Genomic DNA, 57,006 nt, shown 5'->3' on the forward strand with positions numbered 1-57,006 from the left:
CGCGCGAACGGGAACAGCAGGCGCGGGCACTCGATGAAGAGCAGTGGCAGCATGTGTTCCTGCGGGAAGCCGGCAACACGGAAAACGCCGCCGTAGGAGAGCTCGACGTTGAACAGAACGCGCTCGCCGTCTTTCGCTTCCGCGTTCAGCGAGAGAACGACATCGAAATCGTTCTCGGCGAGCGGATTGGCGTTGACGTTGACATTGATGTTGATCGACGGCGCATTGTCACGGGCCTGCAGCGAACGCGGTGCGCCCGGGTTCTCGAACGAGAGATCCTTGACATACTGGGCGAGGATGTTGAGCGACGGGCTCTGCTGCGCGCTGCCGTTGCCGTTGGATGCGGTATCAGTCGTCATAAGGGTTTCCTCGACTTCAATTCGGTGAGGCCATCTAGCATTTCGTCATAGGGCTTACAACCCTGCGCCACAGGCCTTTGCTATTGCCGCCGGCGCTCTTCGGGCGGGTTTTGCTCATCATCATCGGTCCTCGAGAACTCGCCTTCGCCAAGGTCGATGACGCGCGGTTGGGCGCGCTCTTCCGGTGTATGGCTCGGTCCGCGCCAGGACTGGCTCGAGGCAGCGGTTACAATCGTCATTCTTGACCTCAGATAGCCGGCCACGGCCTGTCGGACAGGCGGCACAAATAGAAGCAGACCGAAGATGTCGCTGATGAAGCCGGGCACCATCAACAACAGGGCTGCGACGAACATCAAGGCGCCGCCGAGGACCTCGCGGCCCGGATCGCTGCCGGTGCGCGTCGCCTCCTGCACACGCCTGATGACGGCGAAACCCTGGACGCGAAGCAGGACGACGCCGGCGATCCCGCTCAACAGAACGAGCAGCAATGTCATCGCCAGGCCGATTTCGCGGCCGACGATGACGAAGCCGGCAATCTCGGCAAGGGGCAGTCCAAGAACGACCAGGGGAATTAACAATGAGCGCATTAGCGGTGCCTGAAACGGTCTTCGCATCGTCACCTCCGATCTAAGGGTGCGACAACGCTGTTTGAATGATCTATCCTTGCGGACTATATGGAATAGCTACGAGAAATTCTAACAGCGGTTTCAGGTGGAAATGGGCTCTTTCGACTTCATCACGTTTTTTTTCTTGATCGCCGCAGTGGTCATTTTCCTGCAGTTGCGCAGCGTTCTCGGTCGCCGAACCGGCAGCGAGCGGCCACCGTTTGATCCCTATTCACCGAGAGACATGAGCCAGGGGCCCGAAAAGGCCGACAATGGCAAGGTCGTCCAGCTGCCGCGCCGCGACAATGTCGAGGACGATTCGGCCCGCTATGCCGCGATCGATGCCTTCGCCAAGGTGGGGACGCCGCTCAACGATCAGCTCCGTTCGCTGACCGACGCCGACACCGGCTTCGACCCGAAGGAGTTCGTCAACGGGGCGAAGATGGCCTACGAGATGATCGTCATGGCTTTTGCCGACGGCGACCGCAAGACGCTGAAGAACCTTTTGTCGCGCGAGGTCTATGAGGGCTTCGACGCTGCGATTGCCGAGCGCGAACGCAAGGGCGAGGTGGTCAAATCCACCTTCGTCGGCATCGAGAAGGCCGACATCGTCCACGCCGAAGTCAAGGACAGCGAAGAAAACATCACGATCCGGATTGTCAGCCAGCTGATCTCGGCGACCTACGACAAAGCGGGTGTCATCATCGATGGGGACGCGGAGTCGGTGGCCGAAGTCAACGATCTCTGGACTTTCTCGCGCGACATTCGTTCGCGTGATCCGAACTGGAAGCTGATCGCTACCGAATCCGAAAACTGATCGGAAGGGGCGACCATGACGTTTCGACTTGAGCCTGTCACCTTCTCCGATCTACCGGGGTGGCAGGACGACGATCCGACTGCGGTGATTGAAGCGTTGCGCCGCTGTCACCACCATGTCTCGACGGCAAAGCCTTATCGCACCGGTTCGATTGGCATTTCCGTCGATGATTTGATGCCCGCCCTTTCGGCCGCAGGCGCAGATGTCCCCGACGCGGCTGCAGCCCGCGCATTCTTCGAGCAACAGTTCGTTGCCTTCAGGATCCGGCCGGAAACGACCAGGACCGGTTTCGTGACTGCGTTCTACGAGCCCGAGATCGACGTGCGGGCGACACCGGACGAGACGTTCCGCTACCCGATCTACCGGCGCCCGATCGATCTCGTCGACGTCGACGACACCAACCGGCCGGCAGATATGGATCCCTATTTCGCCTTCGGCCGGTTGCATGACGGCGTGGTCGGCGAGTATCCCGACCGTCGTGCGATCGAGCACGGCTTTCTGGCGGGGCGCGGTCTGGAGATCGCCTATGCCAAATCGAAGGTCGACGTCTTCTTCGTCCACGTCCAGGGAGCTGCCCGGCTCGTCTATCCCAACGGTTCGCGCCGGCGCATCACCTACGCCGCCAAGACCGGCCATTACTTTTCCCCGATCGGAAAGCTGCTGATCGATCGTGGCGAGATCGATGCTGCCACCGTTTCGATGATGAGCATCCGGGGTTGGCTCGCCGCCAATCCGGATAAGGTCGACGAGGTGCTTTGGCACAATCGCTCCTTCATATTCTTCCGCGAGGCAGACGTCGAAGACGAGCGGCTGGGTCCGGTCGCTGCCGCCAAGGTTTCGTTGGAGCCGGGACGCTCGCTTGCAGTCGATCGGCTGATCCATACTTTCGGCGTGCCGTTTTTCATTTCCAGCGAGAGCCTGACACGTCTTGATGCCGGACAGCCGTTTCGACGGCTGATGCTGGCGCTCGACACCGGATCGGCGATCGTCGGCCCTGCCCGCGGCGACATCTTCACCGGATCCGGTGACAGGGCCGGGGAGCTTGCGGGTGCGGTTCGCAACGAAGCCGATTTCTACATCTTCATCCCCAGTGCGGTTGCGGCAAGATACGGCAATGGCTAGGGGCAAGAAGCTTTCGGCCGAAGAGCGGATTCTATGGGGAAAGGTGGCACGCACGGCCAGGCCCATGCCGGGCCGTCTCGACGATCTCAGGGAATTCCTCGGCGAGGATGTTCCGGCCGAGCCCAAGGACGAGCCGCAAAAGCCGCAGGCCACGGCCTCGGCCAGTGGTGCCGACGACCAGCAGGGAATTGCCCTTAGCAAGACCCCGAACGGCCGACACCACTATCCGCTTGAAAAACCGGTCAAGCGCAAGCTGTCGAAGGGCCACCTAGCGCTTGAAGCGCGGATTGATCTGCACGGCATGATCCAGAGCGAAGCCCATGGCTTCCTCCTGCATTTTCTTCTGAGAGCACATGAGCGCGGGCTGCGTCACGTTCTTGTCATCACCGGCAAGGGAACGTCGATCGGCAGCGACGGCGCCTTGAAGCGCGCCGTGCCGCTCTGGTTCTCGCTGCCGGAGTTCCGGCCATTGATCTCAAGCTACGAACCCGCGGCCCGCAATCATGGCGGCGATGGCGCGCTTTATGTCCGCCTGGCGCGCAGCAAGGGAAGCGCGACGTGACCCCTTTTGGCGTGGCGGTGCGCGCGTTGCGGCGCAAGAAGGGGGTGTCGCAGAAGCAGATGGCCGCGGCGATCGGCGTGTCGGCCGCCTATCTCTCGGCGCTAGAGCATGGAAAGCGCGGCGCGCCGAGCTTCGATTTTCTGCAAAGGGTGGCCGGCTATTTCAACGTCATCTGGGACGATGCCGAGGAATTGTTCCAGATCGCCCAGGTCTCTGCGCCGAAAGTGATGCTGGATACGTCGGGGCTCGCGCCGGAATACACGGCCTTTGCCAACCGCTTGAGCGGGCAAATCCGCTATTTGTCCATCGACACGATCCGCGCCCTGGAAGATGTTTTGGAAAAAGCCACATTTCCTGCTAATGACAGGGGATGAACAGCTGTTTTCCGGCCGCTACGCGCGGTCCGGGATTTGGAACCGTGGACAAATTTTCTATAGTCCGCGAGGCGTCCGAGACGTGATTCGCAACGAATCACTACGTCCGAAGAACCTGGAAAGACCCGAAGCCGAATGACCGATATTCCTGAAACCGATACCGGCGCCGCCGCCGAATATGGTGCCGACTCCATCAAGGTGTTGAAGGGCCTGGATGCCGTACGCAAGCGGCCGGGCATGTATATCGGCGACACCGACGACGGCTCCGGTCTGCATCACATGGTGTACGAGGTGGTCGACAACGCGATCGACGAGGCGCTCGCGGGCCACGCCGATATCGTCACGGTGACGCTCAATGCCGACGGCTCGGTGACGGTGACCGACAACGGCCGCGGTATCCCGACCGACATCCACAAGGAAGAGGGCGTCTCGGCGGCTGAGGTCATCATGACGCAGCTCCACGCCGGCGGTAAATTCGACCAGAATTCCTACAAGGTTTCGGGCGGTCTGCACGGCGTTGGCGTTTCGGTGGTCAACGCGCTGTCCGTCATGCTGCGGTTGAAGATCCGCCGTGCGGGCAAGATCCATGAGATGAGCTTCACCCATGGCGTGGCTGACAGCCCGCTAAAGGTGATCGGCGACGCCGGCACCGATACCGGCACCGAAGTGACGTTCCTGCCAAGCACCGAGACCTTTACCAAGACGGACTTCGACTACGGCACGCTCGAACACCGCCTGCGCGAACTCGCCTTCCTGAATTCCGGCGTACGCATCGTCTTGACCGACAAGCGTCATTCGGACGTACGTCAGGACGAGATGATGTATGACGGTGGCCTCGAAGCCTTCGTCGCCTATCTCGACCGCGCAAAGAAGCCGCTCGTGCAGAAGCCGGTTTCGATCCGTGGCGAAAAGGACGGCATCACCGTCGAAGTCGCGATGTGGTGGAACGACAGCTACCACGAGAACGTGCTCTGCTTCACCAACAACATTCCGCAGCGCGACGGCGGCACGCACATGGCCGGCTTCCGCGGCGCGCTGACCCGGCAGATCACGTCCTATGGCGAAACGTCAGGCATCACCAAGAAGGAAAAGGTGACGCTGACCGGCGACGACTGCCGCGAAGGCCTGACCGCCGTTCTCTCGGTCAAGGTGCCGGATCCGAAGTTCTCGTCGCAGACCAAGGACAAGCTGGTTTCCTCGGAAGTCCGTCCGGTTGTCGAGAGCCTGGTCAACGAAGCCTTGAGCACCTGGCTGGAGGAGCATCCCTCCGACGCGAAGATCCTTGTCGGCAAGGTCGTCGAAGCGGCCGCCGCCCGCGAGGCGGCGCGCAAGGCGCGCGAACTGACGCGCCGCAAGGGCGCGCTCGACATCTCTTCGCTGCCGGGCAAGCTCGCCGACTGCTCCGAACGCGATCCGGCAAAGTCCGAAGTCTTCCTGGTGGAGGGCGATTCGGCAGGCGGTTCGGCCAAGCAGGGACGCTCGCGCGAAAACCAGGCGATCCTGCCGCTGCGCGGCAAGATCCTCAACGTCGAACGGGCGCGTTTCGACAAGATGCTTTCGAGCCAGGAAATCGGCACGCTGATCACCGCGCTCGGCACATCCATCGGCAAGGACGAGTTCAACGCCGACAAGCTGCGTTACCACAAGATCATCATCATGACGGACGCCGACGTCGACGGCGCCCATATCCGCACCCTGCTGCTCACCTTCTTCTTCCGGCAGATGCCGGAGCTGATCGAGCGCGGCCACCTCTATATTGCCCAGCCACCGCTTTACAAAGTGACCCGCGGCAAGTCCGCCCAGTACCTGAAAAACGAGCAGGCGCTGGAAGACTACCTGATCTCCATGGGTCTCGAGGAAGCGACGCTTCAGCTTGCATCCGGCGAGGTCCGCGCCGGCCAGGACTTGCGCGAGGTCATCAACGACGCGTTGCGCGTGCGTAACCTGATGGATGGTCTTCACTCGCGCTACAATCGCTCGATTGTCGAACAGGCAGCGATTGCCGGCGCCTTGAATGTCGAACTGAACGGCCAGCGCGAACAGTACGAGCAGGTCGCGACCGAAGTGGCTCGCAGGCTCGACGTGATTGCCGAAGAGACCGAACGCGGCTGGAGCGGAGCGGTCACGACCGAAGGCGGCCTCAAGCTTGAACGCATGGTTCGTGGCGTCAAGGAAGTCGCTACCCTCGACATGGCGCTGATCGGCTCGTCCGACGCCCGTCATATCGACCAGCTGACATCGAAGCTTAAGGAAATTTACTCCGCACCTCCGGTGCTCCGCCGCCGTGATGGCGCACAAGATATCAGCGGTCCGCGCGCGCTTCTGGATGCGATCTTTGCGGCTGGCCGCAAGGGTCTGTCGATGCAGCGCTACAAGGGGCTGGGCGAGATGAATGCCGAGCAGCTCTGGGAGACGACGCTCGATCCGAACGTGCGCTCGCTGCTGCAGGTTCGGGTGAACGACGCGACGGACGCAGACGGCTTGTTCTCGCGCCTGATGGGCGACGAGGTCGAGCCGCGCCGCGACTTCATCCAGGAAAACGCGCTGAGCGTCGCCAACCTCGACATCTGATCGAGATACAATTATTCGCTTCTTGAGATCCCGGTACCGCAAGGCACCGGGATCTTTCTTTTTTATTCGGCCTTGAAGCGGCCTTCAAAGGCCAGTTCGGCAAGCGGCTTGCGCTGGCTCGGCTTTTCTCGCTCGCGCAGATCCTCCGGCAGCGTCGAAGGGTCGGCAAGCCGGCCGATCGCCACCGCCGCCTCGACCCGGTAGTACTCGGGAACGCCAAGGCTGGTCATCGCCTTGTCGCGATCGATACCGGCCATCGCATGCGCGTGCCAGCCGGCAACGGTTGTCTGAAGCGCGAGGCTGAACCAGGCAGCACCGGTGTCGAAGGCATGGGTGTAGGTTGCCCGCATCTCGCCGGTGGCCGCCTGCGTGTGCGTCTTGGAGATGATGATCACCAGCGCGGCGGCATGCTTCGCCCAGCGCTGATTGCTCTCGTTGAGAATATCCAGCAGGCGCGCGAAATGCCCGGTGCCGCGGCGGGCATAGACGAACCGCCAGGGTTGGTTGTTGCTCGCCGAGGGCGCCCAGCGGGCGGCTTCGAGCAGCGAGAGCAAGTCTTCTTCGCCGATTTCCTCTTGTGTGAACGCGCGCGGCGACCAGCGTTTCAGGAACATCGTATCGATCGAGTGGTCGGCGGTTCTGTGGTTGCTTTCCGTCATGAACATACCTCTTTTATCGTATCGGGAATCCCTTGGGAGGAGTCGCAATCTACGGCAGTTGCCGCCGCAGAGCGGGAAGGGTGGCGAGATTCGCTGCGGACGCTACATGGGATCGGGGAGCGATGAAACCGGATTTGCGCTCGGCTCGTCGGTCCTTTTGTCGGCCCGATCCGACGCCCTGACGGAATATGCAGAAACGGTGTTTCGGGTGATTGTCGAGCTCGATAAAAAAGTTGTATAAGTTCTGTAGATTTTTCTGAGAGAGGACGCGCGATGACTTTTAAGGACCCGTCACTGTTTCGCCAGGCTGCCTTGATTGGTGGTGAATGGATCGAAGCGGATGCTGCCAATGCGATCGATGTAGTGAACCCGGCAACGGGTGAACTTGTCGGGCGCGTGCCGAAGCTTGGAGGCAAGGAGACGAAGGCTGCGATCGAAGCGGCGCGTCTGGCGCAGAAGGGTTGGGCTGCCCGTACCGCCAAGGATCGCGCCGGCGCGCTTCGCCGCTGGTTTGAACTGATGATCGAGAACAAGGACGATCTCGGTCGCATCCTCACGCTCGAACAGGGCAAGCCGCTGGCAGAGGCAACCGGCGAAATCGTCTATGGCGCCAGCTTCGTCGAATGGTTCGCCGAAGAGGGGCGCCGTATCTATGGCGACCTGATCCCCGGCCATCAGCCGGACAAGCGCATCATGGTTATGAAGCAGCCGATCGGCGTCGTCGCCGCGATCACGCCTTGGAACTTCCCGAATGCGATGATCACCCGCAAGGCTGGCCCGGCGTTTGCTGCCGGCTGCGCCATGGTGTTGAAGCCCGCTTCGCAGACCCCGTTCTCCGCCCTTGCCATCGCCGTTCTTGCCGAGCGCGCCGGCCTGCCGAAGGGCCTCTTCAGCGTCGTCACCGGCTCGGCCCGCGAAATTGGTGCCGAGATGACCGCCAATCCGGTGGTGCGCAAGCTGACCTTTACCGGCTCGACCGAGGTCGGCGCCGAGCTCTATCGCCAGAGCGCCGGCACCATCAAGAAGCTCGGGCTGGAACTCGGCGGCAACGCGCCCTTCATCGTCTTCGACGATGCCGATCTCGACGCGGCAGTGGAAGGCGCCCTGATCGCCAAGTTCCGCAACAATGGCCAGACCTGTGTCTGCGCCAACCGCATCTACGTGCAGGACAAGGTCTATGATGCCTTCTCCGACAAGCTGGCCGCGGCCGTTGCCAAGCTGAAGATCGGCAATGGTCTCGACCAGGGCGTCATCCTTGGCCCGCTGATCGACAAGGCGGCGCTGGAGAAGGTGGAAGAGCACATCGCCGATGCCACCGCCAAGGGCGCTCGCGTGATCCAGGGCGGCAAGCGCCATACGCTCGGCGGCACTTTCTTCGAGGCGACGGTTCTGGCCGATGTCACCCAGGCGATGGCCGTCGCCCGCGAGGAAACCTTCGGTCCGGTCGCGCCGCTGTTCCGCTTCAAGGACGAGGCTGACGTGATCGAGCAGGCCAACGACACCGAATTCGGCCTGGCCTCGTATTTCTATGCCAAGGATCTGGCGCGGGTGTTCCGCGTTGCCGAGGCGCTGGAATACGGCATGGTCGGGGTCAACACCGGCCTGATCTCCACGGCGGAAGCGCCGTTCGGCGGCGTCAAGCTCTCCGGTCTCGGCCGCGAAGGTTCGAAGTACGGGATCGAGGAATTCACCGAGATCAAATATGTCTGCTTGGGTGGCATCGCCTGACGTATTTGCACGTTGATACAATCTGATCGCGAAACCGGCCGGAAAGCTCTGGCCGGTTTTTTTGTTTGCCGGTACAGAGGTTGCAGTCGTGAACAGAGGAGATGACGCGATGCCGGCACCGACCAACCCTTTCAAGGCCGCCCTGCGTGAGCAGCGTTTTCAGCTTGGGCTTTGGGTCGCGCTGGCGAGCCCCTATGCGGCTGAAATCGTCTCCGGCAGCGGTTATGACTGGCTGTTGATCGACGGCGAGCATGCGCCCAACGACCTGCCGCTTCTCTCGGCCCAGTTCCGGGCAGTGGCGGCATCCGCCAGCCACCCGATCGTTCGCCTTCCCGTCGGCGATACCGCACTCATCAAACAGATCCTCGATGTCGGCGTGCAAACGCTGCTGATCCCGATGGTTGAAAGCGTCGAGCAGGCGAAAGAGCTGGTTCGCGCCACCCGCTATCCGCCGCATGGCATCCGCGGCGTCGGCGCGGCACTGGCGCGTGCATCGCAATTCGGCCGGATAGCTGACTATCTCCACACCGCAAACGACCAGATCTGCCTTCTTCTGCAGATCGAGAGCCGTGCGGGCCTGGCCGCGATCGACGAAATTGCCGCTCTTGATGGCGTCGACGGCCTGTTCATCGGGCCATCCGATTTGGCCGCGGATATGGGCTATCTCGGCAGCCCAGGGCATCCGGAGGTACGGGCGGCAATCATCGACGCCTTCGCGCGCATTGAGAAAGGCGGAAAGGCGCGGGGCATCATGACGCTCGATCTGGCGCAGGCACGCGATTACCGCGATCTCGGCGCCGATTTCATGGCAATCGGCACCGATGTCACATCCCTGGTTCGGGCGACACAGGTGCTGCGCCAGGAGTTTTCCGGCGAGCAGGGTCAGCAGTCCGGCAAACTGGAATCCGGCTACTGAAGTATTTTCAGGACAAAGCGCCGGCAGTTTTCCCGCAAGGAACTGCGTAAAAGATAGAGCGTTTCCGCGACACCGTCCAAACCGGAAACGCGCTAGTCGCAGATCGCGCCCAGCATCGGCATGGCAATGGCCGGGCTCCAGCGGCGGAAGTCGGCAATCCGTCGACTGACCTTCTCGGCGTGATGGTTGGCGATATCGCCGAGGCGATGGTCAAGGAACGGGTTTCGGAAGCGGTCGAGCGTTGCTGCGACATAGGCGCTTGCCTGCGGTCCGAGATCCTTCGCCGCGAAGGCAGGCACCACCTCCTGCCGGTAGATATCCTCGAGCTGCCTGGCGATGTCAGCCTCGGCGAGGATCTGCCGGACTGTTTCATCGCGATTGCGCCCCTGCCTCAGCCAGATATCCGCAAGCACCGTGTGGCCGAGATTGAGGATATGAAGCTTCAGCTTTTCGTAAGGAGTGAGGTCGTCGACCAGCAGCACGCATGCGTGCTCGCAAGGCGCCGTTAGTCCCGGCTGTCTTTCGATCGCCCATAAAGCGTAGGGCTCCGCTACGGCGCCGGCGGGATCGATCGGTTCGGAGACGATCCGGTCGACCAGCGTATTGGCCCAGATTATCCTAGTTGCCAGCCACTCCGAAAACCGAGGGTCGTCCAGCCGCTCGCGCGCGAGATTCAGCACGATGGCTTTCAGCACGTCGCCATTGCGCGACACCAGTTCGCAGGGAAGGATGGTGAGCGGCCGGCCGCCCGCATCGAAACGGGCTTTCAGAAGCAGCAGAAGTTTGCCGGGAAAAGACCGAGCCAGGTGCGCCGACAGGTCGTCGTCGGAAATGTCGTAGCCGGTATCGCCGGTGTTGGAGATCAGGAACTCGGCCTCGTCCGCCACGACATGGCAAACGGCATCCCAGTTGTCATCAGTCGACAGCGCGCGGGCGATGCTTGTCACCCGCTTGACCTTGTCCACCGGTTTGCCGTCAACAAGGCCACGGATCACCACGGGGTAACCATCGGGCTGCCTCAATGCCGCCAGACGTCCCGACCGCTCGGCCGAGCCGGTCGTCTGCACCACCGTGATCCGCCCCGGCGCTTCGTGCCTTTCGAGCGCTTCGCTGATGAAGAGATCGGCATGCGCCTGAAGAAAGCGGCTCGTCCCAAACTGCACAAACGGTGTCTTCATGGCGATTTCCGGTAGCTGGCTATGGAATGGATTGTAAAAGGGTCTCGCGTGCCGAGCGCAGATGTCGCCGGCAGGCTTCCTCGGCGCGTTTGGGATCGTGCGACCGCAGCGCTTCGATATAGACAAGGTGTTCTTCCAACGCGCGCGCGTTTCGCTGCCGCGCGTTGGTCTTGTTCCATTGGTAGTGGTAGTGGAACACGATCGAGATGATGTCGTAGAAATCGACGATGAAGCGGTTGCTCGACGACTTGTGCACCAGCAGGTGGAAGCGCTCGTCGAGCTCGGAGAATTCCTTGTAGCGATTGTCGATGTCGGCGAGGATCTCGCGGTGGAGGGCTTCGATCGTGTTCAGTTCCTGCCAGGCGGCATGGCTGTCGGGCAACGCCACGAAGCTTGCGGCCGAGCGAAGCTCGAACATCTCGCGGATCTCGGTCAATTCCAGCGCAAATTCGCGGGTGAAGCCTTTCAGGATCCAGTGGCTGTTCGGTCGCTTCTCGATCAGGCCGAACCGGCTGAAGCGGATCAGAAATTCCCGCACGCTCGTGGTGCCGGTGCCGATCTCACGCGCCAGTTCCAGTTCGTTGATCTGCATGCCCGGCTCGGCGCCGCCGGCCAGAATCCGGCGCATGAAGCTGCGCTCAATGATCTCAGCGAGCGAATCCGTTTCCTCTGTCGGGAAATAGTCATCCGGCTGCGGCTGGCGCAGCACGATCTTCTTGCGCTTGTCCCAAGTGATCAGCTTCGCCTCTTCGAAGCGGCCGAGAATGGCACGCACGGTCGTCCGGCTGACGCCGAGCACCTGACCGAGTTCCGGCTCGGAGGGCAGGGAGGATGTCTCCGCCAGCACTTTCAGGCAACGGTTATAGGCATCCTTGAAGACGGTGTTCTGCTTAGCCATTGCCAGGATCCGGGCGGTTGGGGTTGTGCGGGCGACGAGCCGCTGAACGAAAGATCAGCTTTCGTCGGCCGCCGATCTAGCCTGCCGGCGCGCACTTGTCTTCGTCTCTCGTAAGACAGTCATGACGTTTTCTCCCGTGTTGCCGCTGTGTCCGCGCGCGCTGTTCGTCCGGCGCTTGCCTTCCCGCATAATACCCATTGACGACAATCTGTCTATTGTGGATAAAAGACAAATGGACCCTTCTCGAAATCGCAATAGTCTTCACGGAGAAATTCAGAGTGGCTGTGCCGTCTTCAATCCTTCTGGCTCCTGAGGACAATGTGGTCGTGGCGACGCTGGCAATCGCTGCCGGCGAGGCCCTGCCGGGCGGCGTGCGCACCGTCACGAAGATCGATCCCGGGCACAAGGTCGCGATACGGCCAATTCATGCGGGCGATCCGGTGGTCAAATATGCCCAGGCGATCGGACGCGCCACCAGCGACATAGCCGCCGGCGAGCATGTCCATTCCCACAATCTCTCCTTCGATCAGGATCGCCTGGCCATCGGCCCACAAGGCGCGCCGGAAGAGGCGAGTGCTGCCGATAGCGCACGCACTTTCTTGGGCTATCGGCGCGGAGACGGAAGGGCGGCGACGCGCAACTATATCGGCATCATTGCCAGCGTGAACTGTTCCACCACGGTCTGCCGGGCAATCGCCGAGGAGGCCAACAGGCACATCCTGCCGAAATACGATGGCATCGACGGCTTCGTGCCGATTGTCCACGACCAGGGCTGCGGCATGTCTTCGACCGGCGACGGCATGATGAACCTGCACCGAACCCTGGCGGGCTACGCGCGCCACGTCAATTTCGGCGGCGTGCTGATGGTCGGGCTCGGCTGCGAGGTCAACCAGTTGACGCTCTACGGGCAGAGCGGAGCCGGGCAGGACAAGCGCCACTTCAATATCCAGGAGGCCGGTGGGTCGCGACGCTCGGTCGAGCGTGCGCTCGGCATCCTCGATGAAATCGCCGAGGAAGTCGGCAGGCAGCGGCGAGTCGCCATTCCGGTCAGCGAAATCATCGTCGGTCTGCAGTGCGGCGGTTCTGACGGTCTGTCTGGTATCACCGCCAACCCGGCGCTGGGAGCGGCGGTGGATCTTCTGGCGGCTGCCGGCGGCACCGCCATCCTGTCCGAAACCTCGGAAATCTACGGCGCCGAACATCTGTTGCGCAGCCGTGCCGCCAACGAGGCGGTTGCCGTAAAGCTCGACGGGCTGATCGCCTGGTGGGAAAACTACGTCGCGCTGCACGGCGCGTCGCTCGACAACAATCCTTCGCCGGGCAACAAGCGCGGTGGCTTGACGACCATTCTGGAGAAGTCGCTGGGTGCTGTGGCCAAGGGCGGGCGCTCGCCGCTCAATGCCGTTTACGGCTATGCCGAACGCGTCACCGAGCACGGGCTCGTCTTCATGGATACACCCGGCTATGATCCGGTGTCGGCGACCGGCCAGGTGGCCGGCGGCGCCAATGTCATCGCCTTTACCACCGGCCGCGGCAGCTGTTTCGGCTGTCGGCCCGTACCGTCGATCAAGCTGACCAGCAACACTGCGCTTTTCCGGGCGATGGAAGAAGACATGGACATCGATTGCGGCGTGATCGCATCCGGCGAGGCGACGATTGCCGGGCTCGGTCGCGAGATCTTCGATCTGATCATCGATACCGCTTCAGGAAAGAAGACCAAGAGCGAGCTTTTCGGTTACGGCGACAACGAATTCGTGCCCTGGCATCTCGGGGCGACACTCTGACGATGTGATCTTGCGCATCCCGAGGGAGGAGACTGGGAATGCAGACGAGAAAGATCGGTCGGACCGACCTGTCGGTGACCGAATACAGCTTCGGCGCCGCCGGCCTTGGTGGGCTCTACCGCGAATGCACGCGCGACACGGCAATGGAAACGCTGGACGCGGCTTGGGGCTCCGGCCTGCGCTATTTCGACGTCGCGCCCTATTACGGGCTCGGTCTTGCCGAGCGCCGGGTCGGCGACTTCCTGCGGGATAAGCCGCGCGACGAGTTTGTGCTGTCCACCAAGGTTGGTCGGCTGCTGCATCCCGTGCCTGAAGGCGAGGTGCCGGACTATTCCTACGTCAAACCGCTGAACTTCGACGTCAGTTACGATTACAGCTACGACGCCATCATGCGCTCGGTGGAAATCAGCTATGCGCGCCTCGGGCTCAATCGCATCGATATTCTCTATGTCCACGACATCGGCGTCTACACCCATGGCGCCGCCCCCAATGCCGTCTATCTCAGGCAACTCCTGGATTCCGGCCTCAGGGCGTTGGAGGAACTGAAGGCTGGTGGTGTGATCGCCGCCTATGGGCTTGGCGTCAACGAGGTCCCGGTCTGCCTGGATGTGATGCGCCGCGCCGACATCGACTGCATCCTGCTTGCAGGCCGCTATACGCTGCTCGATCGTTCCGCCGTCGCCGAACTGCTGCCGCTCTGCGAGACGAAGAACACGTCGCTGATCGTCGGCGGTGTGTTCAATTCGGGCATCCTTGCGACCGGCCCGGTCGATGGCGCACATTTCGACTACATGCCAGCGAGTAGCGAGGTCCGCGAAAAGGTCGGGGCAATGGAGCGCATTGCCCGGGAGCGTGGCGTGCCGCTCGCCGCTGCCGCCATGCAGTTTCCGCTCGATAATCCGGCGGTTGCCTCGGTCCTGCTCGGCACAGCGAAACCGGAGAGCTTGAGGCGCAATATGGACGCGCTGCGGCACCGAATGTCGAAGGCCGATTTTTCGGCCTTCGAGCCATACACGCTTGTGGCGCCGGAGCTCGGGTCGGAGGCGGTTCGGGCCTGATGCTTGACGACGCTGGGCCGGCGCCCTTTTCGGACTTGGCCCCGGATTTCACATATCGAAACGCGCTATCGGAGGAGACAGTGCAGTCACGCAAATCGCAGCAACGACTGCTTGCAAAGCGGACAGTGTTGTATTAGCGTTTCGATATGTTTTTTATCGATAAAAGATCGATCCGCAAGCACCCGGTGAATTGATCTCCATAAGGTGGAACGAGGTGCACTGAGAGGAGAAACCCAATGAGCATAACCCAGCACATTCTTTCCCGCCGTGCCTTCACCGCCTTGGCCGGTGCGGCGATGATCGCCACAATGGCGCCAGTCACGACCTTTGCGCAAGATGTCACCATCCCGATCATCGTCAAGGATACCACGTCCTTCTACTGGCAGATCGTGCTGGCCGGCGCACGCGCGGCCGGCAAGGATCTCGGCGTCAACGTTCCCGAACTCGGGGCCCAGGCCGAATCCGATATCAACGGTCAGATCACTATTCTTGAGAACGCCGTTGCCGGATCGCCGGCCGCCGTCGTGATCTCGCCGACCGAGTTCAAGGCATTGGGCAAGCCGATCGACGAAGCTGCCAAATCGGTTCCGATCATCGGCATCGATTCCGGCGCGGATTCCAAGGCTTTCTCCTCGTTCCTGACGACAGACAACGTCCAGGGCGGCAGGATCGCCGCTGACGGCCTCGCTGCTGCCATCAAGGGAATGACTGGAAAGGAAGAGGGTGAGATTGCCATCATCACCAACCTGCCGGGTGTAGGGTCTCTCGATCAGCGCCGCGAAGGCTTCCTCGATCAGGTCAAGACGAAATATCCGGGCTTCAAGGTCGTGGCCGACAAATATGCCGATGGCCAGGCAACCACCGGCCTCAACATGATGACCGATCTGATCACCGCCAATCCGGACCTCGTCGGCGTCTTTGCCTCCAACCTGATCATGGCGCAGGGCGTCGGCCAGGCGATTGCCGAAAACAAGCTCGGCGACAAGATCAAGGTGATCGGATTCGACAGCGACGAGAAGACCGTCGGTTTCCTCAAGGAAGGCGTGCTGGCCGGCCTCGTCGTCCAGGATCCCTACCGCATGGGTTATGATGGCGTGAAGACGGCGCTTGCTGTCTCGAAGAAGGAGAAGGTCGAGGCCAACGTCGATACCGGCGCCAATCTGGTGACCAAGGCCAACATGGCTGAGCCGAAGATCGACGCCCTGCTCAACCCGAAGATCGATTGACGGCAATCGGTGGCAGGCGCGCGAGCTTCGCCTGCCGCCGAGAATAAGGTTGCCAGCGGTCGGATACGAGGACCGGCCGCTGGCAGTCTCTGCGATAGGGAGGAGTGCGCAGATGCCAGGTCTCGATGAGGTCAGCGATATCAAGAGCGACGGTTTGAAAACGGCCGCCCGTCACCCGGTGCCGAAGGGCGAACCGATCCTGGAAATGCGCGCGCTGCAGAAGAAATATGGCGCCGTCGAAGCGTTGAAGCCTGCCTCCATCGCATTTCTTTCAGGTGAAATTCACGCCATCGTTGGCGAAAACGGCGCCGGTAAATCGACGCTGATCAAGCTTCTGACCGGCGTCATCCGCCGTACCTCGGGCGAAGTCTATTGGTGCGGCAAACCGGTCCAGCTCGACAATCCGCAGGAGGCGATCGCGCGCGGCATCAACGCCGTGCATCAGGAGGTGGTGCTTTGCCCGCACTTGAGCGTGGCGGCCAACATGTTCCTCGGCGACGAGATCAACAGCATCGGCCTGATGCGCAAGCGCGCCATGACCGAGGCGGCCCAGAGCGTGCTTGATGATCTCGGCTTCAACCTGCCGGCCGCCGCAACGCTCGGCAATCTGACGATCGGCCAGCAACAACTGGTCGCGACCGCCCGCGCCGCCATGCGCGGCACACAGTTTCTGATCTTCGACGAGCCGACCGCCTACCTGACCCGTCAGGAATCCGCGCAGCTCTTCCGGCTCATTCGCCGGCTACAGGGCGAGGGGGTGACGATCGTCTATATCAGCCACCGCATGGAGGAGGTCTTCGAGCTGGCCGATCGTGTATCGGTGCTGCGCGACGGCACCCATGTCGGCACGCGCAAGATCGGCGAGACCAATGACGCCGAATTGATCACCCTGATGATCAATCGCACGATCGAGCAGATTTACCACAAGGAACATTTTCCGGCGGGCGAGACGATCCTCGAGACCCGCGGCCTGAGCGGTCCCGGCTTCGAGGACGTGTCGCTGACCGTTCGCGCCGGCGAGATTGTCGGCCTCTATGGGTTGATCGGTGCCGGACGCAGCGAGTTCGCGCTCGGCCTCTATGGCCGCCACGCCTCGACCGCCGGTGAGGTCTACTGGCAGGGACGCAAGGTGAGTATCGCCAACGAGCGGACCGCGATGGACCTCGGCATTGCGCTTGCGCCGGAAAGCCGCCGCGACCAGGGGCTCTGCCTCAATCTGCCGATCGGCCTGAATATCAACCTGCCGATCTTCAGTCGGCTGACGCGCGGGCTGACGATCAACCGTCAGAAGGAAATCGAGAATGCCGATCGGCAGATCAGGGATCTGAAGATCAAGACGCCATCGCGCCGCGTGCTTGCGTCAGCGATGTCCGGTGGCAACCAGCAGAAGATCGTCATCGGCAAGTGGCTGAGCCACGGCGCCAAGCTCTTCATCTTCGATGAGCCGACGGTCGGCGTCGATGTCGGCACCAAGGCGGAAATCTACCGGCTGTTCGCCCGGCTTCTGGAGAACGGAGCGGGGATCATCCTGATCTCCTCCTACCTGCCTGAGGTCTACGAACTGTCCGATCGCCTGCACGTGTTTCGGAGGGGGCGGCTCGTCGCAAGCCACAATTATCGCGCGGCGAGCCACGAGGAAGTGCTGACGCAGGCGATCGGCGTCTGATCGCGACAATGACAATCAAGGGAAGCAGGGAGGACGACGATGAGTGCTGAAACGGTCGACAGCGGAACGGGCCCGACGCCGCGGAAAGGCGTGAGCATCCTGTTCGGCCTTACGCTTCTCGGGCTCCTGCTTTTCCTCTGGCTGCTCCTGGGGCTTGCCACCAACAGTTTCTGGACGCCCAACAACATCAGCAACCTGCTGCGTCAGGGCGCCATGACGGCGATCCTTGCCGTCGGCCAGACCTTCGTCATCATCACCGCCGGCATCGATCTTTCGGTCGGTGCCGTGGTCGGCTTCACCAGCGTGATCGTCGCCTGGCTGCTTGCCGCCGGCGTGCCGCTGTGGATTGCGATTATCCTGACGCTTGCCTTCGGCGTACTGATCGGCGCCTTCCACGCCTTCGGCATCGTCCGCATGGGGCTGCCGCCGTTCATCATCACGCTGGCAACCCTGACCTCGCTGCGCGGCATTGGGCTGCTCATCACCAACGGCTCGACCATCTCGATCACCAACGAAGCTTTCACCAATTTTTCGCGCGCGGATTTCCTCGGCGTGCCCAGCCTGTTCTGGATGGTGATCGTGGTGGCGATCCCGGCCTATGTCTTCCTGCACTTGAGCCGTTTCGGCCGCTATCTCTTTGCCGTCGGTTCTAACGGCGAGGCGGCACGCCTTTCCGGCGTCAACGTGCATCGCACCATCTACCTCGCCTATATCCTGTCCTCGACCTGCGCGGCCTTCGTCGGCCTGCTGCTCGCCTCTCGCATCGGCATCGGCAACGCGACACAGGCGGAAGGCTGGGAGCTGCAGGCGATCGCCTCCTCCGTCATCGGCGGTACCAGCCTCTTCGGTGCGGTCGGCTCGGTGCACGGCCCGCTGCTTGGCGCCTTCATTCTCGCCACGATCAACAACGGCGCCAACCTGCTCAACGTCAACTCGTTCTGGCAGCGCATCATCACCGGCGCACTCATCATCGTGATCGTCTATTTTGATCAGCTCAGGCGGCGCGGCGCGCGCTAAGGCATGTCGCGCAAAAGTGCGCAGCGGTTTTGTGATGACGACATGCGCAGAAAAAAGAGCCTAAGGCGCAATAGGCGAATCCTAGGGATCGCGACGCTCGTTAGGCGTGGGGCCCTGACAACATACGGAAAATGACATGAAAGCCGTCCTCTGCCCGGAACCCGGTCGCCTGGAGATTGTTGAACGCGCGCCCGTGCCGGCCCCGGAGGCGGAGTGGGTGCGCGTTGCCGTCAGCCATGTCGGTATCTGCGGCACCGACTACCACATCTTCGCCGGAAAACACCCGTTCCTGGAGTATCCGCGGGTGATGGGGCATGAGGTCTCCGCGACGGTAATTGCCAATGGACCGGGGACGACGATTGCGCCGGGAACGCCTGTGGTGGTCAACCCCTACCTCTCCTGCGGCGACTGTGTCGCCTGCCGGCGGGGAAAGCCGAACTGCTGCACGGCGATCAAGGTGCTCGGCGTCCACACTGACGGTGCCTTCTGCGAGGAGATCCTCGTTCCGGAGGGCAATCTTTATCCGGCGGTCGATCTGTCGCCGGAGGCGGCAGCGACGGTCGAATTCCTCGCGATCGGCGCCCACGCCGTGCGCCGGGCTGCCGCACCTGCGGGCGCTCGCGCCCTTGTGATCGGCGCCGGGCCGATCGGACTCGGAACGGCGATCTTCTCGCGTATCGCCGGCCATGTCGTAACCCTGATGGACACCAGCACGGAACGGCTGGACTTTGCGGCAGACCGGCTCAGTTTCGGTTCCGGCATCATCGCCGACGAAGCTTGCCGCCGGTGCGTCGCCGAGGCGACAGGGGGCGATGGTTTCGATGTCGTCTTCGATGCCACCGGCCATGGCGGTTCGATGGAGGCTGCCTTCGGCCATGTGGCTCATGGGGGAACACTGGTGTTCGTCAGCGTCGTCAAGGACGATATCCGCTTCTCCGATCCGGAATTTCACAAGCGGGAAATGACCTTGATTGGCAGCCGCAACGCCACGCGCGAGGATTTCGATCATGTCGTGAATTCGATACGTGAGGGCCTGGTCCCGGTGGAGACGCTGATTACCCATCGGACGACGATGGACGCGGTGATCAAGGACCTGCCGCGCTGGGCGCACGAGAAATCGGGCCTGGTCAAGGCGATCGTCCGGATAGCCGCCGCGTGACGACCCGGCCTGCTGCGATGCGAGAAATCGGCTCGGTAATCAGACATCGAAAGCCGGCCGGAAAAGTGGCTTGTGCTCGCCGAGATCTACGTTTTTTTGGCGAAAAAGCCCGTTTTCGGCCAGCTCCGGGCAAGTCCGTTTGTTAATTATCAGCAATCCGGGCGCATTTTCGCAGAAGTCGCTTGTATAGAACCGAAACGGGTATACTTGTTGCAGTGCACAAGAAACATGGTAGTCTGGCAAGGATTGCGGACACCAAGACAAACAATCGCAAGCTTGCGTCCGACTGGGAGCGGCGTTGTCGTTGATTGAACCAAGGGGTACGCTTGCTATGTTCTACCAGCTCTACGAACTGAACCATGCCATGATGGCGCCGTGGCGGACGGCGGCGGATGCCATGCGGCTTGCTTTCAGCAATCCGATGAACCCGATCTCGCACACCTATTTCGGTCGCGCGACAGCCGCTGGCCTCGAGGTTTTCGAACGAACGACGCGCCGTTACGGCAAGCCGGAATTCGGCCTTCCCGAAACCCTTATCGATGGCCAGCCGGTTGGCGTTCACGAGCGCATCGTCTGGCGCGAGCCGTTCTGCAACCTGATCCATTTCGAACGTGCCGTCCCCAAGGGCAGGGCTGCCGATCCGAAAGTACTGATCGTCGCGCCGATGTCGGGCCACTATGCCACGCTGCTGCGTGGCACCGTCGAAGCGCTGCTTCCGCATTCCGATATCTACATCACCGACTGGATCGACGCGCGCATGGTTCCCTTAAGCGAGGGCACCTTCGATCTCGACGATTACATCGACTACGTCATCCAGATGCTGCATTTCCTCGGACCCGACACCCATGTCATCGGCGTCTGTCAGCCGGCCGTTCCGGTGCTTGCCGCCGTCGCCCTGATGGAAGCCACGGATGATCCGCTGTCGCCGGCGTCGATGACGCTGATGGGCGGGCCGATCGATACGCGCATCAACCCGACGGCCGTCAATCTGCTGGCGAAGGAACGGCCGATCGAGTGGTTCCGCGACAATGTCATCATGCCGGTGCCATGGCCGCAGCCGGGTTTCATGCGCATGGTCTATCCGGGCTTCCTCCAGCTCTCCGGCTTCATGTCGATGAATCTCGACCGTCACCTGGTCGCCCACAAGGAATTCTTTGCCCATCTGGTGAAGAACGACGGCGACGCCGCGGAGAAGCATCGCGATTTCTACGACGAATACCTTGCCGTGATGGATCTGACGGCAGAGTTCTACCTGCAGACCGTTCAGGTCGTCTTCATGCAGCATGCGCTTCCCAAGGGCGAGATGATGCATCGCGGTCGCCGCGTTGATACCACGGCGATCAAGAAGGTCGCGTTGCTGACGGTCGAAGGCGAGAATGACGACATTTCCGGTCTCGGCCAGACCAAGGCGGCGCAGACGATCTGCACTGATATTCCCGAGCATATGCGGATGCACTACATGCAGCCCGACGTCGGCCACTACGGTGTGTTCAACGGTTCGCGGTTCCGTCGCGAGATCGCGCCGCGCATCGTCGCCTTCCAGCGCGAGCACGCACGTCACGCAAGGCCGGTGAAGCAGCTGATCAAGGGCGGAAAAACCGCCTGATTCCCGCAAAATGCGGGCTTTTGCCCGCATAGAGTCAAGGGTTTGTTCGATTCCGGGGAAGGGCGTCTTGTAGTCGAAAGCGCGCCTTCCCACATCGTTTTCACCGGGCCGCAATGGGTGGCCCGGGTGATTGCGAGGAATCCTGAAGATGAACCAATCTGCATTGATCCGTCCGGATTGGACGCCCGCGACCATTGCATTGATGGTCCTCGGTTTCGTGGTCTTCTGGCCGCTCGGCCTGGCCATGCTCGCCTACATCCTCTTCGGCGAGAAACTGAAAACGTTCAAGAAGGACGCCAACAGCACGGTCGATGGCATGTGCTCCGCCTTCAAGCGCGGCAATCGTGCCAACTGGAAGCAGCATCATCGCACCGGCAACGTCGCCTTCGATGACTGGCGCCAAGCCGAACTTACCCGCCTCGACGAAGAGCGTCGCAAACTCGATGAAATGCGCGAGGAATTCGATTCCTACGTGCGCGAGCTTCGCCGCGCCAAGGACCAGGAAGAGTTCGACCGCTTCATGCGCGAGCGCCGCAACGGCGGTTCCGGACCGGTTGCCCCGTCCGAGGCAAACTGAGTGACGAAAAAGACATCCGGTGTTTCACATGAAACGCCGGATGTCGCTATCGGCCATGCGGAACCACGTGTGTCTCTGGATGAGGAAACGGGCCGGTGCGTATCATCAGCACCGGCAATTCCCTGGATCGTTGATGGTTTAGGGAATTATGCATTAGCGGAAAAGACCGCGAATCGGATAGAAAGCCGTCATGTTCCCTTCTTTCACGCGGCGGCGCATTCCCCCGGCTCCAGTCGACACGACCCGAGAAATCGAAGTCGCGGGCAAGATGCTTCCGCTGACCATCCGCCAGAATTCGCGTGCCACCCGGATGACGCTGCGCATCGAGCCCGGCGGCCGGGCACTGAAGCTGACGATCCCGCAAGGGCTGGCCGATCGGGAGGTCAATGCCTTCCTCAACCGTCACCAGGGCTGGTTGATGACCAAGCTGGCGCGGTTCTCCGGCGAAAGCCAACTGGAAGAGGGCGGCGCGATCCTGATCCGCGGCATTGCGCATCGGATCGAAAGGTCAGGAAAAATCAGAGGTTTGACCGAGGCCGTGCTCGTCGATGACGAGGCGATACTGCGTGTCAGCGGCGACGAAGAACATCTGCGCCGCCGCATCGTCGATTTTCTCAAGAAGGAAGCGCGGCACGACCTCGACCGCCTTGTCGCGGTCTATGCCGGCCGTATCGGCCGGCGGCCCAAATCGCTGAGCCTGAAGGACACGCGCAGCCGCTGGGGCTCCTGTTCGGCCGATGGCGCGCTGAGTTTCTCATGGCGCATCGTCATGGCGCCGCCGAAGGTCATTGCCTATCTCGCCGCGCACGAAGTCGCCCATCTGCAGGAGATGAACCACGGCCCTGATTTCTGGGCGCTGTGCGAGAGGCTTTGCCCCGACACCAACGATGCCAAGCGCTGGTTGAGGCGCAACGGCACAATGCTGCACGCGATCGATTTCGGCTGAATTGTTCCTGATTGTTCTTGGGCTTAGCCGCGGTTGCGGCCGGCCAGCGCCGCCTGAATTTTCTCGTCTGTCTTGTACTGGCTGAGTGCATAGACCGACCAGATCGCCGCCGGTACCCAGCCGATCAGGGTAATCTGCAGGATAAGGCAGATGATGCCGGCAAAGGGACGGCCGATGGTGAAGAACTGAAGCCAGGGCAGAATGAGGGCAAGCAGCAGACGCATTCGTCTCTCCGTTGTGATAGAATGCATATGGTGAGCGCACTCAGACACCGCAATGCCGCACCCTCTGGACGACGGTGCGCAGGGTGGTTTTTGGCTCGACTCCAGCGACATTTCATGCAAGGTCGCTTCTCATGAAAACCGAAGTGAAGATATGCGGGCTGAAGACCGCGGAAGCGGTGGATCGCGCGGTTGCGCTCGGCGCATCGCACACGGGCTTCATCTTTTTCGCCAAGAGCCCGCGCAACCTCGAACCCGATGACGCCGGCCGTCTGGCGGACAGAATCCGCGGCAAGGCCAAGATCGTCGCCGTCACCGTCGATGCCGACAATGACGATCTCGACGAGATCGTCGCGGCGCTTAAGCCGGACATTCTGCAACTGCATGGCAGCGAGACGCCCGACCGGGTGCTCGCCGTCAAGGCGGTCTATGGCCTTCCGGTGATGAAGGCGCTGTCGATCCGCGATGCCGACGATCTGAAAAAGGTCGAGCCCCATGTCGGGATCGCCGACCGCTTTCTCTTCGATGCGAAGCCCCCGGCGGGTTCGGAATTGCCCGGCGGCAACGGCGTTTCCTTCGACTGGAAGCTGCTTGATGCGCTTGACGGCAGCGTCGATTACATGCTTTCCGGTGGTTTGAACGTGAACAACATCGGTGAGGCCCTGGCGCAGACGCGCGCCCGCGCCATCGATACGTCCTCCGGCGTCGAGAGCGCGCCGGGCGTCAAGGATCTGAAGCTCATGGAATCGTTTTTCGATGCCGTTCGCCAGGCGGAGGCGGTTACGGCACGGTCAGGGAGCAAGACGTGAACGAGGCGCCAAAACTGAATTCCTTCCGGGCGGGCCCAGACGAAGACGGCCGTTTCGGCATTTTCGGTGGCCGCTTCGTTGCCGAAACCCTGATGCCCTTGATCCTCGACCTGCAGGCCGAGTGGGACAAGGCGAAGAACGATCCGGCCTTCAAGGCCGAGCTCGACAATCTCGGCGCGCATTATATCGGCCGCCCGAGCCCGCTCTATTTCGCCGAGCGGCTGACTGAAGAACTCGGCGGCGCCAAGATCTATTTCAAGCGCGAAGAGCTGAACCACACCGGTTCGCACAAGATCAACAATTGCATCGGCCAGATCCTGCTTGCCAAGCGCATGGGCAAGACGCGCATCATCGCCGAAACCGGTGCCGGTCAGCACGGCGTGGCCTCGGCCACCGTCGCCGCCCGCTTCGGCCTGCCGTGCGTCGTCTACATGGGCGCGACCGACGTCGAGCGTCAGGCGCCCAACGTCTTCCGCATGAAGCTTCTGGGCGCTGAGGTGAAGCCGGTGACCGCCGGCAACGGTACGCTCAAGGACGCGATGAACGAGGCGTTGCGCGATTGGGTCACCAATGTCGACAACACCTATTACCTGATCGGCACGGCTGCCGGTCCGCACCCCTATCCGGAAATGGTCCGCGACTTTCAGGCCGTCATCGGCCAGGAGGCGAAGGAACAGATGCTTGCGGCCGAAGGCCGGCTGCCCGATCTCGTCGTTGCTGCCGTCGGCGGCGGTTCCAATGCGATCGGCATCTTCCATTCGTTCCTTGACGACGAAGGCGTGAAGATCGTCGGCGTCGAGGCTGGCGGCAAGGGGCTCGACGGCGACGAGCATTGCGCGTCGATCACCGCCGGTTCGCCGGGCGTGCTCCACGGCAACCGCACCTATCTGCTCCAAGACGGCGACGGCCAGATCAAGGAAGGCCACTCGATTTCGGCCGGCCTCGACTATCCCGGCATCGGCCCGGAACACTCCTGGCTCAACGATGTCGGCCGCGTCGAATATGTGCCGATCATGGACCACGAGGCGCTGGAGGCATTCCAGATGCTGACCCGTCTTGAAGGCATCATCCCGGCGCTGGAACCCTCGCACGCCTTGGCCGAGGTCATCAAGCGCGCGCCGAAGATGGGCAAGGACGAGATCATCCTGATGAATCTCTCCGGTCGCGGCGACAAGGACATCTTCACCGTCGGCAAGATTCTGGGTATGGGGCTATAACGATCATGACCGCACGCATGGACAGAAAGTTCGCCGATGTGGCGTCGGAAGGACGCCCGGTCCTTGTCACCTATTTCATGGGTGGCGACCCCGATTTCGAAACGTCGCTTTCCATCATGAAGGCGCTGCCGAAGGCAGGAGCCGACGTCATCGAACTCGGCATGCCGTTTTCCGACCCGATGGCCGACGGACCGGCAATCCAGCTTGCCGGCCAGCGTGCGCTGAAGGGCGGCCAGACGCTGGCAAAGACGCTCGAGATCGCCCGCCGTTTCCGCGAGGAAGACCAGCGCACGCCGATCGTGCTGATGGGCTACTACAATCCGATCTACATCTACGGCGTCGATCGGTTCCTGACGGATGCTCTGGATGCAGGCATCGACGGGCTGATCGTTGTCGACCTGCCGCCGGAGATGGACGATGAGCTCTGCATTCCCGCATTGCAGAAGGGCATCAACTTCATTCGCCTGGCGACGCCGACGACCGATGACCGTCGCCTGCCGAAGGTTCTCGAAAATACCTCGGGCTTCGTGTACTACGTTTCGATGAACGGCATCACCGGCTCGGCATTGCCGGATCCATCGTTGATTGCCGGCGCCGTTCAGCGCATCAAGACCCATACGAAACTGCCTGTTTGCGTCGGTTTCGGCGTCAAGACGGCGGAACATGCAAGAGCCATCGGTGCATCCGCCGATGGCGTCGTCGTCGGTACGGCGATCGTCAATCAGATCGCGTCGAGCCTGACCGAAGAGGGCAGGGCGACGGACGCGACGGTACCGGGTGTCGAAGCGTTGATAAGGGGCCTGTCGGCTGGCGTGCGGTCTGCACGGCTCGCAGCAGCCGAATAATTGCCTATATTAGCGCGCACAACCCGAAGAAAATCTTCAGGAGTCTATAAGTGAACTGGATCACAAACTACGTTCGGCCGAAAATCAATTCGATGCTGGGCCGCAGGGAAGTTCCGGAAAATCTCTGGATCAAGTGCCCGGAAACCGGCGAGATGGTGTACCACCGCGATCTCGAGGAAAACAAATGGGTCATCCCGCAATCCGGCTTCCATATGAAGATGCCGGCCAAGGCGCGGCTGAAGGATCTGTTCGACGGTGGCATCTACGAAGCCCTGCCGCAGCCCAAGGTGGCGCAGGATCCGTTGAAGTTCCGCGATTCCAAGAAGTATTCCGATCGCCTTCGCGACAGCCGCGCCAAGACCGAGCTGGAAGACACGATCGTGGCCGGTGTCGGCCGCGTCCAGGGCGTCAAGCTCGTCGGCGTCGTGCATGAGTTCAACTTCATCGGTGGCTCGCTCGGCATGGCCGCAGGCGAAGCGATCGTGAAGGCCTTCGAGAAGGCGATTGCGGAGAAGTGCCCGCTCGTCATCTTCCCGGCCTCCGGTGGCGCCCGCATGCAGGAAGGCATCCTGTCGCTGATGCAGTTGCCGCGCACGACCGTCGCGGTCAACATGCTCAAGGAAGCGGGTCTTCCCTATATCGTCGTGTTGACGAACCCGACAACCGGTGGCGTGACTGCCTCCTACGCCATGCTCGGCGATGTCCATCTGGCCGAACCCGGCGCCGAAATCGGCTTTGCCGGCAAGCGCGTGATCGAGCAGACCTTGCGCGAAAAGCTGCCGGAAGGCTTCCAGACGGCAGAATACCTGCTGGAGCACGGCATGGTCGACATGGTCGTCAAGCGTCATGACATTCCCTCGACGCTGGCACGCGTGCTGAAGATCCTGATGAAGAAACCAGCCGACGCGGTAAAGCTCAACGGCGGCGGTGCAGAACCAGCGGCTTTGCCGGTTGCGGCAAGCGCATAGCATACGATCCTATCGGGGCAGGGCGAGATGACAGCGGTGGAAGCCAGCGAAGCAGGCTATGAGATCGAAAAACTCCTTGCCTTGCATCCGAAAGGCTTCGACCTGTCGTTGGACAGGATAACCCGGCTTCTGGCCGCGCTCGGCAACCCGCAGGACCGCCTGCCGCCGATCATTCACGTGGCCGGCACCAACGGCAAGGGCTCCGTCACCGCATTCTCGCGAGCGGTGCTCGAGGCCGCGGGCCTCAGCGTTCACGTCCACACCTCGCCGCATCTGGTCAACTGGCATGAGCGCTATCGGCTCGGCGTCAAGGGCGGCAAGGGCAGGCTTGTCAGCGATCCCGTGCTTGCCGATGCGGTTCGACGCGTCGCAGAAGCCAATGGCGGCGAAAAGATCACCGTCTTTGAAATCCTGACTGCTGTTACCTTCGTTCTTTTTGCCGAGCATCCGGCAGATGTCGCAATCATCGAGGTCGGTCTCGGCGGCCGCTTCGACGCGACCAACGTGATAACCAACCCGGCCGTCTCGGTGATCATGCCGATCTCGCTCGATCACCAGGCCTATCTCGGCGACCGGGTCGAACTGATCGCGGCGGAAAAGGCCGGCATCATGAAGCGCGGATGCCCCGTCGTCATTGGCCAGCAGGAAGAGGAGGGTGTGCGCGACGTCCTGACCTCGACCGCAGAGCGCCTCGGCTGCTCGATGTCCGTCTACGGTCAGGACTTCATGGCGCATGAGGAATTCGGCCGCCTTGTCTACCAGGACGAGCGAGGTCTGTCCGACCTTCCCCTGCCAAAGCTGCCGGGCCGGCACCAGTATGCCAATGCTGCTGCCGCCATTCGCGCCGTCAGGGCGGCAGGTTTCGATGTGCCTGATGCGGCCATCGAGCGCGGCGTCGCCGGCGTCGAATGGCCCGGGCGGTTGCAGCGTCTTGCCGGTGGCAAGCTTGGTCACTATGGCCCGCAGGATGCGGAAATCTGGGTCGATGGCGGGCACAATCCTGGTGCCGGCCAGGTGATCGCCGAAGCCATGGCGAATTTCGAGGAGCGGGAGTCGCGCCCGCTATTCCTGATCATCGGCATGATCAACACCAAGGATCCGCTTGGTTACTTCCGCGCTTTCCTCGATCTTGCCGAACAGGTGTTTACCGTGCCGATCCGTGGCTCCGATGCCGGGCTCGATCCGGTTGCCTTGGCGCAGGATGCGGCCTCGGTCGGCTTCGAGGCGTCTGCCGTATCATCGGTGGCCGAGGCGTTGACGGTCATCGCCAACCTGGTCGACGAAGATCCGATACCGCCACGCATCCTGATCGGCGGTTCGCTCTATCTCGTCGGCGACGTGCTTGCCGACAACGGCACGCCACCGAAGTGATCGGTTGCCTGCGGCAAGGATCGCTTTGATCGTCGCAGGTCGCCATTTGGGCTGACGCCCGAGAGAGTAGGCAGCCAGACAGTCTCCTCAAGGCAAGAAAAAAGCCCGGCAAGCCGGGCTTTGAAGTCGCTTTGATTTGGTGGCCTTAGGCGGCCGCAGTCGAAATCCAGGACGTCAGGGCCGTCTTCGGAGCAGCGCCAACCTTGATGTCGGCAACTTCACCGGCCTTGAACATCGCAAGCGTCGGGATCGAGCGCACGCCGTATTGCGCGGCCAGTTCCGGGTTTTCGTCGATGTTCAGCTTCACGACCTTGACCTTGCCGGCGAACTCGTTGGAGATTTCCTCGAGGCTCGGCGCGATCATCTTGCACGGGCCGCACCATTCAGCCCAGAAATCGACAACCACCGGCTCGGCGGCGTTCAGCACTTCCTGCTGAAAATTGGATGTATCGACTTTTACAGTAGCCATCGGCTGCTCCTTGCGTTCGAAATGTCGGTGTCCAGATGTTGTGTCTCATGTGAGGCTGTCCCACTGGATTTTCAATATCGGGTATCTCACTTTGTCGCGAGGTCTTCAAGGCTCCTGTCCAGTGCCGCATCCTCAAGCACGTGGATGACGGGCCCCTCGGTGAAGATCAGCGCGCACTGGAAGCGATGTGCGGGATAGAGTGGCCGCAGCAGCTCACGATAGATCGAAAGCTGGGTTTTGTAGGCGGCAGGGACGTCGTCGGGTGTTGCCGGCACGCTGCGATTGGTCTTGAAGTCGGCGATGGTGACGACGCCATCCGCTACCGACAGCCGGTCGATCCGGCCGGATACGGCAAACTCCCGATTTCTGAGCTTCAATGTGCCCATCACCGAGACTTCCGCGCGGCTGGCATCGGAAAAGAGCGAGCGCAGGTCGCCATGATCGAGGACCTGCAGGACCGCATCACGCAGGCGTGCGCGCTGGATTTCGGGCCAGCGCGGCACCGAGCGGGCGAGATATCGGTCCGCCGCCGCCAGTCGGTCGGAAGGGGCGATCGACGGCAGGACCTGCAGCAGCCGGTGCAGGATGGCGCCCCGCAGCATCGAGACATTGGCAGGCGCCTTCTCAGAAAACAGCGCCGAGCCGACGATCATGTCGCCCTCGTCCTCATCGATCGCGATGCCGACGCCCGATGGGCTGAGCGGCCGCGGCAACCGTCGCGGCGGCGGCAGCGGCGTGGAGAGAGCAATCGGCAGGCCGGTCTTGGCGGGAGCTGGGAACTCCGCGGCTTCATAGCCTGACGGCACCTCGCGTGGTACATGGGCTTCTCGCCAGGAGTGCCCCGACCATTCCTCGTCACCCGCCGTGAAGGTGACCGGCGTACTGCGTCCATTGTCGTCCTGCGACAGGCTTGCCTGCACCATGGCGTGCCAGGTGTCGGCACTTGCCCGCTGCCCGCGATATCCGCAGACGACCAGCCGGTCGGCCGCGCGGGTCATGCCGACATAAAGCAGGCGGCGGTATTCCTCCTCGGCCAGTGTTTTAAGCCTTTCGCTGTCGGCGGCGATGAGCGAATTCGATGCCGAGCCGGGAGCCCGCCACACGGGCAGCGGATAGCTCGAGCCATCGGCGATCGGCATTTCGAGGAAGCGAAGATCGGGGACGTGCTGCGAGTTGAACGGCTTGCCGCCGCCGTCGACCAGAAGCACGACAGGCGCCTCCAGTCCCTTGGCCGCGTGCACCGTCATGATCCGGACCTCGTCGCGCTCCTTGTCCTGCTCGCGCTTGACGGTCGGCGCCTCGATTTCGAGCGTCGCGACGAAGGCCTGCAGGCCAGGCAGGCCGCTCCTTTCTTGCTCAAGCGCGAAGGTCAGGAACTCATCGAGAATGTCGCTCACTTCACTGCCGAGCCGGGCAAGAAACGCCGCTCTGCCACCATGCACGCCAAGCACGCGCGCATAGAAATCATGCGGGGCCAGCTGCTGGGAGAGGGCAGCATAGCGAAGAAGCGTCTTGACGGTTCCCTCATGAGGGGAGCCTTCCTCGGCGCCGGATTGCTGCAACCTCTGCCAAAGGCTTACGCCCTCATTCCGTCGGGCCGCCAGTTCGAACAGCGTGTCTTCGTCGAGGTCGAACAGGGGGCTCTTCAACAGCGCCGCCAGTGACAGATCATCCTCCGGCAGCAGCATGAAGCGTCCGAGCGCCAGCAGGTCCTGGATGGCGATATGGCTTGTCAGAACCAGCCGGTCGGCACCGGCGACGGGAATGTCACTACGTCGCTTCAGGGCACGCGTCAGCGCATTGACGAAGGCGTCGCGCTTTCGAACGAGCACGATGACATCGCCCGGGCGCATGGCGCGGCGTGCGCCCTTCTCGATGATCGTCTCGCGCCCGATCCAGCTATCGAGCACGGCGGCAATGCGCCGGGCAAGAATGTTGACAGGCGCCGTTTCCGGCGTGGCATCGAAGGGGGCCGTCCATTCGTCGTCGGTCGCCATCGGCTCGGCCGCGATCACGTTCCAGATGTCGACGGCACCGGGATGGCCGATGCGGTTCGAGGCGTGCACGACCGCTTCGTTCTGGGCGCTGAGGCCGCGCGCATGCGCAGAGTTGGCAAAGACGGTATCGACGGCGGAAAGCACGTCGACGGTCGAGCGGAAGGAGAGCTGCAGGCGGATCGGGCTGAACGCCTTGCCGCCGTCGCGGACGCGCCGCTCGGTCTCGATGCTTTCGCGGGAGAAGCGCTCGGGGCGCGCCCCCTGGAAGGAGTAGATCGACTGCTTCTCGTCGCCGACCGCAAACATGGTGCGGTCATTGCCGCGGGCGCTGTCGCCGGAGAAGAAATCCGCGGCCAGCGCCTGGATGATCGTCCATTGCGTCGGGCTCGTATCCTGGGCTTCGTCGACAAGGATGTGGTCGATGCCCTGGTCCAGCTTGTAGTGAACCCAGGCGCTGACGTCGCCGCGGGCAAACAGGCTCGCGGTCCGATTGATCAGGTCCTCGAAATCGAGCTGGCTGCGGGTGCGCTTGAGCGCTTCATAGTCGTTGTTGAGCCGGTCCGCGAGCGTGAGTGCTGAGAGTGTCGCCTCGTACATCTGGATGATGCTTAGCCGGTCGGCGCAGGCGACGACATGATCGCGGGCAGCTTCGACCAGCTGGATCAGATCGGGAGCCGCCTGAAGCATCGCCTTGTTCACGAAGGCCGATTCGGCGCGCGGCTTACCGGTGCCGGTAAAGAATAGTTCCTGCAGCCCCTCGTATCGGGCCATCGGATCGACAAGCTTCGCCGTAGCGCGAAGACCTTCGGCGAAAACGAGCACCTTGGAGCCGCCGGCACTCGCGGCAAGCCCAAGGTAACGTTCGAGGGCTGGCCCGTTCAGGCCGGGAAGCGGCCAGACGCTTTCCAGGATGCCCTCGACACTGTCTTCAGGCTCAAGCTTGAGTGCTGCGCGCAATTGCACGGCGATGCCGCCATGGGCGTCGGCGTGGTCGAGAAAAGCCTGTATTGCCGTGCGGTTGGAAACGATCGCGCCCAGCAGCTTTTCAAGCCCGGTGTCGTCGGCAAGCTCAAGCACGGTGGCAAAGGCATCGGCAAGCGGCACATCGCCGGCAGCCGTTGTCGCCGTCAGCAGAGCGCGGCGCGCATCCGCCAGCAGCACGGCTGCCGCCCGGTCGTCGAGAACAGAGAAGTGCCCGGCAACGTTTGCCTCCAGTGGAAACTGGTGCAGCAGCGCCTCGCAGAAGGCATGGATGGTCTGGATCTTCAACCCGCCCGGCGTTTCGAGAGCACGCGCAAACAACCGGCGCGCCTCCTGGAGCTTCAGGCGCGAGGGCCGCTCGCCTTCGATAGCCTCGATCCGCTTTTCCAACGCATCATCGTCGAGCGTCACCCATTCGGCCAGGCGCTCGAAGACACGGTTGGACATTTCGGAAGCTGCGGCCTTGGTATAGGTCAGGCAGAGGATGGCAGAGGGCCTGCAGCCCGCGAGCAGCAGGCGGATGACGCGCTGCGTCAGAACATGGGTCTTGCCCGATCCGGCATTGGCGGAAACCCAGGCGGAGCGGGCCGGGTCTGAGGCGAGCGACTGCCGGCGCGATGTCCAGTCGAGCCAGGCTTCGGGCGTCCTTTCGTCGGGGCCGGCGCTTTCATCCCTCATCGCTGTCATCCTCGCTGTCGGCGGTCGACCATTCCGCAACACGGGCCAGATGGTCGTATTCGCCGCCGTAGTCGCGCTCCTTCTGCACGATCAGGCGCGAGGCAAAGCCGTGCCTGCCCGACATCAATGCGGTCAGCAGCTTCCTCAGTTCGATCAAGGCTTCGTCGGCCAGTTGATCGGCCGATTTCGTTTCCTTTGCCCTGCTGTTTTCGTTGTTGACGGCTTCCACCTTGAAGCGGGAGCCGGGTTTCAGCCGGATATAGAGCAGCGATTGCGGGTGGCCGGGACCCATGCCCTTGAACGCACCGGCCTTCAGCGCCGCCGCTTCCAGCGCAAGCTGCGGATCGAGCAGCACGCGCGCTTCCTTGATCGAGGGGCTGGAGCCGGTCTTGTAGTCGATGATTTCCACCGTGCCGTCGGTCAGCGTGTCGAGCCGGTCGGCGATCCCGGTCAGGCGGATGTCCGCCACACCGACGTCCATCGATGCGGCAACTTCGGTCAACGGCTTGCGGATGAACCGTGCGCGCTCCCGTTCCCAAGCGAGGAATGCCTTGCCGACGGCGGCAAAGCGCGGCCGCCATATGGTGTCTATATGGCCTGGCAGGCGCTCTTCGTCGAAGGCTTCGTTGAGCAGGCGGACCATCGCCTCGTCGGCTGCCGGGGACTGGATGTCGAAGCCGCCGCGCACGAAACGGTCGACGATACGGTGATAGAGCGTGCCACGCTCGGCCGCACCCGGATCACGGTTGAACGGGTCGAGCGGATGCAGCCGCAGGATCCGGCGTGCATAGATCGAATAGGGGTCGCGACGAAGTCGCGAGACCTCGCTGAATGAATACTTGCGCGGCTGCAGGTCGGTAGGCGGCTTGGGTGCCGGGCGTTCGGCCAGCGCCTGGCGTCCGCCCTTGTCGAGCATCCGTGCCCATAGCAGATAGTCGCTGCCGTTCGATCGCAGGCTGTCTGCCAGCCGTTTGCCACCCAGCGCCAGCAGCCGCTGCAGCCATCGTGATGCGACCGTCGGCGCCGATCCCTGACGCATCGAGCGGCTGAAGATTAGCTTGCGCGTGCCGCACGCCATCTGGAAGTCATGGGCGAGCTGGCCGATGCGGCGTTCGGGTGGTTCGAGGCCGATCCCGGTCTTCATCGTGCGGGAAAGGAAGGGGTCGTTGGCGGTTTGCCCCGGCCAGTTGCCCTCGTTCATGCCGCCGAGCACCACGAGGTCCATGCTCTGCAGGCGCGATTCCAGCGCGCCGAAGATGAAGACGCGGGGGTGGCGCATCGAGCGCGGCTTGACCGCCTCGCTGGCGGCCAGCGCCTCCATGATGTCGCACCATTGCGGTCCGTCGGCATCCATCTGGCCTTCGGTCTCGATGATGCCGCGCAGCAGCGTTGCCAAGGCTTCGCCCGCCTCGCCGGACCACAGACCGCTGAGGTCGGCGCGCTCGTCGCTGCAGACGGCTTCCAGCGCCTGACCGGTTCGTGTTGCCCATTCGGCAAAGGTGAACATCTCGGAGAAGGGGCGGCGGCCGTCGCTACGGCGAACCAGCGTGCCGGCGAGTGGATCCGTTGCCACCTTTACCCGCGCTGCCAGGTCTCGCGCCGCGAGGATGTCGTCCTCGGTAATGCCGATCCGCCATTCCGGGGGATGGCGGTCCGTCTTGTGATGGCCTGCTGCCTGTTCGAGCAGCGGCTCCAGCAACGAAATGTCGGCGATCTGCGTGCCGCTGCGCAGCGCCAGCCGCTCCAGCACGTCGGCGCTGCGGCGCATCTCGGTCTTCGACAGGCCGAAACGGGCAAGCGGATGTTTGAACAGCGCCACCAGCGGCACCGGATCGCCGGGTCGCAGGCTCGCCTCAAGCAAAAGCCGCATCAACGTGCCCGCGGCCGTGGAAGCGAGCGGCGTGCCGGCGGAATCGTCCGCTTCGATATCGAAACGTGCGAGCTCTGCACCGACCCGGCGCGCAAGATTACGGTCGGGGGTGATCAGGGCCGCCTGGCTGTCGTCGCTGCCCTCGAGCGCCAGCCGCAGCGCGATTGCGATCGCGGTTGCTTCTTCGCGTTCGTTGGCGGTTTCGATCAGGGCGACGTCGCCAAAGGCCCGGTGCAATGTTTCGGGCTTGAGTTCGTTGCGGGTCTCGGTCCAGCCGTTCGTTGCCTTGGCGGGCAGCAACGCATGCGACAGGATTTCGCTGCGATCGGTCAACCCGGCATAGGCCTCGTCGAGAGCCGGCACATCGCGGCGCTCGACATGCATGCGTTGCAGCAGGCGGTGGAAGCCGTATTGCGGATGGCTGCGGCTTGCCGGATCGGGTCTGCCGCCCACGGCGACGGTCTCACCGATGATCATGCCCCATTCCGCGTCGGTCATCGTCTGGTCGAGCCCCGGCAACACGATCGTGCCGTTGGGCAGCTTCTGGACCGCGGCAATCAGCGCGGCCGTCGCCGGGATCGAGCCGGTAGAGCCGGCGATGATGATCGGCCCTTTGAGTGCGCCGGCGGCGATGCGCTGTGTCTCCGCCTGCAGGATGGCGTTGCGATGCCGCGCCGGTGAGGATTGCTTCAGTTCTTCCAGCCGCTCCGGCCAGTAGGTGCGGGCAATCTTGAGGAACTCGAGCGTCAGCTGCCACCACAGCGCGTGTTCGCCGGCGTCGAGACTGTCGAGTTCTTCCCAGTCGAGTTCTTCCGTCTCCATCGCGTCGATGAGTTCGGCAAGGTTGCGCGCCAGCCAGATGGCGTCCGCCGGGCTTGCGGGGGCGATCAGCGGACTTTCCGCGTGAATGTCGAGCACCACCTTCGGCAGGCGGTTGCGCCAGGCAAGGATCAGCCGGCCAAGTTCGATAAGGCGGGCGGTGCCGGGAAGGGGCGGCGCCAGGTCAAGGATCGCCGGCACTTCCGCATCGAAAAAGCCGCTGTCGTCGTCGGTTTCGCCGAGCGCCCGGATCGTCGGCAGGATCGCCGACCGGCCGCCGAGCAGATCGACGAATTCGGAGCGCAACACACGGGCGGAGCGGCGGGTGGGAACGAAAATCGTCACGCCGGCAAGCGGTAACGGATCTGCAGGGTCGTAGCGAAAGTCCGGTGTGAGCGTGCCGTCGCAGAGTTTGCGCGCGAGTGTCTTCAGGAAGGGTAACCCCGGCGGGATCGTGAAGACGTTTGGATCGCGATAGGACACGCTCATCCCCCCGGCTGGTAGCGGCGGATCGCGGCTTCGGCGTCTTCGATCGCCTCCGGCGTGCCGACCGTCATCCAGTGGCCGTGAAGCACAATGCCGAACAGTCGCCCTGCGGCAATCGCCCGATCGAAATAGATGTTCAGGTTGAATGCGTCGTCCGGCGCATCGGCAAACAGCTTCTTGTCGAGCGCGATCGCGCCGGCATAGACCACGGGATTGTCCATGCCCTCGGAATAGCGGACCAGACGGCCATCAGTGCCGAGCGAGAAATCTTTCTTGCCGTTGTGTCCGGTCGTATCCTCGTCGCGCACGCAAAGCAGGGCCATATCCATGCGCTCCGGATCGAAGAAATTGGCCAGGCGCTCGAGATTACCGGGCTTGCCTGCGTCCTCGCCGACCCAGAAGAGATCGGCGTTCATCACCAGAACGGGGCCGTCGGCAAGCAATTTCAGCCCCTGGACCAGCCCACCACCCGAATTCATCAGCACGTCGCGTTCGTCGGAGATCACGATCTCGGGCGCTGAGCGCTGTTGCAAATGGGCTTCCATCTGGTCGGCGAAGTGGTGGACGTTCACGGCTGCCCTGGTGACGCCGGCGTTCACCAGCAGATCGAGAACATAATCGATCATCGGCTTGCCGGCGATCTTCACCAATGGCTTCGGGATGGTGTTGGTGATCGGGCGTAGGCGGGTACCGAGGCCCGCTGCGAGCACCATCGCATTGCTGATCGACATTGCTTCTCTGTCAGTTCGCTGATTCGGGAACGATGATTCCCGTCTTCATACACCAGTCGCGCAAGGGTTTCAGCGCTTCGTGCATGAGGGCGACTTCGAGATAGGCGAAAGTGCGCGGTATATGCTTCATGTAGCCGGGTTTGCCGTCCCGCTGCATCAGCCGCACCCAGATGCCGACGAGCTTGCAGTTGCGCTGGGCCGACATCAGATGCCAGTCGCGAAGGAACAGCGCCTCGTCGAACGGACCGGTCGCACGGCGATCCACGAGATAGGCGTTCATCAATCGGCCCGCCAGCGCCGGTTCGATCGTCACCCGGGCGTCCTGAGCCAGCGACGCCACGTCATAGGCCGTCGGTCCGATCATCGCATCCTGAAAGTCGATCAGGCCGACACGCTGGAGACCGTCGTGTTCCGGACGCCAGATGATGTTCGGGGAATGAAAGTCACGCAGCAGCAGGTTTTTTTCGGACGCCGCGATGAGGTCGATGAGGTCGTCCCAGATCGCGGCGTATTCCTGCTTTTCCTGTTCCGTCGCCGGTTCGCCGCGTTTCCACGGCAGGTACCAGTCGGTGAGCAGCCGGGTCTCGATCTTCATCGCTGTCCGGTCGAAATCAGGAATATGGTGCTTGACGCCACCAGACAGAACGATGTCACGCCTGGCCGGCGTGGCGTGAAGCCTGGCGAGCAACCGCGCGCTTTCGACGTAGCGCACCTCGATCGGCGTTCCGGCCTCGTCAAGGACGCCTTCGGAACCGAGGTCCTCGATCAGCAGAATTCCCTGGTCCAGGTCGCGCGCGTAGATCGCAGGCGCTGCAAATCCCCGTTCTCTCAGGAGTTCGTCAATGGCGACGAAGGGGATCACATCCTCGGCGAGATGCGCCAGTTGCTGATAGTACTTGCCGTCCTGAAGGATTGGGCCGGGCTTATGCCGTGCGGCATCCATCAGGATCCTGGCTGGGAGACCGTCTCGGCCGTCGATCCGTTCGTATGCCCGCACCGAGGCATCGCCGCTCAGGTGACGTCGGCGCGCGTCCGCAAAACCGTTGCGTGCGAGGAAGTCGCGGATCGCCAGCGAGCGGGCAATGCGTTGTAGAGCATCCTCGGGGCCGGCGATGCTGACCGTCCGTCCGGCGGCCTCGTGGGTGATCGACAGCACGATCCTGCCTGCGGGCAAGGCCTCGTCGGCTCTTTCCGGCCATTCGACAAGACAGACGCCGAGAGACAGCGCTTCATCGAAGCCGAGCTCGTCGAGTTCGCTGGCATCGGCGAGGCGATAGAGATCGAAATGCGCCACGGGGAGGCGCAGGTCGTAGCTTTGCACCAGCGTAAATGTCGGGCTCGGCACTTCCAGGCCGTCATCATCGGCAACGGCGCGCAGGAAGGCGCGCGCCAGTGTCGACTTGCCGGCGCCAAGATCACCCGACAGGGCCAGGCAGTCGCCGACCTTCAGCGCCAGAGCCAGGTCTTCGCCGAACTGGATCGTGGCTGCCTCGTCCTTCAGGAAGCGCGCAATCGGCTGCATTATTCCGCCGCGACGATCTTCGGGACCTCTGCCGAAGGAATGCGGCAGCTGACTTCAGTGCCTTCGCCCTCGCGGCTGCGGATCGATACGGTGCCGTGGTGAAGGCTGACGAAGCTCTCGACGATCGACAGGCCGAGGCCGGCGCCGCCGCGCTGGCCATGGCTTTCGAAGCGGTTGAACACCGTATCGAGCACATCCTGGGGAATGCCCGGACCGCTGTCCGAAACGGAGAAAACGAAATCTCCGCCCTCGCGCCGGGAGGCAAGCTCGATGACGCTGCCGTCAGGCGCAAAGTTGGCAGCGTTGGTCAAGAGCTTGATGAAGATCTGCTTCAGCCGCTGCTGATCCGCGACCATGCGTCCGAGGTTGTCGGGTGCCGCAACGCGCAGCGTGACGCCGCACTCGACCAGCCGGTCGGCCATCTGATGGGTGATGTCGTCGAGGAAATCGGTGAGATTGATCTCCGACATGTCGAGCTCGACGATGCCGGCATCGACGGTGGCGAGGTCGAGAATGTCGTTGACGATGGTCAAAAGCAGCGACGAGGACGTGGCGATATGGTCGACATATTCCGCCTGACGATCGTTGAGGTCGCCAAAAGCCGGCGTCTTCAAAAGGTCGGAAAAGCCGATGATGTTGGTCAGCGGCGAGCGCAGCTCGTAGGACACGTGATGAACGAAGTCGTTCTTCAGCGCATCCGCCTTGCGCAGCGCATCGTTCTTTTCGGTCAAGGCGCGCTCGACCCGCACGCTGTCGGTGATGTTGACGAAGGTCAGCATCGTCTGGGCATTCGGCAGCGGAATGACGGCGAAGTCGAGGATCAGGCCGGTTCTGAGTTCAAGAATGCCACGGCTCGAGGGTCGTTCGTCGTCGAAGCTGGTGATGATATGGGAGAACCGCTTCCAGCCATCAGGCTGGTCGTAGGACATGAGGCAGGCCTGCTCGATCGCGCGGATATGGGTGCCCGGCTTCGCCTCGGTCTCGTTGATGCCCCAGATCGCGCGGAAGGCCGGGTTGGAAAGCCGGATGCGGCCATCGGGACCAAACACCGCAACGCCTTCGGCGAGATGGTCGATGGTTTCGCCCTGGACCTGAACCAGCGTGTTGTAGCGGGTTTCGAGATCGACCTTCTCGGTCAGGTTCTCGAACACCCAGGTAACGCCGCCTTGCGGCCGTGCCGTAGCGAATACCCGTAGCGTCTGGCCGTTCGGCAGGTGCCAGAGGTCGGATTGGGTATCGAGCGCCTGGTAGACGGAAAGCGCGTTCGCCTTCCACTGTTTCCAGTTGAGCTGCTCGGGCAACTGTCCGCCCGAGCGCAGGCGGTCGAGCACTTCGCCATTGTCAGGCTTACGCTCGAGGAAGCCCATATCGAGGTTCCAGAGACGCTGGAAGGCCTGGTTGTAGAATTGCAGGCGCTGATTGCCATCGAAGATGGCGACCGGGGTCGCAAGATGATCAAGCGTTTCCGCGTGGCTCTTGAGCGTGCGATTGAGTTCTTCCCGCACAGCCTCGACGCCGGAGACGTCGATGGCAATGCCAGTCGTTCCGGCCGGGCTGCGGGCGTCGACGACGTCGAAGAATGTGCGGTTGCCCTTGACCACGGTCGAAAGCTTGTCGCGGAACGGCGTGTCGAAGGTCGAGACGGCGCGGATCTTTTCGCGCGCCACAGTCGCCAGCAGTTCACGGCCCTCGGCGATGGCCGCAGCGACGTTGGGTGCTTCCACGGCGTCGGCATAGGCCTCATTGACCCAGCTCAGGGCCCCATCGGTGCCACGCTGCCAGACCGGAAGGTCGATCGCGTCGAGCAGGGTGCGGAAGGACGTCAGCGAGTTGTTGAGGCGATCACGCTCAAGCTTCAGTTCGGCCAGTTCCGCCCGCATGTTGTTGAGCGCGATGAAGCGCACGAAAGCGCGTCCGCCGGAAACGCGGCCCTGTGCCTCCAGGACTTCGTTGCGCGTCGTTTCGAGCACCAGATCGAAGCTGCGCGCCTGGGTGCGCAGGGCGTCGATCGCCTTTTCCAGTTCGCTGGCAGAATTCCCCTTGATCCAGCGTCCAAACGCCAGGAACTCGCGGTCGTCTGCCGGCGCACCGGTTTCTACCGGCAACTGGCCGAGCAGTTCGGCTCGCTCGGCAAGCCCGTCCCAGATGACGATGCGACGGTTCTTGTCGGCAATGAGCGCCTGGAAGCGCGAGAGGCGCTGATTGGCGTCCGAAAGGTCGGACCGCAATTCGCGGTTTTCAGCCTCGATATTGCCGCGCTGGCGGATCAGCCAGATTGCCGAGATCATCGCCGCGGAAATGACGCCGATGAGGACGGAGAAGGTGATGACCTCCGACGAGCCGAAGATATTCGCCTTCTGCGCCGAGACCTGGGCGACCGCATCCGTCGCGGCGAAAAGCGCCGTGCAGGCCATGAGGCGGCGAAGGAGTACCGGACCCTTGCGGCGACCGCCCGATGAGGTTTCTTGTGCTGTTGTCATGGCGCTGCCGTCCCCGTCTGCCCGAAGGGTGCTGCCGGCCCTGTAGTGCCATACGCAGTTCCGGCGATACCCGGTTCAAGGGTTCGCGTCAGTTCTGATTGCATCCCCGGTCTGTCTCCGTCTGTTTGCCGCTTGCCGACAAGACATCCCACTCGCAAATGCCCGAAGGTCCGCACCGGCATCACGAATCAATGGGTTAGAGCATACTTCGTTGACGAATCGCCGGGAAGGGAGCCGCCCAAAAAAGAGGCCGCGCTCTCTTGTCAAGAACGCGGCCACAACATGTTGTGGATTGCCCGGGTAAGGATTAGTACCGGTAGTGTTCGGCCTTGAACGGACCCTGCTGGCCGACGCCGATGTAGTCAGCCTGTTCCTGCGACAGCTCGGAGAGCTTGGCGCCGAGCTTGTTCAGATGCAGGCGAGCAACCTTCTCGTCGAGCGCCTTCGGCAGAACGTAGACCTCGTTCTTGTAGTTCTCGCCCTTGGTGAAGAGCTCGATCTGGGCCAGCACCTGGTTGGAGAACGAGGCGGACATCACGAAGGACGGGTGGCCGGTGGCGTTGCCGAGGTTCAAGAGGCGACCCTCCGACAGCAGGATCATGCGGTTGCCCTTGGGGAACTCGATCATGTCGACCTGCGGCTTGATGTTCGTCCACTTCAGGTTACGCAGGGCGGAGACCTGAATTTCATTGTCGAAGTGGCCGATATTGCCGACGATCGCCATGTCCTTCATTTCGCGCATGTGGTCCATGCGGATGACGTCCTTGTTGCCGGTCGTCGTGATGAAAATGTCGGCCGACGAAACAACGTCTTCGAGCTGGACGACTTCGAAACCGTCCATGGCGGCCTGCAGCGCGCAGATCGGGTCGATTTCCGTCACCTTGACGCGGGCGCCAGCGCCCGAGAGCGAAGCAGCCGAACCCTTGCCGACGTCGCCGTAGCCGCAGACGACGGCGACCTTGCCGGCCATCATCACGTCGGTGCCGCGGCGGATGCCGTCAACCAGCGATTCCTTGCAGCCGTACTTGTTGTCGAACTTCGACTTGGTGACGGAATCGTTGACGTTGATTGCCGGGAACGGCAGCAGGCCCTTGGCCTGGAGCTGGTACAGACGGTTGACGCCTGTCGTCGTTTCCTCGGTCACGCCCTTGATGGCGTCGCGCTGCTTGGTGAACCAGCCCGGCGAAGCCTGGAGGCGCTTCTTGATCTGCGCGAACAGGATCTCTTCTTCTTCCGCACCCGGGTTGGAGAGAACGTCTTCGCCAGCTTCGGCGCGGGCGCCGAGCAGGATGTACATGGTCGCGTCGCCACCGTCGTCCAAGATCATGTTCGAGACGCCGCCGTCGGTCCACTGGAAGATCTTGTCCGTATAGGTCCAGTATTCTTCAAGCGTTTCGCCCTTGACGGCGAAGACCGGGATGCCGCTTGCAGCGATCGCTGCGGCTGCGTGGTCCTGGGTCGAGAAGATATTGCACGAGGCCCAGCGGATGTCAGCGCCGAGAGCCGCGAGCGTCTCGATCAGCACGGCCGTCTGGATGGTCATGTGCAGCGAACCGGTGATCCGCGCGCCCTTCAGCGGCTTGGAGGCGCCAAACTCTTCGCGGCAGGCCATCAGGCCCGGCATCTCGGTTTCGGCGATCGTAATTTCCTTGCGTCCGAAATCGGCAAGACCAATGTCGGCGACGATGTAATCCTGAGTGGTGGTCATGAAATTCTCCAGGCTGATCTCTTCAAGCCGCTCTGGCCCTCTGGCCATCCGGCGGCACGACTATGCCTCCCGCGCATACCATCGCGGTGAGAGTGCGACCGATCTATCAGGAATCCTGGGGCAGGGCAACCTCGATATAAAGAAGTCTTTATATCTTTATATTGTCGGTTACGTTTCTTCGCCGAACTTGTCGCGCACCAGCGCGTCGAGCGCATTCAGCGCTTCTTCGGCCTGCGCACCGCTGGCGGTGACGCAAACGCTTGAGCCGGTGCTGGCGGCCAGCATCATCAGGCCCATGATGGAGGTGCCGCCGACGGTGCTGCCGTCCTTCGACACCGTGATTTCGGCATCGTAGGCCTCGACCGTTTGCACGAACTTCGCCGAAGCGCGGGCGTGGAGGCCGCGTTTGTTGACGATAAGGAGCTCGCGCGTCAGCAACATGTCGGGGCGGTGGTCCATCATTTTCCACTCAGGACGCGGCTGGCGACGTTGATGTATTTGCGTCCCGCCTCGGAAGCTTCCGCGAGCGCCTTGTCCATGTCGCTTTCGCCGCGCACCCCGGCGAGCTTGATCAGCATCGGCAGATTGACGCCGGCGATGACTTCGACGGTGCCGCTGCGCATGACCGAGATGGCGAGATTGGAAGGCGTGCCGCCGAACATGTCGGTGAGAATGATGACGCCGTGGCCCTCGTCGACATTGGTGACGGCGTCGAGGATATCCTGCCGACGCTGATCCATGTCGTCCTCGGGGCCGATGCAAACGGTCTCGATAGCTTTTTGTGGACCGACAACATGCTCGAGCGCGTGTCGGAATTCCTCAGCCAGCTTGCCATGGGTGACAAGCACAAGTCCGATCATGGGTATCTTTTCTCCGACTGCACGCGCAATTCACTGATGGTCAGATATCGCAATGCAGCAATTTCGTCCACCTGTTGGGGCGGCCATCTTGGCAAGGAAAAGGCGAAGTGCAAGCCAAAAATGCCGAAAAACCAGCCCCGTTGCCTGCAACTATAGCTAAAATCCTAATTTTTCGGGTAGCAGTGCACGCAGGGCAGCAAGCACATGTGCGCCATTTTCAATGGGAACGCGAACAATTGGCAGGCTGCCACCGACGGGTATGAGAAGTCGCTCGTTTTCCGGCGGCAGGCGCGGATCGAATGGTTCACTCACCGGCAGGATGGCCCAATCCATTACCGCTGCAGGCACCGTGTCGAGCTTCGCAATTCCGGCGCCGCGGATCTCTATCAGGCCTTCGATCGCCGCGGGGCAACGGGCGATAATCCGGCCCTTTTCCATTGTCAGGTCGACACGATCGTCGGCGACCAGTGCCGCAAAGTGTCCCATCTGGCGGGCTGCCGAAATGCAGGCGAGCGCCAGCCTTGATTTGCCGATGCCGGAGGGTCCGGTTACCAGAAAACCGGTCGTGCCGAGAACCATTGCCGTGCCGTGAACGTTATGCCCCGGCGTCACGCGTGCGGCTCGGCGGGCAGGGAAAGCACGAAACGGGCGCCGACGATCTGCCCATCCGGACCCATGACGTTTTCGGCCTTCAGCGTGCCGCCATGCGCTTCGGCAATCTGCCGGGAGATCGACAGGCCAAGGCCGGAGTTCTGGCCGAAGTCTTCGCCTTCCGGCCTGTCGGTATAGAAGCGTTCAAAGATCCGGTCGATGTCTTCTGCCTGGATGCCGGGACCGTTATCCTCGACATAGACGAGGCAGCGCGACCGGGAGCGTGTCAGGCGCACGACGATACGGCCGCCCTGTTCGGGCACGAAGGAGCGGGCGTTTTCGATCAGGTTGGTAATGATCTGGCCGATGCGCAATTCGTAACCGTTGATGGCGAAACGCGCCTTGGGGCTGTCCTTGCGGTCGATGACGAAATCCAGCAGCACCGGCTTCTTCTTGCTGCGAATCTGACGGGAGATATCGACGAGGTCGCCGAGCAGTCTTTCAAGGTCGACCACCTTGGCATCGCTGCGCGCCAGTTCGGCGTCGAGCCGCGAGGCGTCGGAGATATCGCTGATCAGGCGGTCGAGGCGACGGACGTCGTGCTGGATGACGTCCATCAGCCGCTTCTTCGATTCGTCGGTGCGGGCAAGTGGCAGGGTTTCGACTGCGCTGCGCAACGAGGTCAGCGGATTCTTCAGCTCATGGCTGACGTCGGCGGCGAAATTCTCGATCGCCGCGATCCGGTCGTAGAGTGCGGTCGTCATCTCGCGCAACGCGACGGAGAGGTTGCCGATCTCGTCCTGGCGCGACGAGAAATCAGGTATTTCCTCGCGCTCCTTGGCGCCACCGCGGCGCACCCGGATGGCGGCGGCCGAAAGGCGCCGCAGCGGATTGGCGATGGTCGAAGACAAGAGCAGCGACAAAATGACGTTGACGAGGGCAGCGACCCCGAACACGCGGATGATGGCGAGGCGCTCGGCATGCACGATCTTGTCGATATCGCCGGCCTGGGTGGACAAGAGCAGCACACCGAGAACGGCGCGGGACCGCTGCACCGGCACGGCGACCGAGACGATGAGCTCGCCCTTTTCGGTCACGCGGCGCACCGCACCACGCACGCCGGTGAGCGCGTTCATGACTTCGGGATAGATCGAGCCGTTGCCACCCGGCGGTTCCTTGTAGAGCGGCAGGTCGCCCGACTGCAGCAGGCGGTTGATCCAGCTTCCGAACTTTTCCTCGATACCGGTGGCTTCGGGGTCGACGGGCGGCAGGTCGAAGCGGAGCACCTGGCCGCCGCTATAGAGGTGGCGCGAATCGAGCAGCAGATCCGCATCGGCGTCGAACAGGCGCGCGCGGGTGCGGGTCGGCGAGATCAGGCGCCGGAGCACCGGAGCCACCCGTTCCTGGATGATCGGAAAATCCAGGTCTTCGTCGCTCGGCAGCGGCGTGATGCTCTGGCCGGCCTGCAGCTCCAGCAGCTTTTCAGGATCGATGGTGATCGAATTGGTGTCGACGGAGGCAGACGCCGAAATGGCGCCGGCGATGATTTCGCCCTGGGTCAGCAGGCTTTCGACGCGGGCGTCGATCAGCCCTTCGCGAAACTGGTTGAGATACATGATCCCGCCGACCAGAACCACGAGCGCCACGAGATTAAAGAAGACGATCCGTCGCGTCAGGCTCGAAAAGACGGCGTTGCCGAACAGGCGGCGAATCAGCGTGAAAGAATAGGCCCAGCGCCGGCCTTTGCGGGCCGATGTCCGTCCGTCAAGTTCATCGACATCGCCTTGCAAGACTTCCACCAAGTCTTTCCGCTCCCGCAGCGGGAGTATCCCCGCCGTATCTTCTGACTGCGACCACGCGTCACCCGGATGTCGGGTTTCGCAGATCCGCCGATGTTTTTTCTGGTCTTCGGTCTCGTGGATCCGATGCCACCGGCCAGGCCAAGCGGCGGGTCAAAGCCTGCCCGCCATCGCGTCGGTTCTGAATGCTCCACAAACGACGCGATGGCAAGTGCTGAGACCCCGGTGTCGCCTCAGGCCATCTCGCGGAAGCGGTAGCCGACGCCGTAAAGCGTCTCGATCATGTCGAAGTCGTTGTCGACCATCTTGAACTTCTTGCGCAGCCGCTTGATGTGGCTGTCGATGGTGCGATCGTCGACATAGACCTGCTCGTCATAGGCGGCGTCCATCAGCGCGTCGCGGCTCTTCACCACGCCCGGGCGCTGGGCGAGAGAGTGAAGAATGAGAAACTCTGTAACCGTAAGCGTGACCGGCTCGTTCTTCCACGTGCAGGTGTGGCGCTCCTGGTCCATGGCCAGTTGCCCGCGCTCCAGCGAGCGCGTAGGCGTGTCGGACGTCTTGGGGGTGCCAGTGGTGCCGCCGGCCGCCGCCGCTTCGCGGTTGGCCGCCCGGCGCAGGATCGCCTTGACGCGCTCGACCAGCAGGCGCTGGGAGAACGGCTTGGTGATGAAATCGTCGGCACCCATCTTCAGGCCGAAGAGTTCGTCGATCTCCTCGTCCTTGGATGTCAGGAAGATCACCGGCAGATCCGACTTCTGACGCAGGCGCCGCAACAGCTCCATGCCGTCCATGCGCGGCATCTTGATGTCGAAGATCGCAAGCTGCGGCGGCCGGGCCAACAGGCCTTCGAGCGCGGAGGCGCCGTCGGTATAGGTCTCGACCTTGTAGCCTTCGGCTTCCAGGGCGATGGATACGGACGTCAGGATATTCCGGTCATCATCGACAAGCGCGATGGTCTGCATCGTGTTCAACTCCGTCATTTGAGGCCGATCGCCGGTTTCGTTTCCGAATCCGCGGCAACCGCGAGTCACGGGTGCGTTACTTGAGTATAAAGGTGGAACAAATTGTGGCGAAGCCCAAAAAGCGCTCACGCGTACACTCTGTCGCCCAGAGGCAGATATGGCGCAGGGAACTCGGATTCAACCGATTAAAAAAACGATAATTTTCTTTAAATCGATTAATATACTGAAATCATTATTCTTTTTTTGACGTCACCTTGTTTTTGAGCGAGCATGCAAGTATGTTCCGGCCAGATTTAACGCCAATGGCCAAACACGAAGGAAGCTTGACCATGGAGCAACTCGGCACTCGCAATGCAGCGAACGGCTTGGAAAAACTCGGCTTTACGGATCTCGACGTGGTCCGCTACAACCTCGAAGCCGCAGAGCTTTACGAAGAAGCCATTCGCCGCGGCGAGGCTCAACTGACGGCGCATGGCGCGATCGTCGCGCGCACCGGTCAGCACACCGGTCGCTCCCCGAAGGACAAGTTCGTCGTTCGTGATGCCTCCACCGACGATCAGATCTGGTGGGACAACAACAAGCCGCTGTCGCCGGAGCATTTCGCCGTGCTGCGCCAGGATATGCTTGATCATGCCAAGGGTATGTCACTCTATGTCCAGGACCTCGTCGGCGGCGCCGACAAGGACAATGCCCTGCCGACCCGTGTCGTCACCGAATTTGCCTGGCATTCGCTGTTCATTCGCAACCTGCTGATCCGTCCGGCGCGCGAGGCACTGACTTCCTTCCTGCCGAAGCTGACGATCATCGACCTGCCGAGCTTCAAGGCCGATCCCGAGCGCCACGGCTGCCGTACGGAAACGGTCATTGCCTGCGATTTCGCCAACGGCCTCATCCTGATCGGCGGCACGTCCTATGCCGGCGAGATGAAGAAGTCGGTGTTCACCGTTCTGAACTATCTGCTGCCGAAGAAGGGCGTCATGCCGATGCACTGCTCGGCCAATGTCGGTCCTGAAGGCGATACCGCCATCTTCTTCGGGCTGTCGGGCACCGGCAAGACCACGCTCTCGGCCGATCCGACCCGCACCCTGATCGGCGACGATGAGCACGGCTGGGGAGATGAGGGCGTCTTCAACTTCGAAGGCGGTTGCTACGCCAAGGCCATCCGGCTTTCCGAAGCGGCCGAGCCGGAAATCTTCGCCACGACCCGCCGCTTTGGCACCGTCATGGAGAACGTCGTTCTCGACGAGCGTCGGGTTCCCGATTTCGACGACGGCTCGCTGACCGAGAACACCCGTTGCGCGTATCCGCTCGATTTCATCCCGAATGCCAGTGAAACCGGCACCGCGCCGCAGCCGCGCACGATCATCATGCTGACCGCCGATGCCTTCGGCGTGATGCCGCCGATCGCCAAGCTGACGCCGGAACAGGCGATGTATCACTTCCTGTCCGGCTATACCGCCAAGGTCGCCGGCACCGAGAAGGGCGTCACCGAGCCGGAAGCCACGTTCTCGACCTGCTTCGGCGCGCCATTCATGCCGCGTCACCCGTCGGAATACGGCAACCTGCTGAAGGACCTGATCGCCAAGAACGGCGTCACCTGCTGGCTGGTCAACACCGGCTGGACCGGCGGTGCCTATGGCGCCGGCAGCCGCATGCCGATCAAGGTGACCCGCGCTCTGCTCGCCGCAGCCCTCGACGGTTCGCTGAACGCCGCCGAACTGCGCACCGACGCGAACTTCGGCTTCGCAGTCCCCGTTTCGGTACCGGGCGTCGACGACGGCATTCTCGATCCGCGCTCGACCTGGGCGGACGGCAACGCCTATGACGCCCAGGCCCGTCGCCTCGTCGATATGTTCATCGCCAACTTCGCCAAGTTCGAAGACCATGTCGATGGCAGCGTCCGCGATGCAGCTCCCGGCACGAAGGTCGCCGCCGAATAAACATTGCCGGCTATGATTCACGTGAAACCCGGTCTTAATGGCCGGGTTTTGCTTTTTGTCGTTGATTGTTTTCAAGCGGTTCGCTCTGTGCGATAGAACGCGCAAGGAGCGATCATGGCCAGCGACCCTTTATACATCAACGAGCAGATCGTTATCGCCGGGTGGGAACTCAGCGAGCAATTCGTGCTGGCCGGCGGACCGGGTGGGCAGAACGTCAACAAGGTATCGACGGCTGTTCAACTGTTCTTCAACGTCCAGGCCTCACCCGCCCTCAGCGATCGCATCAAGGCCAATACCCTGAAGCTCGCCGGTCGCCGCGCCTCGAAAGACGGCGTGCTGATGATCGAGGCCAGTCGCTTTCGCAGCCAGGAACGCAACCGCGAGGATGCCCGCGAACGACTGAAGGAGATGATCCTGAAGGCCGCGGAGCCGCCGCCGCCGCCGCGCAAGAAGACCAAGCCTACACGCGGTTCGATCGAGCGCCGGCTCAAGGAAAAGACCGGCCGCGGCGAGACCAAGAAGTTGCGCGGTCGCCCGACCGGCGAGTGACTTGCGGTTGCGGATTCTTTTCACCGGTCTCTTGTCTTTTGCCGCCAAGCGCCCTCTCTTATCCCGCAGGACTTTTGCAGAAGGAGGGATCCATGGGCCTTTTCAGTTTTATCAAGAACGCCGGCAAGAAGTTGGGCATCGGCGGTGACGACGATGCGCCTGATGCCGACAGCGTCCAGAAGGAGCTCGCTTCGCACGACCTCGGCACCAAGGACGTCCAGGTCGAAGTCGTCAACGACAAGGTGGTGCTGAAGGGTGTCGTCAAGGATCAGACGGCGTTCGAGAAAGCGGTCGTCGCCGTCGGCAACACGCTCGGTGTTTCCGCTGTCGAAGCTTCGGAGCTAAAAGTCGCTGACACCGGTGCAGCGCCTGCGCCCGCCAAGGCCCCCGTTTTCTATACCGTCAAGAAGGGCGACAACCTCTGGAAGATCGCCGAAGCGCAGTATGGCAAGGGCAAGGGCACCAAGCACACGGTCATTTTCGAGGCCAACAAGCCGATGCTGACCCATCCCGACAAGATCTACCCCGGCCAGGTGCTGCGCATTCCGGATCTGGATGCCGCGTGACAGCCTTGTCGATGCGTGCTTTTTCGAGCGTCGTTCTGGTGGTGGCAGGTCTTGGGCTTGCCTCCGCCGGCACCGCGCAAACGCTGCGTGAGCCGGCCAAGGGCAGTTCGGAGCGTGCGGCGATCCTTGATGCCTTGCGGCCTGCCGTCGAGGCAGAGATGCGCGGTTCGGTCGAATTTGTCGTCGCCACGATACGGGCGGCGCCGAACTGGGCCTTTGTGCAGGTCGAGCCGCAACGTCCCGGCGGCGGCGCCATTGATCTCGCGGAGACCGGCTTTCGCGATGAAGCCGACATGATGGATGGTTTGACGGTGTTCGCACTCGTCAGCTTCCAGGGCGGTCGCTGGAACCTGGTGGATCACGTCGTCGGTCCGACAGATGTCGCCTATGCCGGCTGGTCTGAGCGCTACGGCGTTCCGCCAAAGCTGCTCGGGCTTGAGGAGTGAGGGCAACCTCATGCTGGTTCTCCCGAAAGGGATAAAACACATCCCGGGCTTTCTCGATCGCGCCCGCCAGGAGCAGATCGTCGAAGCTATCCGGGGTGTGGTGCTCGAAGCGCCATTGTTCGTGCCGGAAATGCCGAAGACCGGCAAGCCGATGTCGGTGCGCATGACCAATTGCGGGCCGCTCGGCTGGGTGACCGACCGCGAGAAAGGCTATCGCTATCAGCCGCAACATCCCGGAACGGGCAGGCCGTGGCCGCCGATGCCGGAGGTTCTTCTTGAAATCTGGAATGCGGTTTCGGCCAGCGACAAGCAGCCGGAAGCCTGCCTGGTGAATTTCTATTCCGAAGAGGCCCGCATGGGCCTGCACCAGGACCGGGACGAGCGCGATCTGGAAACGGCTGTCGTCTCGATTTCTCTTGGCGATAGCTGCCTGTTTCGGGTCGGCGGCAGCGGGCGAGGCGGCCAGACGGTGTCCTTCAGGCTCGAAAGCGGCGATATCGTCGTGCTCGGCGGCGAGGGGCGCCTGGCTTTCCACGGCGTCGACCGGATCTATCCGAATACATCGACGCTGCTCAAGAACGGCGGCCGGCTCAATCTGACGCTGCGCCGGGTCAATCCTTGAGCCGTGATATGAAGACGCGTTCTGGAATGCGCCTCAAGGTGGCTGACTGAGACCTTCGGCCTTGAGCGACCGGCAAAGAGCGCTCAAAGCTTGCGCAACGCCACCTTCTCGGTGAGGTGGTTGGGGCCCTTCTGCAGGATGAGGTCGGCACGCGGCCGCGTCGGCAGAATGTTCTGGTGCAGGTTCTTCAGGTTGATGTTGTGCCACAGCCCTTCGGCGATCGCACGCGCCGCGTCTTCGCTGATGGTCGCGTAGCGGTGGAAGTAGGATTCCGGGTTCTTGAAGGCTGTTTCCCTGAGCCGCATGAAGCGGTTGACGTACCAGCTGTGGATCAGGCTCTCCTCGGCGTCGATATAGATCGAGAAATCGAAGAAGTCCGACACCATCGGCACGATCTTGCCGTCGGCTGGCAGGTTGCGCGACTGCAGGACGTTGATGCCTTCGAAGATCAGAATGTCGGGCCGGTCGATGATCGTGAACTGATCCGGCAGCACGTCATAGGTCATGTGCGAATAGCTCGGCGCCTTGACATTCGGCTGGCCGGCCTTGATCGCCGACAGGAACCGCAAAAGCGCGCCGAGGTCGTAGCTTTCCGGGAAGCCCTTGCGATCCATCATGTTTTCGCGCTGCAGGAGCGCGTTGGGATAGAGGAAGCCGTCCGTCGTCACCAGATCGACCTTCGGGCTCGACGGCCAGCGCGACAGGAGCTGGGCAAGGATACGCGCCGCGGTCGATTTGCCGACGGCGACCGATCCGGCAATGCCGATGACGAAGGGCGTCTTCGTCTCGCCGGACATGCTGAGGAAACGCTTGCGCTGCTCGAACAGAAGCTGGGACGATTCGACGTGAGCGGAAAGAAGCCGCGACAGCGACAGGTAGATCTGCCTGACTTCGCCGAGGTCCACCGGGTCGTTCAGCGAGCGCAGCCGCTGCACTTCGTCTGCGGTCAGCGTCAGCGGCGTATCCGCGCGAAAGCGCGACCACTCTTCGGCAGAAAACAGGTGATAGGGCGAATAGTCCCGTTTCTGGAGATTGTCCGGGAGGTCGGCCGTTTCGATGTCTTGCGCAGCTAGGGTCATGAATCCTGCCGATTAGCCTTTTCCTGCAGACCGGATTGGCTTGTCCGCCGTGCAAGTTCGTCAAGCACATCCTGCAACGGAATGTCTGCAATTTTCAATACGACCATCAGATGATAGATGAGATCGGCGCTCTCATCGACGAGATTCTGACGGTCGTTACGGATCGCAGCGATCACGGTTTCGACCGCTTCCTCGCCCAGCTTCTTGGCCGCCTTCTGCTGGCCGTGTGCGACCAGCTTTGCCGTCCAGGATTCGTCCGGCGACGCCTTGGCGCGTTCGGCGACGATGGTCTCGAGGTCGGAAAGGGAAAAATCACTCATAACGAAACCCTGAAAACTCAATCGAGACGCATGGCGATGCCATGTTCGGCCATATAGCGCTTGGTTTCGCCAATGCTATAGGTACCGAAGTGGAAGATCGATGCGGCCAGAACCGCTGTCGCATGGCCGTCGCGGATGCCGGCAACCATGTGATCAAGCGTACCTACGCCGCCGGACGCGATAACAGGTGCGCGCACCGCATCGGCGACCGCCCGGGTCAGCGCGATGTCGTAGCCACTCTTCGTTCCGTCGCGGTCCATCGAGGTCAACAGGATTTCGCCGGCGCCGAGATCGACGACGCGCCGGGCAAAGTCGACCGCGTCGATGCCGGTGGTCTGGCGGCCGCCATGGGTGAAGATCTCCCAGCGGTTCTCTTCGCCGTCCTTCGAGACTTTCTTGGCATCGATCGCAACGACGATGCACTGATTGCCGAACTTGTCGGCGGCTTCGGCGACGAATTCCGGGTTCTTCACTGCGGCCGTATTGATCGACACCTTGTCGGCGCCTGCGAGCAGCAGCTTGCGGATATCCGCCACCTGGCGCACGCCACCGCCGACGGTCAGCGGCATGAAACATTGTTCCGCCGTGCGCGCCACCACATCGAAGATGGTTTCGCGATTGTCCGAGGAGGCGGTGATGTCGAGGAAGCAGAGCTCGTCCGCTCCGGCGGCATCATAGGCGCGGGCTGCCTCCACCGGATCACCGGCATCGATCAGGTCGACGAAATTGACGCCCTTGACCACACGACCGTCCTTGACGTCGAGGCAGGGGATAACGCGGGCTTTGAGGGTCATCGGCTCATGCCTTTCTCGTGGCGCGGATCAGCGCCAGAGCTTCCTGCGGGTCGATACGGCCATCATAGAGCGCACGGCCGGAGATGGCGCCTTCGAGCTTTGCCGCATCCGGGGCAATCATGCGCCGGATATCGTCCATTGAGGCGAGACCGCCCGAAGCGATCACCGGGATCGAAACGGCGTCGGCAAGCTCCAGCGTCGAAGGCCAGTTGATCCCCGTGAGAATGCCGTCGCGATCGATGTCGGTATAGATGATCGCCGAAACGCCGGCGCCCTCGAATTTCTTCGCAAGCTCGATCACGCCAAGTTCCGACGCTTCCGCCCAGCCCTCGACCGCGACCTTGCCGCCCTTGGCGTCGATGCCGACGGCGACCTTGCCTGGAAATTTGCGGCAGGCTTCGATGACGAGCGCCGGGTCGCGCACCGCGACGGTGCCGAGGATGACGCGGGCAAGCCCGCGCGACAGCCAGTTCTCGATATGATCCAGCGTGCGGATGCCGCCGCCGAGCTGCACCGGGTTTTTGGTCGACTTCAGGATCGCATCGACGGCTGCACCATTGACGGTCTCGCCGGCAAAGGCGCCGTTGAGATCGACCACATGCAGCCACTCGAAACCCTGCTCCTCGAAGGTGCGCGCCTGGGCGCCCGGATCCGGGTTGTAGACCGTTGCCTGCTCCATGTCGCCGAGCTTCAGGCGCACGCATTGCCCGTCTTTCAGGTCGATAGCGGGGAAAAGGATCATGTATCTATCCGATCAGAGGTCGCCGAAGCCTTCAGGGCTTCCAACGCAGGAAATTCGAGATGAGAGCAAGGCCGAGTGCCTGGCTTTTTTCCGGATGGAACTGCGAGCCGGCCTTGTTGCCATTGGCGACGAAGGCAGTGACAGTGCCACCGTAATCGGCTTCGGCGACGACATCGCCGGCGTTTTCCGCGGCCAGATGATAGGAGTGCACGAAATAGGCGTGCAGGCCGTCGTCACCGGTGCGGATGCCGTCAAACAGCGGATGCTGGCGGGTGAGCCGCAGCGTGTTCCAGCCGATCTGCGGGATTTTTAAGGACGCGTCCGCCGGCTTCATTTCGACGACGTCGCCGGGGATCCAGCCAAAGCCATGGGTCGTGGTCTTTTCCAGGCCGCGTGACGACATCAGTTGCATGCCGACGCAGATGCCGAGAAACGGCCGGCCGGCCTGTTCGACAACCTCGGTCAGCGCCTGCTCCATGCCGTCGACGGCCGCAAGGCCACGACGACAATCGGCATAGGCGCCGACGCCCGGAAGCACGATGCGGTCGGCTGTCGCCACCCGGTCCGGCCTGTCGGTCAGGTCGATCTCGGCGTCGATGCCGGCTTCCCGCGCCGCTCGTTCAAACGCCTTCGTTGCCGAGCGCAGGTTGCCCGATCCGTAGTCGATAATGGCGACGCGCATCAGCGTTCTCCGTAGGATTCAAAAAGCCCAAGACCCGGGCCGGTGTTCGCCTGCGCTTGCCTTGGCCAGTCGACAGCTGGCCGCTCCATCGCCTTTCGGTCGGCTGGGGCCACGTTTGCGAAGTAGATTTCCTCGGCCGTCTCGAGATCACGTGCCGGGACGATGGAGCGCAGCGTCCAGTCGCGCGCGATCAGCCGGCGGACGATGAAGACAGGGCCCTCCAGGGAAACCACTAGTGCGAGCGCCAGATGCAACAGAAGCGCTGTCAGCAGGCCGCCACCGATCGCAGACAGAGAAATTAACAAAATTTGCAGAACAGCAACTAAGATTCCGGTGAGCCACATGCGCTGGGCAAAAAGCCAGAGCGCCGGAAACAGAAAGGCGCCCCAGGAGAAGCCGTCGGCGACGAAACGCGCCCGGTCATCGTCGGCGCGGGCGCCCGGCGGGGTCAGGATCATGTAAGAGGCCATGGTCATCAGCCAGATAATGACCGCTCAGGCAAGCGTACCCTTGGTCGAGGGAACGCGGCCGGCCTGGCGCGGATCGATTTCGGTTGCCGTGCGAAGCACGCGGGCGACGGACTTGAAGCAGGTCTCGGCGATATGATGGTTGTTGGCGCCGTAGATGTTCTGGATATGCAGCGTGATGCCGGCGTTCTGGGCGAGTGCCTGGAAGAATTCGCGCACCAGCTCGGTGTCGAAGGTGCCGATCTTCGGCGACGTGAAGGTGACGTTCCAGACAAGGAACGGCCGGCCGGACACGTCGACTGCTGCCCGCGTCATCGTTTCGTCCATCGCAAGGTCGAGCGAGGCGTAACGGGCAATGCCGCGCCGGTCGCCAAGCGCCTTGGCAATGGCCTGGCCGATGGCGATGCCGGTGTCTTCGATCGTGTGGTGATCGTCGACATGGAGGTCGCCGTCGGTCTTGATCTCCATGTCGATCAGCGAATGTCGGGAAAGCTGGTCCAGCATGTGGTCGAAGAAGCCGACTCCGGTCGCAATCTTCGAGCTTCCGGTTCCATCAATGTTGACGGATACGGACACGGCCGTTTCATTGGTCTTTCGCGAAACTTGGCCGGTGCGGCTGGACGTGGCTTCTGCCATCAGGCTCTCCTGTATGCGCTGGAGCCGCTCCTTATCAGGGGAGGCGGAAAATATCCAGAAGCGTGGGCGAGATTCGAGCGTTTAGGGGAGGTGCCCAATTTACGGTGAACGGCAGGGCTGGCGGCGGATTTGCAATCGCGTAAGCCGCACTTACATAGGCTTCAAGCAACCAGGCTCGTTCGAGCCCCCAACGCCCCTGGTTCTGGGGCCGACAGGTATCTTCAATGAGTGAACACAATCCCTACGGAACGATGCACGCGACCACCATCATCACGGTGCGCAAGGACGGCAAGGTGGTGATGGCCGGCGACGGCCAGGTCAGCCTTGGCCAGACGGTGATGAAGAGCAATGCCCGCAAGGTGCGGCGGCTGGCCAAGGGCGATGTGATCGCCGGCTTTGCCGGGGCGACTGCCGATGCCTTCACGCTTCTGGAGCGGCTCGAAGCCAAGCTCGAGCAATACCCGGACCAGTTAATGCGCGCGGCGGTGGAACTTGCCAAGGACTGGCGCACCAACAAGTATCTGCGCAATCTTGAAGCGATGATGCTGGTGGCCGACAAGTCGATCACGCTGGCGATCACCGGCAATGGCGACGTGCTGGAGCCGGAACACGGAACGATCGCCATCGGCTCGGGCGGCAACTATGCCTTCGCTGCGGCCCGCGCCCTGATGGACAGCAACAAGTCGGCCGAGGAAGTTGCCCGCCGCGCGCTCGAAATCGCAGGCGACATCTGCGTCTATACCAACCACAATATCGTGGTGGAGACGCTGGATGCCAACTGACCAGGCCCATGTCAGCTTCGAACGGGTGGCAGATGGCCACCTGCCGATGCTGCATGCCTGGCTGAGTGAGCCGCATGTGCGGCAATGGTGGGGTGATCCGGACAAGGAAGTCGTGTTGATCCGCGACGGCTGCGCCACGGGCGAGGTGGATGGCTTCATCTTCCACGTCGCCGGCGAGCCAGTGGGCTACATCCAGTCCTGGACACCGTCCGAATATGACGAAGAGCCGTGGGCGAAGGATCTGCCCGGCGATGTTCCCGGCATCGATATCTTCATCGGCCCGCCGGAGATGACCGGAAAAGGCGTGGCGTCGCTGGCCTTACGGGCCTTTGCGCAGACGCTTTTTGCCGCCGGCGCACCACGGATCGTGATCGACCCCGATGCCGGCAACAGAAGGGCCGTCAGGGCCTATGCGAAAGCGGGCTTCGTGCCCTTTGGCGAATGGATAGATGCGTCCGGCCGCACGCTCCTGATGGAGCTGACGCGGACCGAATTTGAGAGGATTACATGAGTACTTTTTCACCCAGAGAAATTGTGTCGGAACTCGACCGTTTCATCATCGGCCAGAACGACGCCAAGCGCGCGGTGGCGATTGCGCTTCGCAACCGGTGGCGGCGCCAGCAGCTCGGCGACGAGCTGCGTGACGAGGTCATGCCGAAGAACATCCTGATGATCGGGCCGACCGGTGTCGGCAAGACGGAAATCTCCCGCCGCCTGGCGAAGCTTGCCGGCGCGCCCTTCGTCAAGGTCGAAGCGACCAAGTTCACCGAAGTCGGTTATGTCGGCCGTGATGTCGAACAGATCATCCGCGACCTCGTCGAGGTCGGCATCGGTCTCGTGCGCGAAAAGCGCCGGGCGGAGGTCAAGGCAAAGGCCCATCAGAACGCCGAGGAACGTGTGCTCGATGCGCTGGTCGGCGCCACGGCGTCACCGGCAACGCGCGATTCCTTCCGCAAGAAGCTGCGCGCCAACGAGCTGGACGACAAGGAGATCGAGGTCGATATCGCCGAGACCGGCGCGCCGGGCGGCTTCGAAATTCCGGGCATGCCGGGCGCCAATATCGGTGTACTCAATCTGTCGGAAATGTTCGGCAAGGCGATGGGCGCACGCACCAAGAAGGTCAAGACGACGGTCAAGGCTTCCTATGAGGTGCTCGTCAACGACGAGTC

General features: G+C 62.3%; 54 protein-coding genes (2 of these 54 only partly in view). 29 read left to right on the forward strand and 25 right to left on the reverse strand.

Translation table 11 applies throughout. The annotated features are described in order from the left end of the window. Together secB and ABIE33_RS08740 are read right to left on the reverse strand one after the other, a co-directional pair. Positions 1–359, reverse strand: partial view of a protein-export chaperone SecB gene (gene secB / locus ABIE33_RS08735; RefSeq protein ID WP_429123913.1) — the 5' portion only. Its footprint begins 139 nt before the window's first position; the window shows 359 of its 498 coding nt (coding positions 1–359); its start codon is at positions 357–359; its stop codon lies beyond the left edge, outside the window. An 80-nt stretch (positions 360–439) separates the two neighbouring features. Beyond that, complete coding sequence (locus ABIE33_RS08740; protein ID WP_429123914.1) at positions 440–946, reverse strand: FxsA family protein; 507 nt, start codon at positions 944–946, stop codon at positions 440–442. A gap of 130 nt (positions 947–1,076) precedes the next feature. Between ABIE33_RS08740 and ABIE33_RS08745 the strand changes: the two genes are divergently transcribed. From ABIE33_RS08745 to gyrB, 5 genes are all read left to right on the forward strand, one after another. Next, positions 1,077–1,781: a Tim44/TimA family putative adaptor protein gene (locus ABIE33_RS08745; protein WP_429123915.1), complete on the forward strand. Its 705-nt coding sequence runs from the start codon at positions 1,077–1,079 to the stop codon at positions 1,779–1,781. Positions 1,782–1,796: 15 nt separating this feature from the next. Beyond that, entirely contained in the window at positions 1,797–2,903 is a 1,107-nt protein-coding gene (gene mltA / locus ABIE33_RS08750; RefSeq protein ID WP_429123917.1) for a murein transglycosylase A, read from the forward strand. Further along, positions 2,896–3,465 (forward strand): Smr/MutS family protein, encoded by a 570-nt coding sequence (locus ABIE33_RS08755; protein ID WP_429123919.1) that lies wholly within the window; start codon positions 2,896–2,898, stop codon positions 3,463–3,465. Before mltA ends, ABIE33_RS08755 begins: the two co-directional genes overlap by 8 nt. Beyond that, complete coding sequence (locus ABIE33_RS08760; protein WP_429123921.1) at positions 3,462–3,839, forward strand: helix-turn-helix domain-containing protein; 378 nt, start codon at positions 3,462–3,464, stop codon at positions 3,837–3,839. Before ABIE33_RS08755 ends, ABIE33_RS08760 begins: the two co-directional genes overlap by 4 nt. 135 nt (positions 3,840–3,974) lie before the next feature. Further along, positions 3,975–6,410 (forward strand): DNA topoisomerase (ATP-hydrolyzing) subunit B, encoded by a 2,436-nt coding sequence (gene gyrB, locus ABIE33_RS08765; RefSeq protein WP_429123923.1) that lies wholly within the window; start codon positions 3,975–3,977, stop codon positions 6,408–6,410. Positions 6,411–6,472: 62 nt separating this feature from the next. On the opposite strand, the gene ABIE33_RS08770 is transcribed toward gyrB, so the two are convergent. Further along, on the reverse strand, positions 6,473–7,069 hold the full coding sequence (locus tag ABIE33_RS08770) for a nitroreductase family protein (RefSeq protein ID WP_429123924.1): 597 nt from the start codon (positions 7,067–7,069) through the stop codon (positions 6,473–6,475). A gap of 273 nt (positions 7,070–7,342) precedes the next feature. Here ABIE33_RS08770 and gabD point away from each other — a divergent pair, with 273 nt between their 5' ends. Further along, a complete protein-coding gene (gene gabD, locus ABIE33_RS08775; protein WP_429123926.1) occupies positions 7,343–8,797 on the forward strand; it encodes an NADP-dependent succinate-semialdehyde dehydrogenase in 1,455 nt (484 codons plus the stop codon). A gap of 109 nt (positions 8,798–8,906) precedes the next feature. Beyond that, positions 8,907–9,713 (forward strand): 4-hydroxy-2-oxoheptanedioate aldolase, encoded by an 807-nt coding sequence (hpaI, locus tag ABIE33_RS08780; protein WP_429123928.1) that lies wholly within the window; start codon positions 8,907–8,909, stop codon positions 9,711–9,713. A gap of 92 nt (positions 9,714–9,805) precedes the next feature. On the opposite strand, the gene ABIE33_RS08785 is transcribed toward hpaI, so the two are convergent. Both ABIE33_RS08785 and ABIE33_RS08790 read right to left on the reverse strand, forming a co-directional pair. Beyond that, on the reverse strand, positions 9,806–10,891 hold the full coding sequence (locus ABIE33_RS08785; protein ID WP_429123929.1) for a mannitol dehydrogenase family protein: 1,086 nt from the start codon (positions 10,889–10,891) through the stop codon (positions 9,806–9,808). 19 nt (positions 10,892–10,910) lie between these two features. After that, positions 10,911–11,789 (reverse strand): FCD domain-containing protein, encoded by an 879-nt coding sequence (locus ABIE33_RS08790; RefSeq protein ID WP_429123931.1) that lies wholly within the window; start codon positions 11,787–11,789, stop codon positions 10,911–10,913. A gap of 278 nt (positions 11,790–12,067) precedes the next feature. Between ABIE33_RS08790 and ABIE33_RS08795 the strand changes: the two genes are divergently transcribed. The 9 genes from ABIE33_RS08795 to ABIE33_RS08835 all read left to right on the forward strand — a co-directional run bounded on the left by ABIE33_RS08795 (position 12,068) and on the right by ABIE33_RS08835 (position 22,828). Next, positions 12,068–13,573, forward strand: coding sequence for a UxaA family hydrolase (locus ABIE33_RS08795; protein WP_429123933.1), 1,506 nt, complete (start codon positions 12,068–12,070; stop codon positions 13,571–13,573). Between the two features lie 38 nt (positions 13,574–13,611). Continuing rightward, a complete protein-coding gene (locus ABIE33_RS08800; RefSeq protein WP_429123935.1) occupies positions 13,612–14,631 on the forward strand; it encodes an aldo/keto reductase in 1,020 nt (339 codons plus the stop codon). A 236-nt stretch (positions 14,632–14,867) separates the two neighbouring features. Beyond that, positions 14,868–15,857, forward strand: a complete 990-nt coding sequence (locus ABIE33_RS08805) for an ABC transporter substrate-binding protein (protein ID WP_429123936.1) — start codon at positions 14,868–14,870, stop codon at positions 15,855–15,857. A gap of 112 nt (positions 15,858–15,969) precedes the next feature. Then, on the forward strand, positions 15,970–17,523 hold the full coding sequence (locus ABIE33_RS08810) for a sugar ABC transporter ATP-binding protein (protein ID WP_429123938.1): 1,554 nt from the start codon (positions 15,970–15,972) through the stop codon (positions 17,521–17,523). A 39-nt stretch (positions 17,524–17,562) separates the two neighbouring features. After that, positions 17,563–18,540: an ABC transporter permease gene (locus tag ABIE33_RS08815; RefSeq protein ID WP_429123940.1), complete on the forward strand. Its 978-nt coding sequence runs from the start codon at positions 17,563–17,565 to the stop codon at positions 18,538–18,540. 136 nt (positions 18,541–18,676) lie between these two features. Next, a complete protein-coding gene (locus tag ABIE33_RS08820; RefSeq protein ID WP_429123941.1) occupies positions 18,677–19,699 on the forward strand; it encodes a zinc-binding alcohol dehydrogenase family protein in 1,023 nt (340 codons plus the stop codon). 331 nt (positions 19,700–20,030) lie between these two features. Continuing rightward, the gene (gene phaZ / locus ABIE33_RS08825) at positions 20,031–21,305 is read left to right on the forward strand and encodes a polyhydroxyalkanoate depolymerase (protein WP_429124059.1); all 1,275 of its coding nucleotides are present in this window, start codon (positions 20,031–20,033) and stop codon (positions 21,303–21,305) included. A 148-nt stretch (positions 21,306–21,453) separates the two neighbouring features. Continuing rightward, positions 21,454–21,882, forward strand: a complete 429-nt coding sequence (locus tag ABIE33_RS08830) for a DUF2852 domain-containing protein (protein ID WP_429123943.1) — start codon at positions 21,454–21,456, stop codon at positions 21,880–21,882. A 190-nt stretch (positions 21,883–22,072) separates the two neighbouring features. Continuing rightward, the gene (locus ABIE33_RS08835; RefSeq protein WP_429123945.1) at positions 22,073–22,828 is read left to right on the forward strand and encodes a M48 family metallopeptidase; all 756 of its coding nucleotides are present in this window, start codon (positions 22,073–22,075) and stop codon (positions 22,826–22,828) included. A 23-nt stretch (positions 22,829–22,851) separates the two neighbouring features. Here the strand turns inward: ABIE33_RS08835 and ABIE33_RS08840 are convergent, their stop codons facing one another. Then, positions 22,852–23,052 (reverse strand): YqaE/Pmp3 family membrane protein, encoded by a 201-nt coding sequence (locus ABIE33_RS08840; protein WP_429123947.1) that lies wholly within the window; start codon positions 23,050–23,052, stop codon positions 22,852–22,854. A gap of 131 nt (positions 23,053–23,183) precedes the next feature. On the opposite strand from ABIE33_RS08840, the gene ABIE33_RS08845 reads away from it, so the two are divergent. The 5 genes from ABIE33_RS08845 to ABIE33_RS08865 are packed head-to-tail and all read left to right on the forward strand — an operon-like array spanning position 23,184 to position 28,259. Continuing rightward, complete coding sequence (locus ABIE33_RS08845) at positions 23,184–23,858, forward strand: phosphoribosylanthranilate isomerase (protein ID WP_429123949.1); 675 nt, start codon at positions 23,184–23,186, stop codon at positions 23,856–23,858. After that, a complete protein-coding gene (gene trpB, locus ABIE33_RS08850; RefSeq protein WP_429123951.1) occupies positions 23,855–25,075 on the forward strand; it encodes a tryptophan synthase subunit beta in 1,221 nt (406 codons plus the stop codon). The genes ABIE33_RS08845 and trpB overlap by 4 nt, the downstream gene beginning before the upstream one ends. Before the next feature lie 5 nt (positions 25,076–25,080). Beyond that, positions 25,081–25,920 carry a tryptophan synthase subunit alpha gene (gene trpA / locus ABIE33_RS08855; protein WP_429123953.1) on the forward strand — a complete coding sequence of 280 codons (840 nt, stop codon included), beginning with the start codon at positions 25,081–25,083 and terminating at the stop codon, positions 25,918–25,920. A gap of 50 nt (positions 25,921–25,970) precedes the next feature. Then, positions 25,971–26,888 carry an acetyl-CoA carboxylase, carboxyltransferase subunit beta gene (gene accD / locus ABIE33_RS08860; protein WP_025425333.1) on the forward strand — a complete coding sequence of 306 codons (918 nt, stop codon included), beginning with the start codon at positions 25,971–25,973 and terminating at the stop codon, positions 26,886–26,888. 27 nt (positions 26,889–26,915) lie between these two features. Continuing rightward, positions 26,916–28,259: a bifunctional folylpolyglutamate synthase/dihydrofolate synthase gene (locus ABIE33_RS08865; RefSeq protein ID WP_429123956.1), complete on the forward strand. Its 1,344-nt coding sequence runs from the start codon at positions 26,916–26,918 to the stop codon at positions 28,257–28,259. A 145-nt stretch (positions 28,260–28,404) separates the two neighbouring features. Here the strand turns inward: ABIE33_RS08865 and trxA are convergent, their stop codons facing one another. From trxA to chvI, 12 genes are all read right to left on the reverse strand, one after another. Further along, complete coding sequence (trxA, locus tag ABIE33_RS08870; protein ID WP_429123957.1) at positions 28,405–28,728, reverse strand: thioredoxin; 324 nt, start codon at positions 28,726–28,728, stop codon at positions 28,405–28,407. Positions 28,729–28,814: 86 nt separating this feature from the next. Continuing rightward, a complete protein-coding gene (gene addA, locus ABIE33_RS08875) occupies positions 28,815–32,384 on the reverse strand; it encodes a double-strand break repair helicase AddA (RefSeq protein WP_429123959.1) in 3,570 nt (1,189 codons plus the stop codon). Next, complete coding sequence (gene addB / locus ABIE33_RS08880) at positions 32,374–35,556, reverse strand: double-strand break repair protein AddB (RefSeq protein WP_429123961.1); 3,183 nt, start codon at positions 35,554–35,556, stop codon at positions 32,374–32,376. Before addB ends, addA begins: the two co-directional genes overlap by 11 nt. Positions 35,557–35,558: 2 nt before the next feature. After that, positions 35,559–36,290, reverse strand: a complete 732-nt coding sequence (locus tag ABIE33_RS08885) for a nucleotidyltransferase family protein (RefSeq protein WP_429123963.1) — start codon at positions 36,288–36,290, stop codon at positions 35,559–35,561. Between the two features lie 10 nt (positions 36,291–36,300). Continuing rightward, positions 36,301–37,812, reverse strand: a complete 1,512-nt coding sequence (gene tsaE / locus ABIE33_RS08890; RefSeq protein ID WP_429123966.1) for a tRNA (adenosine(37)-N6)-threonylcarbamoyltransferase complex ATPase subunit type 1 TsaE — start codon at positions 37,810–37,812, stop codon at positions 36,301–36,303. Then, on the reverse strand, positions 37,812–40,292 hold the full coding sequence (locus tag ABIE33_RS08895) for an ATP-binding protein (RefSeq protein ID WP_429123967.1): 2,481 nt from the start codon (positions 40,290–40,292) through the stop codon (positions 37,812–37,814). Before ABIE33_RS08895 ends, tsaE begins: the two co-directional genes overlap by 1 nt. 307 nt (positions 40,293–40,599) lie before the next feature. Beyond that, positions 40,600–42,000 (reverse strand): adenosylhomocysteinase, encoded by a 1,401-nt coding sequence (gene ahcY / locus ABIE33_RS08900; RefSeq protein ID WP_429123969.1) that lies wholly within the window; start codon positions 41,998–42,000, stop codon positions 40,600–40,602. A 168-nt stretch (positions 42,001–42,168) separates the two neighbouring features. Beyond that, positions 42,169–42,462 (reverse strand): HPr family phosphocarrier protein, encoded by a 294-nt coding sequence (locus tag ABIE33_RS08905; protein ID WP_429123971.1) that lies wholly within the window; start codon positions 42,460–42,462, stop codon positions 42,169–42,171. Continuing rightward, on the reverse strand, positions 42,459–42,860 hold the full coding sequence (locus tag ABIE33_RS08910; RefSeq protein WP_077505418.1) for a PTS sugar transporter subunit IIA: 402 nt from the start codon (positions 42,858–42,860) through the stop codon (positions 42,459–42,461). The genes ABIE33_RS08905 and ABIE33_RS08910 overlap by 4 nt, the downstream gene beginning before the upstream one ends. A 156-nt stretch (positions 42,861–43,016) precedes the next feature. After that, complete coding sequence (locus tag ABIE33_RS08915) at positions 43,017–43,472, reverse strand: HPr kinase/phosphorylase (protein ID WP_429123974.1); 456 nt, start codon at positions 43,470–43,472, stop codon at positions 43,017–43,019. Further along, positions 43,469–45,253, reverse strand: coding sequence for a stimulus-sensing domain-containing protein (locus ABIE33_RS08920; protein WP_429123976.1), 1,785 nt, complete (start codon positions 45,251–45,253; stop codon positions 43,469–43,471). The genes ABIE33_RS08915 and ABIE33_RS08920 overlap by 4 nt, the downstream gene beginning before the upstream one ends. Before the next feature lie 230 nt (positions 45,254–45,483). After that, entirely contained in the window at positions 45,484–46,212 is a 729-nt protein-coding gene (gene chvI / locus ABIE33_RS08925) for a two-component system response regulator ChvI (protein ID WP_429124061.1), read from the reverse strand. Positions 46,213–46,541: 329 nt separating this feature from the next. On the opposite strand from chvI, the gene ABIE33_RS08930 reads away from it, so the two are divergent. The 5 genes from ABIE33_RS08930 to ABIE33_RS08950 all read left to right on the forward strand — a co-directional run bounded on the left by ABIE33_RS08930 (position 46,542) and on the right by ABIE33_RS08950 (position 50,335). Further along, positions 46,542–48,152, forward strand: a complete 1,611-nt coding sequence (locus ABIE33_RS08930; RefSeq protein ID WP_429123977.1) for a phosphoenolpyruvate carboxykinase — start codon at positions 46,542–46,544, stop codon at positions 48,150–48,152. Positions 48,153–48,266: 114 nt separating this feature from the next. Next, positions 48,267–48,701, forward strand: a complete 435-nt coding sequence (gene arfB, locus ABIE33_RS08935) for an alternative ribosome rescue aminoacyl-tRNA hydrolase ArfB (RefSeq protein ID WP_429123979.1) — start codon at positions 48,267–48,269, stop codon at positions 48,699–48,701. Positions 48,702–48,793: 92 nt separating this feature from the next. After that, positions 48,794–49,267 carry a peptidoglycan-binding protein LysM gene (gene lysM / locus ABIE33_RS08940; RefSeq protein WP_429123981.1) on the forward strand — a complete coding sequence of 158 codons (474 nt, stop codon included), beginning with the start codon at positions 48,794–48,796 and terminating at the stop codon, positions 49,265–49,267. Beyond that, positions 49,264–49,713: a hypothetical protein gene (locus ABIE33_RS08945; protein ID WP_429123983.1), complete on the forward strand. Its 450-nt coding sequence runs from the start codon at positions 49,264–49,266 to the stop codon at positions 49,711–49,713. Before lysM ends, ABIE33_RS08945 begins: the two co-directional genes overlap by 4 nt. 10 nt (positions 49,714–49,723) lie before the next feature. Continuing rightward, positions 49,724–50,335, forward strand: coding sequence for an alpha-ketoglutarate-dependent dioxygenase AlkB (locus ABIE33_RS08950; protein WP_429123985.1), 612 nt, complete (start codon positions 49,724–49,726; stop codon positions 50,333–50,335). Between the two features lie 83 nt (positions 50,336–50,418). Here the strand turns inward: ABIE33_RS08950 and coaA are convergent, their stop codons facing one another. The 7 genes from coaA to hisB are packed head-to-tail and all read right to left on the reverse strand — an operon-like array spanning position 50,419 to position 55,055. Further along, a complete protein-coding gene (gene coaA, locus ABIE33_RS08955) occupies positions 50,419–51,414 on the reverse strand; it encodes a type I pantothenate kinase (protein ID WP_429123987.1) in 996 nt (331 codons plus the stop codon). Next, entirely contained in the window at positions 51,411–51,734 is a 324-nt protein-coding gene (locus tag ABIE33_RS08960; RefSeq protein ID WP_077505435.1) for a phosphoribosyl-ATP diphosphatase, read from the reverse strand. The genes coaA and ABIE33_RS08960 overlap by 4 nt, the downstream gene beginning before the upstream one ends. A 17-nt stretch (positions 51,735–51,751) precedes the next feature. Continuing rightward, a complete protein-coding gene (gene hisF / locus ABIE33_RS08965; protein WP_025425354.1) occupies positions 51,752–52,528 on the reverse strand; it encodes an imidazole glycerol phosphate synthase subunit HisF in 777 nt (258 codons plus the stop codon). Between the two features lie 4 nt (positions 52,529–52,532). Next, complete coding sequence (hisA, locus tag ABIE33_RS08970; protein ID WP_429123990.1) at positions 52,533–53,270, reverse strand: 1-(5-phosphoribosyl)-5-[(5-phosphoribosylamino)methylideneamino]imidazole-4-carboxamide isomerase; 738 nt, start codon at positions 53,268–53,270, stop codon at positions 52,533–52,535. A gap of 31 nt (positions 53,271–53,301) precedes the next feature. Further along, positions 53,302–53,952, reverse strand: a complete 651-nt coding sequence (gene hisH / locus ABIE33_RS08975; protein WP_429123992.1) for an imidazole glycerol phosphate synthase subunit HisH — start codon at positions 53,950–53,952, stop codon at positions 53,302–53,304. Beyond that, positions 53,952–54,422: a DUF2628 domain-containing protein gene (locus ABIE33_RS08980; RefSeq protein ID WP_429123994.1), complete on the reverse strand. Its 471-nt coding sequence runs from the start codon at positions 54,420–54,422 to the stop codon at positions 53,952–53,954. The genes hisH and ABIE33_RS08980 overlap by 1 nt, the downstream gene beginning before the upstream one ends. 24 nt (positions 54,423–54,446) lie before the next feature. After that, a complete protein-coding gene (gene hisB, locus ABIE33_RS08985; RefSeq protein WP_429123996.1) occupies positions 54,447–55,055 on the reverse strand; it encodes an imidazoleglycerol-phosphate dehydratase HisB in 609 nt (202 codons plus the stop codon). Between the two features lie 224 nt (positions 55,056–55,279). Between hisB and hslV the strand changes: the two genes are divergently transcribed. The 3 genes in view from hslV to hslU are tightly spaced (each overlapping or abutting the next) and all read left to right on the forward strand, a layout consistent with a single transcriptional unit that may run on beyond the window. After that, positions 55,280–55,837 (forward strand): ATP-dependent protease subunit HslV, encoded by a 558-nt coding sequence (gene hslV, locus ABIE33_RS08990; protein ID WP_429123998.1) that lies wholly within the window; start codon positions 55,280–55,282, stop codon positions 55,835–55,837. Then, positions 55,827–56,348, forward strand: coding sequence for a GNAT family N-acetyltransferase (locus ABIE33_RS08995; protein WP_429124000.1), 522 nt, complete (start codon positions 55,827–55,829; stop codon positions 56,346–56,348). Before hslV ends, ABIE33_RS08995 begins: the two co-directional genes overlap by 11 nt. Then, positions 56,345–57,006: the 5' portion of an ATP-dependent protease ATPase subunit HslU gene (gene hslU / locus ABIE33_RS09000; RefSeq protein ID WP_429124002.1), read on the forward strand. Its footprint extends 643 nt past the window's final position; 662 of the gene's 1,305 nt are visible here — the first part of the coding sequence; the start codon lies at positions 56,345–56,347; the stop codon falls past the right edge of the window. Before ABIE33_RS08995 ends, hslU begins: the two co-directional genes overlap by 4 nt.

The sequence above is a fragment of the Ensifer sp. 4252 genome (assembly GCF_050434565.1).
Taxonomy (GTDB): Bacteria; Pseudomonadota; Alphaproteobacteria; order Rhizobiales; family Rhizobiaceae; genus Ensifer.

Coding starts and splice junctions, on each gene's coding strand:
- ABIE33_RS08980 (WP_429123994.1), bottom strand. CDS start 54,422: ATGGCCTCTTACATGATCCTGACCCCGCCGGGCGCCCGCGCCGACGAT.
- ABIE33_RS08810 (WP_429123938.1), top strand. CDS start 15,970: ATGCCAGGTCTCGATGAGGTCAGCGATATCAAGAGCGACGGTTTGAAA.
- ABIE33_RS08910 (WP_077505418.1), bottom strand. CDS start 42,860: ATGATCGGACTTGTGCTTGTCACCCATGGCAAGCTGGCTGAGGAATTC.
- ABIE33_RS08820 (WP_429123941.1), top strand. CDS start 18,677: ATGAAAGCCGTCCTCTGCCCGGAACCCGGTCGCCTGGAGATTGTTGAA.
- tsaE (WP_429123966.1), bottom strand. CDS start 37,812: ATGCAGCCGATTGCGCGCTTCCTGAAGGACGAGGCAGCCACGATCCAG.
- ABIE33_RS08865 (WP_429123956.1), top strand. CDS start 26,916: ATGACAGCGGTGGAAGCCAGCGAAGCAGGCTATGAGATCGAAAAACTC.
- ABIE33_RS08845 (WP_429123949.1), top strand. CDS start 23,184: ATGAAAACCGAAGTGAAGATATGCGGGCTGAAGACCGCGGAAGCGGTG.
- phaZ (WP_429124059.1), top strand. CDS start 20,031: ATGTTCTACCAGCTCTACGAACTGAACCATGCCATGATGGCGCCGTGG.
- arfB (WP_429123979.1), top strand. CDS start 48,267: ATGGCCAGCGACCCTTTATACATCAACGAGCAGATCGTTATCGCCGGG.
- hpaI (WP_429123928.1), top strand. CDS start 8,907: ATGCCGGCACCGACCAACCCTTTCAAGGCCGCCCTGCGTGAGCAGCGT.
- gabD (WP_429123926.1), top strand. CDS start 7,343: ATGACTTTTAAGGACCCGTCACTGTTTCGCCAGGCTGCCTTGATTGGT.
- gyrB (WP_429123923.1), top strand. CDS start 3,975: ATGACCGATATTCCTGAAACCGATACCGGCGCCGCCGCCGAATATGGT.
- ABIE33_RS08895 (WP_429123967.1), bottom strand. CDS start 40,292: ATGACAACAGCACAAGAAACCTCATCGGGCGGTCGCCGCAAGGGTCCG.
- ABIE33_RS08790 (WP_429123931.1), bottom strand. CDS start 11,789: ATGGCTAAGCAGAACACCGTCTTCAAGGATGCCTATAACCGTTGCCTG.
- ABIE33_RS08995 (WP_429124000.1), top strand. CDS start 55,827: ATGCCAACTGACCAGGCCCATGTCAGCTTCGAACGGGTGGCAGATGGC.
- ABIE33_RS08885 (WP_429123963.1), bottom strand. CDS start 36,290: ATGTCGATCAGCAATGCGATGGTGCTCGCAGCGGGCCTCGGTACCCGC.
- ABIE33_RS08785 (WP_429123929.1), bottom strand. CDS start 10,891: ATGAAGACACCGTTTGTGCAGTTTGGGACGAGCCGCTTTCTTCAGGCG.
- ABIE33_RS08835 (WP_429123945.1), top strand. CDS start 22,073: ATGTTCCCTTCTTTCACGCGGCGGCGCATTCCCCCGGCTCCAGTCGAC.
- ABIE33_RS08770 (WP_429123924.1), bottom strand. CDS start 7,069: ATGACGGAAAGCAACCACAGAACCGCCGACCACTCGATCGATACGATG.
- ABIE33_RS08805 (WP_429123936.1), top strand. CDS start 14,868: ATGAGCATAACCCAGCACATTCTTTCCCGCCGTGCCTTCACCGCCTTG.
- hisH (WP_429123992.1), bottom strand. CDS start 53,952: ATGCGCGTCGCCATTATCGACTACGGATCGGGCAACCTGCGCTCGGCA.
- ABIE33_RS08930 (WP_429123977.1), top strand. CDS start 46,542: ATGGAGCAACTCGGCACTCGCAATGCAGCGAACGGCTTGGAAAAACTC.
- ABIE33_RS08830 (WP_429123943.1), top strand. CDS start 21,454: ATGAACCAATCTGCATTGATCCGTCCGGATTGGACGCCCGCGACCATT.
- hisA (WP_429123990.1), bottom strand. CDS start 53,270: ATGATCCTTTTCCCCGCTATCGACCTGAAAGACGGGCAATGCGTGCGC.
- trxA (WP_429123957.1), bottom strand. CDS start 28,728: ATGGCTACTGTAAAAGTCGATACATCCAATTTTCAGCAGGAAGTGCTG.
- ABIE33_RS08840 (WP_429123947.1), bottom strand. CDS start 23,052: ATGCGTCTGCTGCTTGCCCTCATTCTGCCCTGGCTTCAGTTCTTCACC.
- trpA (WP_429123953.1), top strand. CDS start 25,081: ATGACCGCACGCATGGACAGAAAGTTCGCCGATGTGGCGTCGGAAGGA.
- ahcY (WP_429123969.1), bottom strand. CDS start 42,000: ATGACCACCACTCAGGATTACATCGTCGCCGACATTGGTCTTGCCGAT.
- addA (WP_429123959.1), bottom strand. CDS start 32,384: ATGAGGGATGAAAGCGCCGGCCCCGACGAAAGGACGCCCGAAGCCTGG.
- ABIE33_RS08815 (WP_429123940.1), top strand. CDS start 17,563: ATGAGTGCTGAAACGGTCGACAGCGGAACGGGCCCGACGCCGCGGAAA.
- hisB (WP_429123996.1), bottom strand. CDS start 55,055: ATGGCAGAAGCCACGTCCAGCCGCACCGGCCAAGTTTCGCGAAAGACC.
- ABIE33_RS08800 (WP_429123935.1), top strand. CDS start 13,612: ATGCAGACGAGAAAGATCGGTCGGACCGACCTGTCGGTGACCGAATAC.
- hisF (WP_025425354.1), bottom strand. CDS start 52,528: ATGACCCTCAAAGCCCGCGTTATCCCCTGCCTCGACGTCAAGGACGGT.
- ABIE33_RS08755 (WP_429123919.1), top strand. CDS start 2,896: ATGGCTAGGGGCAAGAAGCTTTCGGCCGAAGAGCGGATTCTATGGGGA.
- ABIE33_RS08905 (WP_429123971.1), bottom strand. CDS start 42,462: ATGATGGACCACCGCCCCGACATGTTGCTGACGCGCGAGCTCCTTATC.
- ABIE33_RS08960 (WP_077505435.1), bottom strand. CDS start 51,734: ATGAGTGATTTTTCCCTTTCCGACCTCGAGACCATCGTCGCCGAACGC.
- hslV (WP_429123998.1), top strand. CDS start 55,280: ATGAGTGAACACAATCCCTACGGAACGATGCACGCGACCACCATCATC.
- mltA (WP_429123917.1), top strand. CDS start 1,797: ATGACGTTTCGACTTGAGCCTGTCACCTTCTCCGATCTACCGGGGTGG.
- lysM (WP_429123981.1), top strand. CDS start 48,794: ATGGGCCTTTTCAGTTTTATCAAGAACGCCGGCAAGAAGTTGGGCATC.
- coaA (WP_429123987.1), bottom strand. CDS start 51,414: ATGACCCTAGCTGCGCAAGACATCGAAACGGCCGACCTCCCGGACAAT.
- chvI (WP_429124061.1), bottom strand. CDS start 46,212: ATGCAGACCATCGCGCTTGTCGATGATGACCGGAATATCCTGACGTCC.
- ABIE33_RS08950 (WP_429123985.1), top strand. CDS start 49,724: ATGCTGGTTCTCCCGAAAGGGATAAAACACATCCCGGGCTTTCTCGAT.
- ABIE33_RS08745 (WP_429123915.1), top strand. CDS start 1,077: ATGGGCTCTTTCGACTTCATCACGTTTTTTTTCTTGATCGCCGCAGTG.
- ABIE33_RS08740 (WP_429123914.1), bottom strand. CDS start 946: ATGCGCTCATTGTTAATTCCCCTGGTCGTTCTTGGACTGCCCCTTGCC.